51 protein-coding genes (2 of these 51 running past the window's edge) are annotated in these 46,238 nt (G+C 70.3%); 25 read left to right on the top strand and 26 right to left on the bottom strand.

Annotation, left to right across the window (positions count from 1 at the left end; genetic code table 11):
• The 4 genes from folP to DAETH_RS15115 all read left to right on the top strand — a co-directional run.
• Nucleotides 1–343: the end of a dihydropteroate synthase gene (gene folP / locus DAETH_RS15130; RefSeq protein WP_264775710.1), read on the top strand. 569 nt of this gene lie to the left of the window's left edge; the window shows 343 of its 912 coding nt (coding positions 570–912); its start codon lies off the left edge, out of view; it ends in the stop codon at nt 341–343.
• Nucleotides 344–353: 10 nt separating this feature from the next.
• The gene (gene folB, locus DAETH_RS15125; RefSeq protein WP_264775709.1) at nt 354–713 is read left to right on the top strand and encodes a dihydroneopterin aldolase; all 360 of its coding nucleotides are present in this window, start codon (nt 354–356) and stop codon (nt 711–713) included.
• Nucleotides 713–1,210: a 2-amino-4-hydroxy-6-hydroxymethyldihydropteridine diphosphokinase gene (gene folK, locus DAETH_RS15120; protein ID WP_264775708.1), complete on the top strand. Its 498-nt coding sequence runs from the start codon at nt 713–715 to the stop codon at nt 1,208–1,210. The genes folB and folK overlap by 1 nt, the downstream gene beginning before the upstream one ends.
• A gap of 64 nt (nt 1,211–1,274) precedes the next feature.
• Complete coding sequence (locus DAETH_RS15115; protein WP_264775707.1) at nt 1,275–1,742, top strand: hypothetical protein; 468 nt, start codon at nt 1,275–1,277, stop codon at nt 1,740–1,742.
• Between the two features lie 73 nt (nt 1,743–1,815).
• Here DAETH_RS15115 and DAETH_RS15110 read toward each other — a convergent pair whose 3' ends face one another.
• Complete coding sequence (locus tag DAETH_RS15110; RefSeq protein ID WP_264775706.1) at nt 1,816–2,130, bottom strand: hypothetical protein; 315 nt, start codon at nt 2,128–2,130, stop codon at nt 1,816–1,818.
• Between the two features lie 32 nt (nt 2,131–2,162).
• Between DAETH_RS15110 and DAETH_RS15105 the strand changes: the two genes are divergently transcribed.
• Together DAETH_RS15105 and DAETH_RS15100 are read left to right on the top strand one after the other, a co-directional pair.
• Nucleotides 2,163–2,411 carry a hypothetical protein gene (locus DAETH_RS15105; RefSeq protein ID WP_264775705.1) on the top strand — a complete coding sequence of 83 codons (249 nt, stop codon included), beginning with the start codon at nt 2,163–2,165 and terminating at the stop codon, nt 2,409–2,411.
• Nucleotides 2,412–2,453: 42 nt separating this feature from the next.
• Nucleotides 2,454–2,897, top strand: a complete 444-nt coding sequence (locus DAETH_RS15100) for a hypothetical protein (RefSeq protein WP_264775704.1) — start codon at nt 2,454–2,456, stop codon at nt 2,895–2,897.
• An 86-nt stretch (nt 2,898–2,983) separates the two neighbouring features.
• On the opposite strand, the gene pnp is transcribed toward DAETH_RS15100, so the two are convergent.
• Nucleotides 2,984–5,152: a polyribonucleotide nucleotidyltransferase gene (pnp, locus tag DAETH_RS15095; RefSeq protein WP_264775703.1), complete on the bottom strand. Its 2,169-nt coding sequence runs from the start codon at nt 5,150–5,152 to the stop codon at nt 2,984–2,986.
• A 70-nt stretch (nt 5,153–5,222) separates the two neighbouring features.
• Here pnp and DAETH_RS15090 point away from each other — a divergent pair, with 70 nt between their 5' ends.
• Nucleotides 5,223–6,293 carry a M36 family metallopeptidase gene (locus DAETH_RS15090; RefSeq protein WP_264775702.1) on the top strand — a complete coding sequence of 357 codons (1,071 nt, stop codon included), beginning with the start codon at nt 5,223–5,225 and terminating at the stop codon, nt 6,291–6,293.
• Between the two features lie 72 nt (nt 6,294–6,365).
• On the top strand, nt 6,366–6,881 hold the full coding sequence (locus DAETH_RS15085; protein WP_264775701.1) for a hypothetical protein: 516 nt from the start codon (nt 6,366–6,368) through the stop codon (nt 6,879–6,881).
• Between the two features lie 7 nt (nt 6,882–6,888).
• Here the strand turns inward: DAETH_RS15085 and DAETH_RS15080 are convergent, their stop codons facing one another.
• Nucleotides 6,889–7,500 (bottom strand): GrpB family protein, encoded by a 612-nt coding sequence (locus tag DAETH_RS15080; protein ID WP_264775700.1) that lies wholly within the window; start codon nt 7,498–7,500, stop codon nt 6,889–6,891.
• A 109-nt stretch (nt 7,501–7,609) separates the two neighbouring features.
• On the opposite strand from DAETH_RS15080, the gene DAETH_RS15075 reads away from it, so the two are divergent.
• The 4 genes from DAETH_RS15075 (at nt 7,610) to DAETH_RS15060 (ending at nt 12,570) form a co-directional block, all read left to right on the top strand.
• Complete coding sequence (locus DAETH_RS15075; protein ID WP_264775699.1) at nt 7,610–9,646, top strand: molybdopterin oxidoreductase family protein; 2,037 nt, start codon at nt 7,610–7,612, stop codon at nt 9,644–9,646.
• A 43-nt stretch (nt 9,647–9,689) separates the two neighbouring features.
• Nucleotides 9,690–10,436 (top strand): SDR family oxidoreductase, encoded by a 747-nt coding sequence (locus DAETH_RS15070; protein WP_264775698.1) that lies wholly within the window; start codon nt 9,690–9,692, stop codon nt 10,434–10,436.
• 78 nt (nt 10,437–10,514) lie between these two features.
• Nucleotides 10,515–11,627, top strand: coding sequence for an acyltransferase (locus DAETH_RS15065; protein WP_264775697.1), 1,113 nt, complete (start codon nt 10,515–10,517; stop codon nt 11,625–11,627).
• Nucleotides 11,628–11,664: 37 nt separating this feature from the next.
• Complete coding sequence (locus tag DAETH_RS15060; RefSeq protein WP_264775696.1) at nt 11,665–12,570, top strand: alpha/beta hydrolase family protein; 906 nt, start codon at nt 11,665–11,667, stop codon at nt 12,568–12,570.
• Between the two features lie 12 nt (nt 12,571–12,582).
• Here the strand turns inward: DAETH_RS15060 and DAETH_RS15055 are convergent, their stop codons facing one another.
• Nucleotides 12,583–12,939 (bottom strand): ArsC/Spx/MgsR family protein, encoded by a 357-nt coding sequence (locus DAETH_RS15055; RefSeq protein WP_264775695.1) that lies wholly within the window; start codon nt 12,937–12,939, stop codon nt 12,583–12,585.
• 116 nt (nt 12,940–13,055) lie between these two features.
• Nucleotides 13,056–14,054, bottom strand: coding sequence for a Holliday junction branch migration DNA helicase RuvB (gene ruvB, locus DAETH_RS15050; RefSeq protein WP_264775694.1), 999 nt, complete (start codon nt 14,052–14,054; stop codon nt 13,056–13,058).
• 155 nt (nt 14,055–14,209) lie between these two features.
• On the opposite strand from ruvB, the gene DAETH_RS15045 reads away from it, so the two are divergent.
• Nucleotides 14,210–14,962 (top strand): VOC family protein, encoded by a 753-nt coding sequence (locus DAETH_RS15045; protein WP_264775693.1) that lies wholly within the window; start codon nt 14,210–14,212, stop codon nt 14,960–14,962.
• A 56-nt stretch (nt 14,963–15,018) separates the two neighbouring features.
• Here the strand turns inward: DAETH_RS15045 and DAETH_RS15040 are convergent, their stop codons facing one another.
• The 5 genes from DAETH_RS15040 to DAETH_RS15020 form a co-directional block, all read right to left on the bottom strand.
• On the bottom strand, nt 15,019–15,717 hold the full coding sequence (locus DAETH_RS15040) for an SCO family protein (RefSeq protein ID WP_264775692.1): 699 nt from the start codon (nt 15,715–15,717) through the stop codon (nt 15,019–15,021).
• Nucleotides 15,718–15,876: 159 nt separating this feature from the next.
• Nucleotides 15,877–18,333 (bottom strand): cbb3-type cytochrome c oxidase subunit I, encoded by a 2,457-nt coding sequence (locus DAETH_RS15035; protein ID WP_264775691.1) that lies wholly within the window; start codon nt 18,331–18,333, stop codon nt 15,877–15,879.
• On the bottom strand, nt 18,330–19,571 hold the full coding sequence (gene coxB, locus DAETH_RS15030) for a cytochrome c oxidase subunit II (protein ID WP_264775690.1): 1,242 nt from the start codon (nt 19,569–19,571) through the stop codon (nt 18,330–18,332). Before coxB ends, DAETH_RS15035 begins: the two co-directional genes overlap by 4 nt.
• Before the next feature lie 238 nt (nt 19,572–19,809).
• Complete coding sequence (locus tag DAETH_RS15025; RefSeq protein ID WP_264775689.1) at nt 19,810–20,748, bottom strand: heme o synthase; 939 nt, start codon at nt 20,746–20,748, stop codon at nt 19,810–19,812.
• Nucleotides 20,745–21,734 (bottom strand): COX15/CtaA family protein, encoded by a 990-nt coding sequence (locus DAETH_RS15020; RefSeq protein WP_264775688.1) that lies wholly within the window; start codon nt 21,732–21,734, stop codon nt 20,745–20,747. The genes DAETH_RS15025 and DAETH_RS15020 overlap by 4 nt, the downstream gene beginning before the upstream one ends.
• A 197-nt stretch (nt 21,735–21,931) precedes the next feature.
• On the opposite strand from DAETH_RS15020, the gene DAETH_RS15015 reads away from it, so the two are divergent.
• Both DAETH_RS15015 and panB read left to right on the top strand, forming a co-directional pair.
• A complete protein-coding gene (locus tag DAETH_RS15015; RefSeq protein ID WP_264775687.1) occupies nt 21,932–22,411 on the top strand; it encodes a DUF420 domain-containing protein in 480 nt (159 codons plus the stop codon).
• Between the two features lie 82 nt (nt 22,412–22,493).
• Complete coding sequence (gene panB / locus DAETH_RS15010) at nt 22,494–23,315, top strand: 3-methyl-2-oxobutanoate hydroxymethyltransferase (protein ID WP_264775686.1); 822 nt, start codon at nt 22,494–22,496, stop codon at nt 23,313–23,315.
• A gap of 110 nt (nt 23,316–23,425) precedes the next feature.
• On the opposite strand, the gene DAETH_RS15005 is transcribed toward panB, so the two are convergent.
• Entirely contained in the window at nt 23,426–24,886 is a 1,461-nt protein-coding gene (locus tag DAETH_RS15005; RefSeq protein WP_264775685.1) for an ATP-binding protein, read from the bottom strand.
• A 73-nt stretch (nt 24,887–24,959) separates the two neighbouring features.
• A complete protein-coding gene (locus tag DAETH_RS15000; protein WP_264775684.1) occupies nt 24,960–25,457 on the bottom strand; it encodes a hypothetical protein in 498 nt (165 codons plus the stop codon).
• Here DAETH_RS15000 and DAETH_RS14995 point away from each other — a divergent pair.
• Nucleotides 25,456–25,962 (top strand): GNAT family N-acetyltransferase, encoded by a 507-nt coding sequence (locus DAETH_RS14995; protein ID WP_264775683.1) that lies wholly within the window; start codon nt 25,456–25,458, stop codon nt 25,960–25,962. The genes DAETH_RS15000 and DAETH_RS14995 overlap by 2 nt on opposite strands.
• Nucleotides 25,963–25,981: 19 nt before the next feature.
• On the opposite strand, the gene DAETH_RS14990 is transcribed toward DAETH_RS14995, so the two are convergent.
• Nucleotides 25,982–26,149 carry a hypothetical protein gene (locus DAETH_RS14990; RefSeq protein ID WP_264775682.1) on the bottom strand — a complete coding sequence of 56 codons (168 nt, stop codon included), beginning with the start codon at nt 26,147–26,149 and terminating at the stop codon, nt 25,982–25,984.
• 144 nt (nt 26,150–26,293) lie between these two features.
• On the opposite strand from DAETH_RS14990, the gene DAETH_RS14985 reads away from it, so the two are divergent.
• The 4 genes from DAETH_RS14985 to DAETH_RS14970 all read left to right on the top strand — a co-directional run bounded on the left by DAETH_RS14985 (nt 26,294) and on the right by DAETH_RS14970 (nt 29,624).
• Nucleotides 26,294–26,860 carry a helix-turn-helix domain-containing protein gene (locus DAETH_RS14985; RefSeq protein WP_264775681.1) on the top strand — a complete coding sequence of 189 codons (567 nt, stop codon included), beginning with the start codon at nt 26,294–26,296 and terminating at the stop codon, nt 26,858–26,860.
• A gap of 4 nt (nt 26,861–26,864) precedes the next feature.
• Nucleotides 26,865–27,407 (top strand): GNAT family N-acetyltransferase, encoded by a 543-nt coding sequence (locus DAETH_RS14980; RefSeq protein ID WP_264775680.1) that lies wholly within the window; start codon nt 26,865–26,867, stop codon nt 27,405–27,407.
• 68 nt (nt 27,408–27,475) lie between these two features.
• Nucleotides 27,476–28,891: an Asp-tRNA(Asn)/Glu-tRNA(Gln) amidotransferase subunit GatB gene (gene gatB, locus DAETH_RS14975; RefSeq protein WP_264775679.1), complete on the top strand. Its 1,416-nt coding sequence runs from the start codon at nt 27,476–27,478 to the stop codon at nt 28,889–28,891.
• Between the two features lie 88 nt (nt 28,892–28,979).
• On the top strand, nt 28,980–29,624 hold the full coding sequence (locus DAETH_RS14970; RefSeq protein ID WP_264775678.1) for a hypothetical protein: 645 nt from the start codon (nt 28,980–28,982) through the stop codon (nt 29,622–29,624).
• Here DAETH_RS14970 and DAETH_RS14965 read toward each other — a convergent pair whose 3' ends face one another.
• On the bottom strand, nt 29,625–31,673 hold the full coding sequence (locus DAETH_RS14965; RefSeq protein WP_264775677.1) for a cation:proton antiporter: 2,049 nt from the start codon (nt 31,671–31,673) through the stop codon (nt 29,625–29,627).
• Between the two features lie 82 nt (nt 31,674–31,755).
• Nucleotides 31,756–31,908, bottom strand: a complete 153-nt coding sequence (locus DAETH_RS14960; protein WP_264775676.1) for a hypothetical protein — start codon at nt 31,906–31,908, stop codon at nt 31,756–31,758.
• Between DAETH_RS14960 and DAETH_RS14955 the strand changes: the two genes are divergently transcribed.
• The 4 genes from DAETH_RS14955 (at nt 31,907) to DAETH_RS14940 (ending at nt 35,072) form a co-directional block, all read left to right on the top strand.
• On the top strand, nt 31,907–32,893 hold the full coding sequence (locus DAETH_RS14955; protein ID WP_264775675.1) for a carbohydrate kinase family protein: 987 nt from the start codon (nt 31,907–31,909) through the stop codon (nt 32,891–32,893). The genes DAETH_RS14960 and DAETH_RS14955 overlap by 2 nt on opposite strands.
• A complete protein-coding gene (gene mltG, locus DAETH_RS14950; RefSeq protein WP_264775674.1) occupies nt 32,890–33,921 on the top strand; it encodes an endolytic transglycosylase MltG in 1,032 nt (343 codons plus the stop codon). Before DAETH_RS14955 ends, mltG begins: the two co-directional genes overlap by 4 nt.
• Before the next feature lie 90 nt (nt 33,922–34,011).
• Entirely contained in the window at nt 34,012–34,203 is a 192-nt protein-coding gene (locus tag DAETH_RS14945) for a hypothetical protein (RefSeq protein ID WP_264775673.1), read from the top strand.
• Nucleotides 34,204–34,436: 233 nt separating this feature from the next.
• Entirely contained in the window at nt 34,437–35,072 is a 636-nt protein-coding gene (locus DAETH_RS14940) for a DUF421 domain-containing protein (protein ID WP_264775672.1), read from the top strand.
• On the opposite strand, the gene DAETH_RS14935 is transcribed toward DAETH_RS14940, so the two are convergent.
• From DAETH_RS14935 to ruvX, 11 genes are all read right to left on the bottom strand, one after another.
• On the bottom strand, nt 34,966–35,331 hold the full coding sequence (locus tag DAETH_RS14935; RefSeq protein ID WP_264775671.1) for a 2Fe-2S iron-sulfur cluster-binding protein: 366 nt from the start codon (nt 35,329–35,331) through the stop codon (nt 34,966–34,968). The genes DAETH_RS14940 and DAETH_RS14935 overlap by 107 nt on opposite strands.
• Before the next feature lie 212 nt (nt 35,332–35,543).
• On the bottom strand, nt 35,544–36,416 hold the full coding sequence (locus DAETH_RS14930) for an alpha/beta fold hydrolase (RefSeq protein ID WP_264775670.1): 873 nt from the start codon (nt 36,414–36,416) through the stop codon (nt 35,544–35,546).
• 91 nt (nt 36,417–36,507) lie between these two features.
• Complete coding sequence (locus DAETH_RS14925; RefSeq protein ID WP_264775669.1) at nt 36,508–37,248, bottom strand: hypothetical protein; 741 nt, start codon at nt 37,246–37,248, stop codon at nt 36,508–36,510.
• Nucleotides 37,249–37,567: 319 nt separating this feature from the next.
• Entirely contained in the window at nt 37,568–39,292 is a 1,725-nt protein-coding gene (locus DAETH_RS14920; RefSeq protein ID WP_264775668.1) for an adenine deaminase, read from the bottom strand.
• Nucleotides 39,293–39,324: 32 nt separating this feature from the next.
• On the bottom strand, nt 39,325–40,122 hold the full coding sequence (locus DAETH_RS14915) for a hypothetical protein (RefSeq protein ID WP_264775667.1): 798 nt from the start codon (nt 40,120–40,122) through the stop codon (nt 39,325–39,327).
• Nucleotides 40,123–40,154: 32 nt separating this feature from the next.
• The gene (locus DAETH_RS14910) at nt 40,155–41,222 is read right to left on the bottom strand and encodes a peptidase C39 family protein (protein WP_264775666.1); all 1,068 of its coding nucleotides are present in this window, start codon (nt 41,220–41,222) and stop codon (nt 40,155–40,157) included.
• Nucleotides 41,223–41,275: 53 nt separating this feature from the next.
• The gene (locus tag DAETH_RS14905) at nt 41,276–42,286 is read right to left on the bottom strand and encodes an alpha/beta hydrolase (protein WP_264775665.1); all 1,011 of its coding nucleotides are present in this window, start codon (nt 42,284–42,286) and stop codon (nt 41,276–41,278) included.
• A gap of 23 nt (nt 42,287–42,309) precedes the next feature.
• On the bottom strand, nt 42,310–43,071 hold the full coding sequence (locus tag DAETH_RS14900; RefSeq protein WP_264775664.1) for a nucleotidyltransferase domain-containing protein: 762 nt from the start codon (nt 43,069–43,071) through the stop codon (nt 42,310–42,312).
• Nucleotides 43,072–43,179: 108 nt separating this feature from the next.
• Nucleotides 43,180–44,868, bottom strand: a complete 1,689-nt coding sequence (locus tag DAETH_RS14895; RefSeq protein ID WP_264775663.1) for a long-chain fatty acid--CoA ligase — start codon at nt 44,866–44,868, stop codon at nt 43,180–43,182.
• Nucleotides 44,869–44,988: 120 nt separating this feature from the next.
• The gene (locus tag DAETH_RS14890) at nt 44,989–45,204 is read right to left on the bottom strand and encodes a hypothetical protein (RefSeq protein WP_264775662.1); all 216 of its coding nucleotides are present in this window, start codon (nt 45,202–45,204) and stop codon (nt 44,989–44,991) included.
• Between the two features lie 22 nt (nt 45,205–45,226).
• Entirely contained in the window at nt 45,227–45,643 is a 417-nt protein-coding gene (gene ruvX, locus DAETH_RS14885; RefSeq protein ID WP_264775661.1) for a Holliday junction resolvase RuvX, read from the bottom strand.
• Between the two features lie 49 nt (nt 45,644–45,692).
• On the opposite strand from ruvX, the gene DAETH_RS14880 reads away from it, so the two are divergent.
• Nucleotides 45,693–46,238: the 5' portion of an enoyl-CoA hydratase-related protein gene (locus DAETH_RS14880; RefSeq protein ID WP_264775660.1), read on the top strand. It continues 240 nt past the right edge of the window; 546 of the gene's 786 nt are visible here — the first part of the coding sequence; it begins with the start codon at nt 45,693–45,695; the stop codon falls past the right edge of the window.

Here is a 46,238-nt window from a genome sequence, read left to right as displayed (position 1 = left end):
GGCCGCGCTCTCGGCGGGAGTCCCTTCCGTGCTCCTCGACCCCGGGCTGGGCTTCGGCAAGACGCCCGCGCACAACCTCGCCCTGCTGCGAGCGCTCCCGAGGTTCACGGCGGGACCCCATCCGGTGCTCGTCGGGGTGAGCCGCAAACGGTTGATCGACACGCTGGCCGGGGTGCCCGAGCCCCGGGAGCGGGACCCGGGGACGCTCGCCCTGCACCTACACGCCGCACGAGCTGGGGCTGCTCTGGTGCGGGCGCACGCGGCAGGGGCCCATATGCAGGCGCTGCGGGTGCAGGCGGCGCTCGACAGTCCGGGTCCTGTGCGGCAAGTCCAGGCCCGCTAGAATCCCGCCCATGAGTCGCGTCGTTCTGGAGGGTCTGGAGTTTCACGCGCGGCATGGCGTGTACGAGACCGAGGCGGCGCTGGGGGCCCGCTTCGTCATCGACGCGGAGTTGCGCTGGGCCTTCGCGGGCATCCCTGACGAGCTGGGTGCGGCCGTGAACTACGCGGCCGCCTACGACGCCATTTGCGAGGAGGTGACGGGCCACCGCTGGAAGCTCATCGAGGTGCTGGCCGACCGCGTCGCCCGGCGGCTGCTGCACGACCATCCCCGGCTGGAGAGCGTGACGGTGCGGGTCCACAAGCCGTTCGCGCCGCTGCCCGGCGTGTTCCGCGACGTGTACGCCGAGCTGACCCTGCGCCAGGGCGAGTGATGGCGCCGGGCGAGGCCGCCTTCATTGCCCTGGGGGCCAACCTGGGGGACGCCCCGGGGACCCTGCGCGGGGCGCGGGACGACCTCGCCCGGCTGGGCACGCTGACGGGGGTGAGCGGGTTGTACCGCACCGTGCCGGTCGGTGGTCCCCCCGGCCAGCCCGACTACCTCAACGCCGCCGTCCGCCTCGTCACCCCGCTCGGGCCGGTCGAGCTGCTGGGGGCACTGCACGAGATCGAAAGGCAGGCGGGACGTGTCCGCCGCGACCGGTGGGCGGCGCGCACCCTCGACCTCGACCTGATTCTTTACGGGCACGAGGTGCGGGATACCCCCGGCCTGGCCCTGCCGCACCCGCGCGCCTGGGAGCGGGCCTTCGTCCTGGCGCCGCTGGCCGACCTCGATCCCCACCTCGCCCATCCGACAAGCGGGGAGACGGTGGGGGCGGCCCTCGCACGGGTCGGGCGGGAGGGTGTAACGCTCGCCGCCCCCGAGTGGTAGGGCGCCGCTCGGGTGACAGGGCTCCCTGTCGTGGGCCGCCGTCCACGCTATGCTGCACCCTGACATGAGCGAGCTGACCTCCTCCAGACGCCACGGCAAGCTGGGGCGCACCCTGTTGTGGGTGTCCATCGCCCTGAGCGTGCTGCTCCTGGGCTTCGTGACGGCCCTGAGCATCCGGACCAACCCCTACTACAGCGACGCAGAGGCGAACGGCATCAGCAAGTACATCTTCATCGAGGAGTGCCGGGAACAGTTGGCGGAGGCCAGGGAACTGGAGACCCTGAGGGGCGTGCTCCAGCAGACCGGCCAACTGCGGCAGGGCCAGAACCTGCACGCCGACATCGGCGCCGAGCCGGGCGAGATCGTCGCCAACACCCAGGCCGTCCCCGGCGGCGGCTGGGCGCTCAGCGCTCCCGCCAACATCAGCGTCGAGGGGCAGTCCTCCGTGCTGGGTCAGCTCGGGATGCAGTGCACGCACGACAAGGCGCAGAACCGCACGGTGGCCCAGATTCAGCTTCCCGGTGCCCAGTAAGACCAGTTCGGCCTTCGCCCCAAACACGCGCCGCCCGGATCTTCTCCGGGCGGCGTTCTCCTTTGTGCAACGCTTAGATCACCACGTCGAGCCCGCTGAGGCACTCCTCGGCGATGGCGCGGGCCAGGGGGTCGCGGGTGGAGCGGGCGTAGCTCACGCCGAGGTGCAGGTGTTCCTGCCCTTCTGCGGCCCCCGAGAGCGCGAGCGTCTGGTAGAAGGCGAGGTGGGTGTGCGCGAGCAGCACGTCGCGGGTGCGCTCGGGCGGCAGGGCGCGCAGGATGCTCAGCGCCTCCTCGTAGGCGTCGACGGCCCGGTTCTGGTCACCCTCCACCGCCCACTCGCGCCCGAGTTGCAGGCTGCGGGCGGCGGTCAGGTAGGCGGGCCTCATGGCCGGATTCTAGCCCAGGCTATCCTGCGGGCATGACTGGCTGGCTGGGGGCGGGACTCCTGATCCTCGCGGGCTTCGGCTGGGGCACCCGCCTCTCCGCGCGGCGGGCCTCAACCGTGCCGCTCTGGGGGGTGCTTCTCCTGACCCTGGGCGCGAGTGTGTTCGGCCTCGTCCTCACCATCGAGGCCTTTTTGGTGGGGCAGGACGCGCCGCTCGTCGTGGGCGCGGTCGGGGCGCTTGCGGCGGCGATGCTGGCAGTGTTCACGGCGCGGGAGGAGTAGAACCCTTCCGAATGGGTTTGCCCTGTTGGGGGAGGGGGCTGCATGGGCTACACGCTTGAAGCAGTTTTGCTCGATTCCCAAGCCGCCAGGTTCAAACACGGGTTGCCGACGATCTCGTTAGGGCACGGCATCGCGCTCATTCCCCTCACGGACGAGGTTTTGGACGAGCAGTTCGGACTATCCGGCCCCGGCACCTCTGGTGCGTTCTGGAAGTCGGGCGCAGTCCTGGAGGCGTTCCTGGTGGAAGTCTCCCGTCTGGGCCGTGTGGCCTACGTGGAGGCCGACTTCTTCGGGGGTTCGGGGACCCAGGTAGCCGCCGTCTGGCAGCAGGGCAAGTGCGTTATGGGACCCGAATGCTCGAAGGGGGGAGGGGCGATCAACCATGCCCTTCGGCTGTTGGGCGTCCCTCGTTCTCCCGGGCAGGACGAGTTCGACGAGGTCGGCCTCGGGCGGTTTCGGCACACGGCGGACTGGGGGGGCGGATGACGGCTTGGTGAATCGGTGGCTCCTCCTCGCCAAACCAAGGGGCAAGGGGCCGTTCCTCCCGGAAGCGGCCCCAAATCCTTGCTCGGTCAGTCCCGGCGCGGCGGGCGCGGTCCCCGGTCACCACCACCGGCCCTCGCCGGACGCGGTTCGCGCGGGGCGATCTTACCCTCCAGCTCGGGGCGAATCAGGTCGATCTTGCCCCGGTCGTCGATGTTGGCGATCTTCACGCGCAGCTGGTCGCCGACGTTGAGCGCGTCTTCGACGGCGTTGATCCTCTGCTCGCTGATCTGCGAGATGTGCAGCATCCCGTCCTGGCCGGGGAAGAGGTTGACGAAGGCGCCGAAGGGGGCGGTCTTGACCACCGTGCCCTCGTATTCCTCGCCCACGCGGGCGGTCTTCGTCAGGCCCTCGATGCGCCCCCGCACTGCCTCGGCGGCCTGCCCATCGGCGCTGAAGATGCGCACCGTCCCGTCCTCCTCCACCGTGATCTGCGCGCCCATCGCCTCCAGCTCGCGGATCTGCTTGCCGCCGGGGCCGATCACCTTGCCGATGAGTTCGGGGTTGATCCTGAGGGTCAGGATGCGCGGCGCGGTGGGGGAGAGTTCGGGCCTGGGAGCGGGCAGCACCTCGGCCATCTTGCCCAGGATGTACAGCCGCGCCTCGCGGGCCTGCGTCAGCGCCTCGCGCATCACGGCGGGGGTGATGCCGCCCACCTTGATGTCCATCTGGAGGGCCGTGACGCCCTGGGCCGTGCCGCAGACCTTGAAGTCCATGTCGCCCAGCGCATCTTCCAGCCCCAGGATGTCGGTGAGGATGCGGTAGCGCTCCCCCTCCATCACCAGACCCATCGCCACGCCCGCGACCGGGGCCCGCAGCGGCACGCCCGCGTCCATCAGGGCCAGCGTCCCGGCGCAGACCGTCGCCATGCTGGACGACCCGTTGGATTCCAGAACCTCGCCCACCACGCGGAGCACGTAGGGGAAGTCGTCGAAGGCGGGAAGGACCGCCCGGATCGCCCGCTTGGCGAGGTTGCCGTGCCCGACCTCGCGGCGGGACTGACCGCCCATGCGCTTGACCTCACCGGTCGAGTACGGCGGGAAGTTGTAGTGCAGCAGGAAGCGGTCGTTCTCCTCGGCGGTCAGGTCGTCCACCAGCAGTTCGTCGCGCTCGGTGCCCAGGGTGGCGACGCCGAGCACCTGCGTCTCGCCGCGCGTAAAGATTGCGCTGCCGTGGGCGCGGGGCAGGGGCCGGACCTCGATCCAGATCGGGCGCACGGTGCGCGTGTTGCGTCCGTCGGCGCGCAGGTCCTCCTCGATGATCAGGCGGCGCAGCTCCTGCTTCTCCACCTTGGCGAAGGCGTCCTTGAGGGCCTCTACCTGCCCCGCCGCCCCCTCGGCCCCAGGATCGGGCACGCGCGCCTCGATCAACCTGTTTCGCAACGCCTTGAGGTTCGCGCTGCGCTCCTTCTTCCTGGTGGTGAGCAGGGCGTCACGCAGGCCCTCCGCCCGCGCCGCCTCGGCGAGTTCGGGCACGAGGTCGGGGGAGAGGTCACCGTCGGCGAGGAAGTTGAACTTCTCGCGGCCCAGCTCGGCGCGCATGGTCTCGATCAGGTCGAGCACGCCCTGCATCCCCGCGTGCGCGAACTCGATGGCGCCCACCAGGCTCTCCTCGGGAACCTCCTGCGCGCCCGCCTCGACCATGATCACGGCCTGGCGTGTGCCCGCCACCACGAGGTCGAGGGTCGAGCGGGTGAGCTGGTCGCTGGTCGGGTTGAGGACGTACTCGCCGTCCACCTGTCCCACGCGGACGCAGGCGGTCGGGCCGTTCCAGGGGATGTCGCTGACGCTCAGGGCCGCCGAGGCGCCGATGGGCCCCAGCACGTCGGGGAGGTTCTGCTGGTCGGCGCTGATCACCGTGATGATGACCTGGGTCTCGTGGCGGTAGCCCTTGGGAAAGAGGGGCCGAATCTGGCGGTCGGTGATGCGTGCGCTCAAAATCGCCCGCTCGCCGGGGCGCCCCTCGCGGCGGTGGAAGGAGCCGGGAATCTTGCCCACCGAGTAATGGCGTTCCTCGAACTCGACGGTGAGGGGCAGGAAGTCGAGGGTGCTCTTGTCGTCGCGCGCCTGGGCAGTCACCAGAAGCATGGTGTCCCCGTAGCGCAGGGTGACGCTGCCGCTGACGAGCTTCGCCAGCCTGCCCGTCTCGATGCTCAGTTCCCGTCCGCCGAGCATGGTGGTATACGTCTTGCCTATCATCGGGGAAGTCTACCCTGCGCCGCTGTGTGAGAAAGAAAGGCAGTATCCTGCGGCCCACGAGGTGCAACCCATGAAGATTCGCTCAGGCCTGACCGTCCTGCTGTCCGTCACCCTTCTTGCCGCATGCGGGGTCCAGAACGCCACCGACTCCACCGTGCTCGCCGCCCAGGGCGGGAACGGCAAGCCGACCAGCGGGCCACGTCAGGTTCCTGCCCGCGTCTTCCTGCCCAACCCCGTGCAGACGACGGGCGACGAGAGCCTGAGCGACGCCAAGGACAGCGCGGGGGCCGTGCCCGCGAGTGCGTACTTCCCGGTGACCCTCACGAACCTCGACGGCAGTGGCGCCCTCAGCGGGGACTACGCGAGGGTAGTGAGCGAGACGGGGGCGCCCGTGTCGGTCGGCGGCGCCCTGAACTTCAGCCGTGACCAGGACGGCTTCGAGCAGGTGATGGCGTACTTCTGGGTGACGGAGGCGCAGAAGTACCTCCAGTCGCTCGGCTTCGGATCGGACCTGCCCGCCGTGAACAGCGACCAGCAGCAGATCAAGGTGAGCCAGTGGGGGCAGGACAACTCGTACCAGAACGACCAGCCCGACATCATCCGCCTGGGCAAGGGTGGTGTGGACGACGCCGAGGACGGCGAGGTGATCGTCCACGAGTACGGGCACGCGGTCCACGCCGCCCAGGTGCCGGGCTTCGGGAGCAGCCTGGAGGCGGGCAGCATCGGGGAGGCGTTCGGCGATTACCTCGCGCTGAGTGTCGGCGAGGCGGTCGCGCGGGCGAACGGTGCCCCTATCCGCACCCCGCTCCCCTGCATTGCGGACTGGGACAGCACCTCGTACACGAGCACGGTCCCCCACTGCCTGCGCCGCACGGACACGGGCAAGCACTCCCCGGAGGACGTGCGCGGCGAGGTCCACGCGGACGGCGAGATCTGGTCCCGCGCCCTGTGGGACATCCGGCGAGCCCTGGGCGCGCGGACGGCCGACCGCATCATCATCGACGCGCAGTTCCGCTTCGCCCCCGACACGGGCTTTGCGGCGGCGGCGCAGGGGACGGTGGACACCGCGCTCGCCCTCTCGGGCAAGGGGGCGGCGGCCAGCGTGCGGCAGGCGTTCGTGGACCGGGGCATCCTCAGGTAGTCCGGTTTGCGGCTCCGCTCAACCTCACCAGGGAGAGGCCCGGCCGCCGGTTCCTCTGTCAGACTCCGGGGCATGTCCGGGTACACGCCCCTGGGGAAAGCGAAGCTGGAAGAGCTGGTCCGCACCTGGCAGGCACTTCTGGGCCTGAACGAGTGGACCATCCGGCTGGAGTTGGTGCGGTTCAAGCGCCCCTGGCAGAGCGGCGACGTGAAGGTCGATGCGGTTCACCGCACGGCACTGCTCCTGCTGTCCGAAGAGCCCTTCCGCGACGAGGAGGAGACCATTGTCCACGAACTCGTCCATGTCGTGCTGTGGCCCCTCGACCTGGCGGCGATGGACCTGACCGAAGTGACCGGGCCGGAAGGGTCGGCGGCGCGGGAGTTCGCGCGCTCGGCGGTGTTCCGCGCCCTGGAGCCCGTGACGGAGCAACTCACACGGGCGTTGTTGCGGGCACGGGGGCATCAGGCCCGCCCGGTCTGCGACGTGCTGGAGGCGGAGGCTGCCGAGCGCGCGGAGTTCAGCCGGATGGACGCCGACGCACCCGGAGCACGGGGAGAGCTGGCCGAGCCGCACCAGGGGGAAGCGTGAGGCGCGCTTAACCTACAGCGTTCCCGACGGGGTAGGCGGCCAGGGCCCGCGCGTAGATTTCCCTGATCAGCGGCGCCTTCGCGTTGTTGTACTCGTGGAGGTAGGTGAAATCGCGCCCCGCCAGTTCCCGTTTCAGCTCCCCGTACCGCTGCCGGTCGTCCCCGTGCGTCCTGAGCCAGTCGCGAAAGATCAGGTGCCGCCGGGCCTCCGGGCTGCCGAGGGTCCAGACGTGCAGGTTGATGTTCGTGTCCGGCCCCTTGAACATCCGGTGCTCGTGCCAGTCGGGCTCGCGGATAACCAGGCGGTAGCCCGCGCCCTCCAGGATGGGCACGTAGGCGGTCTCGTCGGCGGAGTCGGCCAGCGACAGGTCGAGGTCGATGATGGGTTTGGCGGGCAGGCCCGGCACGGCCGTCGAACCGACATGTTTGAGGGCCAGCACGCGCTCGCCCAGCAGGGCGCGGAGGCGGGCGGCCTCGCGCTCGTACAGGCGCGGCCACTCGGGGTCGGAGTCAGCGACCTCCACCCGGCCCGTGAGCGTGGGCATCTCGCCCACCCAGACGGCCTGCGCCTGCTCTGCGGTCAGAGGTTCGTCGTCCGGCAGGAGGGGATGTTTGCTCATCGGGAGGATTGTCTGCCACGGCCTGGCGCCGGAGCAATGCGCCGAATGGGCTAGAGGAAGGTGCCCGGTGGGGGACTTCCGCCCGGCCTGTCCGCGTACACTTGCCCCGATGACCGCCCCCTCCACCCGCGACGTCTTCCTCACCTGCCCCCTCGACTGCCCGGATGCCTGTCGCCTCCGTATCACACTGGCGCGCGGCGAGGACGGCGTGGAGCGCGCGGTGAAACTGACGGGCGACGCGGACCACCCCTACACCCGGGGTTTCGCCTGCGCCAAGACCGTCCACTACCCGGCGCGGCAGAACCACCCGGACCGGCCCCTTTACCCCCTGCGGCGCGTGAACCCCAAGACCGACCCCGAACCCCGCTTCGAGCGGGTGACCTGGGACGAGGCGCTGGACGACATCGCGGCCCGGCTGAGGACGCTGCTCGACACGCGCGGCCCCTCCACCATCTTGCGCTACCACTACGCGGGCACGATGGGGCTGATGGAGAACTCGCACGCCCATGCCCTGTGGCGGGCGCTGGGCACCCCCGAACTCGACGAGACGATCTGCGCGACGGCGGGCACGGCGGCGTGGCAGGTGGGCTACGGCCCGCGCTACGGGGTGGACCCCCTCGACGTGCCGCACGCTCGACTGATCATCCTGTGGGGCATCAACTCGCTGAGCACGAACATCCACCTCACCCCGCAGATGACGGCGGCCCGCAAGAACGGCGCGCGCATCATCCACATCGACCCCTACCGCAACCGCACGAGCCAGTACGCGGACACCCACCTCAAGCTGCGGCCCGGCACCGACGCCGCCCTCGCCCTGGGCGTGATGCACGAACTCTTCGCCCACGGCTGGACGGACGAGGCGTACATCGCCGAGGCGACGCGGGGGGTGGAGGAACTGCGCGAGGCGGCGCGGGAGTGGACGCCCGAGCGGACGGCGGAGGTCACCGGCCTGACCGTGGAGGAGGTGCGCGACCTCGCCCGTGCCATCGGCACGACGCGGCCCACGTACATCCGCGTCGGCTACGGGATGACGCGGCACGAGAACGGCGGGACGAACCTGCGGGCCGTCACCCTCATCCCCGCGCTGACGGGCGACTGGCGGCACCGGGGCGGGGGCGTCGTCCTGAGCACGAGCGGCGCCTTCGCGCTCAACCGAACTCGCTTGGGAGGCGCGCACCTCGTCAGGCCCGAGACGCCGCACGTCAACATGAACGAGCTGGCGAACGCCCTCGCGCCGGAAGCTGGATTCGGCGCGGTCATCGTCTACAACTGCAACCCCGCCGTCGTCGCGCCGGATTCAGGCCGGGTCCGCGCGGGACTCCAGCGGGACGACCTCCTTGTCGTCGTGCTCGAACAGGCGATGACCGAGACGGCGCGGCTGGCCGATTACGTCCTGCCCGCGACGACCTTCATGGAGCACCCCGACCTGTACCCCAGCTACGGACACCACTGGCTCGGCTACAACGAGGCCGTGCTGGAGGCTCCCGGCGAGACGCGACCGAACACCTGGGTTTTTCAGCAACTCGCCCGCCGCCTGGGCGTCACCGAGCCCAGCGTGTGCTGGACGGTGGACGACCTGATGCGCGAGGTGCTGGCGACCGACCATCCGCACCTCGCGGGAGTTACCCCCGAACGTCTCAAGGCCAAGGGGAGCGTGCGGCTGAACCTGCCCGAGACGTTCCTGCCCTATGCCCACGGCGCCCCCACGCCGAGCGGCAAGGTGGAACTCTCGCCCGCCCCACGGCACCAGGAGCCCGAGGCGCGACTGAACGCGGACTACCCGCTGCGCCTGATCACCCCGCCCGCCCACCACTTCCTGAACAGCACGTACGGCAACCTGGAGCGGCTGAACCGTGCCGAGGGGGGAGAGCCGCAGGTGTTGGTTCACCCCTTCGATGCCGGGACCTATGGCCTGACGGACGGCGAACGTGCGCTGATCAGGAGCGAGGTGGGCCAGGCCCTGCGCCGCGTGAAGGTGACGGAGGCCGCCCAGCCCGGCGTCGCCGTCGTGGAGGGGACGTGGTGGGGCCTGAGCGCACCCGACGGCACGAGCATCAACGCGCTGACCGCACAGACGCTGACCGACCTGGGCGGGGGCAGCACCTTCCACAACACGCGGGTGCGGATCGAGGCGGCGGGGGACTGAGGAACCGTCAGGCGAGCATCCCCCGTCCCTCCTAAGATGGGCCATGACCAAAGTTGTGATCGTCACGGGAGGGAGCCGGGGCATCGGCGCGGCCACGGCACGGCTCGCGGCCCTTGAGGGTTACGCGGTGGGCGTGAACTACCGGCAGGACGCCGGGGCGGCGGGGGAGGTCGTGCGCGAGATCGAAAGCGCCGGGGGCCGAGCCCTCGCCGTGCGGGCCGATGTGGGTAGCGAGGAGGAGGTGGAGCGGCTGTTCGATGAGGTAGAGGCGGGGCTGGGCCGGGTCACCGCGCTCGTGAACAACGCGGGGGTGCTGGAGCGGCAGACGCGGGTGGAGGAGATGGACGCGGCCCGGCTCACGCGGGTCCTGACAACCAACGTGATCGGCAGCTTCCTGTGTGCCGGGGCGGCGGTGCGGCGGATGTCCACCCGCCACGGGGGAGCGGGCGGCGTGATCGTCACCGTCTCGTCGCGGGCCGCCGTGCTGGGGTCGCCGGGCGAGTACGTCGATTACGCGGCCTCCAAGGGGGCGGTCGACACGTTGACGGTCGGCTTGGCCCGCGAGGTCGCCGCCGAGGGCATCCGGGTCTGCGGAGTGCGCCCCGAGTTGATCGAGACCGAGATTCACGCGCTGGGCGGGGAACCGCGCCGGGTCACCCGGCTGGCCCCCGGTATCCCGATGGGACGCGGCGGCAGCCCGGAGGAGGTCGCCCGGGCGATCCTGTGGCTCCTCTCGGAGGAGGCGAGTTACGTCACCGGCGCGCTGCTGGACGTGGGCGGCGGACGTTGACCCCCGCCGCGCTTCCTGTCCGCCTCCATCCCTCATCGTCTCCGGGTGCTCAGCCCGTCCCTATACTGGTCCCCGCCCATGACCACATCCCCCGTTTCCGCCGACGCTTCCCTGCCCGCGACGGTGCCCGGGAGGCGGAGTGACGCCGGGGCCCGCCTCCCCGCCGTGGACGTGTTCCGGGGACTGGCAATCGTCGCCGTCGTGGCCCACCACCTTACCGGGCTGGCGCTGCGGCACGCGGAGGCGGGCTCGACCCTGAGTACTGCCATCGCCGTCATCAACCGCTCCCTGCACTTCGTGGTGCCCGCCTTCGTCTTCATGACGGCGCTCGTGCTCACCCGCTCGGCGATGCGGCGGCTCGACCTCGGGAAGTATTACGCGGCCCGTATCCGCACGGCGCTGCTGCCGTACCTGCTCTGGACGGTCCTGTACGTGCTCTTCCGGGTCGTGACCCATCAGGATCCCCTCGCCGCGCTCGCCGACCCGGCGCGCTGGCAGGTGTGGGTGCAGTACGGCAAGGGGTACTTTCACCTGTACTTCCTGCTGATCGTCCTCCAGTTCTACCTCGTGCTGCCGCTATTGCTCCCGTTGTGGCGGCGGCGCTGGCCCTTCCTGGCGGTGCTCGCCCTGGCCTTCGCGTTGCAGTTCCTGGTGTTCTGGCTCAACCGCACGGGCGTCCTGAGCTTCCGTTTCCCCGGCACGATGGCCCTGTGGTACATCCCGGCCCTCACCCTGGGGATGTACTTTGGCGCGAACGAGGGGGCGTTCGAGGCGCTGTGGGCGCGGTGGCGGGGGTGGTTCGTGGGGGCCGCCGTGCTGGCCCTCGCGTGGTACGTGCCCGTCGCGGTGTCGCTGCTGGAGGGCGGGCGGGTGAGCAGCGTGACCTACAGCGCGGCGAACTGGACCTTCACGGCGGCGGCGGTGCTCGCCCTGTTCGGGCTGGCGCAGGTGCTGGCCCCTTTCCAGACACGGTGGCGCTCGGTGCTCGTCTATCTGGGCACGGTGAGCCTCCAGATCTATCTGCTCCACCCGGGGGTGTTGTGGTTCCTGGAGCGGGTGGGCTTTCCGGGCCGCCCGGCCGCGTTCCTCGGGGTGCTCGCCGTGTACGGGCTGATCGCCCTGGGTATCCCGGTGCTGATCGCGCGTCTGCTGGAGGGCAGGGCGCTGTCGCGCTGGCTGTTCGGTCGCTGACGGCCCCGGCTCCCGCCTTCTGTTAGTCTCTGCCGCGATGAAGTGCGTGGTGCTCTCCCTCTTCCTGTCGTCCGCCGCCCTCGCCGCCACGCCTCCCGTGCCGCCCGTGGAAACGCCCCCGTCCACTCCGCTTGCCCAGGCTCAACCGAATGCAGAGGTCGCGTTGCCCGAGCCCCTGCGCTTCCCGCACCCGCTCGGCGACGCCTTCCTGTTCCGCCCCGCCGCGTGCACCCCCGCCTGCCCGCTCGTGATGGTCTCGCATTCGCGCGGGATGACCTCGGAACTCAGCCTGACCCGGCCGCACCTGCGCTCCCTGTACGCGCGGCTCCTCGGCGCCGGGTACGCCGTCCTCGTCAGCAACGACGCGGGGGCGACGACCTGGGGGGCGCCGCAGGCCCTCACCTACCTGGCGGACATGCGCTCGCGGGCGATCCGCACCTTCCCCTTCAACGGGCGCACCTACAACTTCGGGTACTCGATGGGGGGGCTGCCCGCCCTGCTCACCGCCTTTTACCCGGTCTATCCCGTGTCGGGCGTGGTGCTGCTCGACGCGGAGGTGAACCTGCGCGAGGTCTGGCAGGGAAGCAACGCCACCTTCCGGGCCGACATCGCCGCCGCGCACGGGGTGATCCAGGGGGCGCCGCTCCCCCCCCGGCGCGATCCTTTCAACGACTTCAACAGTCCCCAGTCGGCCCAGGTCCCGATCCTCGTGGCTGGCAGCCCGGAGGATCAGGTCGTGCCCTTCGCGCGTCACGGTGAGGCTATTTTCGCGCGAACCACCTCGCCCGAGAGCCGTCTCGTGCGGCTGACCGGGCCGCACCTCGGGGGCTCACATTTCGGGGACGTTCTTGTGAACGAGATGCTGGCCTTCCTGAATCGCCTGGAAGAGAGAGTCACACCCGACCAGGGCATCCTTCCCGGGAAGACGGGCGAGGGCAACTAGGGTCCAGGGGGTTCATCCCTCCAGCATTCGCGCCCAGCCCTCCGGGTCCTCCCCGACCGTCAGCACCTTGCCGCCGCGCACCAGGGGCAGGCGCAGCAGTTCCGGCGTCTCGATGATCCGGGCGACGATGGCGTCTTCCGTCGTGCGCAGGTAGGCGAGGTTGCTGCGCTCGTAAGCCTTGCCCCCCGTGTCCAGCAGGGCGTTCAGGCCGAACTTCTGCACGAAGCGGGTCAGTTCTCCCCTGGCGATGGGCTTGGCCGACAGATCGATGAAGTGAATCTTGACCCGTCGTTCCTTGAAAAACCGCTCGGCGGCGCGGGTAGCCGCACTCTTCTTGAGGCCGAACATCTGGACCTGAGGGTCGGGCATGGGGGGAGTGTAGCGAGCCGTCAGCGATCAGCGGTCAGCCGTCAGCAAAAAGCCCCAGCGCTGGCCGGAGCTTTTGCTCTTTTGTGCTGATCGCTGACAGCTGAGTGCTGATCGCCTCAGTTCGTGTACACCCCCGCCCCCTCCTCGTCCCGGCCGCCCACCGGCAGACCCAGGTGATCGTAGGCGTGGGCGGTGGCGACGCGGCCCCGGGGGGTGCGCTTGATGAAGCCGAGCTGGATCAGGTACGGCTCGTACACGTCCTCCAGCGTCAGGGCGTCTTCCGAGATCGCGGTGGCGAGGGTGTCCACGCCGACCGGCCCACCTGCGAAACGGTGGATCAGCGTCTCCAGGTACTTCTTGTCGCGGTCGTCCAGGCCCGCCGAGTCCAGCCCCAGGCGGTCGAGGGCGTCGAGCGCGCGGGGCAGCTCGATGAGCTTCTCGCCCGCCACCTCGGCGTAGTCGCGCACGCGCCGCAACAGTCGCTTGGCGATCCGCATCGTGCCGCGCGAGCGGGCGCCGATCTCCACGGCGGCGTCTTCCGTCAGCCCGAAGCCCAGCAGCCGGGCGTCACGCAGCAGGTTGGTGCCTATCTCGGTGGGCGTGTAGTACTCCAGGTGCTCGATGATGCCGAAGCGGCTTCTCATGGGCGCGGTGATCAGCCCCGGGCGGGTAGTCGCCCCGACGAGGGTAAAGCGCGGCAGCGGCAGCTCGATGGTCCGCGCCGCCGGGCCCTGCCCCAGCACGATGTCGAGCTTGTAGTCCTCCATCGCGGGGTAGAGGTGCTCCTCCGCCACCCGGCCCAGGCGGTGAATCTCGTCGATGAACAGCACGTCGCCCTCTTCGAGCGAGTTCGTGAGGATGGCGGCGAGGTCCCCCGGCTTCTCGATGGCCGGGCCCGAGGTGACGCGGATGTTCACGCCGAGTTCGTGCGCGATAATGTGCGCCAGAGTCGTCTTGCCCAGCCCTGGAGGGCCGAAGAGCATCGTGTGGTCGAGCGCCTCCCGGCGGCCCTTGGCGGCCTGGAGGTACACCGTCATCTTTTCCTTGAGCCGCTCCTGGCCTACGTATTCCGTCAGCGTCTTGGGCCGCAAGGCGGGGTCGTTCGCTTCAGTCATGCGGTCATATTACGCTATTTCCGAAAAAGGGGTGCCGGATGTAGCAACTTATCCCTCTGGTGAAACGTCGACACTCATTCTGCTATTGACATAACAAGAATTGTGATGGAGAATGGGTTGTCCGCCCCGACTTCGCCCGCTTGCAGGAGGCAGCCATGACCGTACACACCCAGCACACCGCCGGAACTCCCATCTGGACCGATCTCATGACGTCCGATGCCGGGGCTGTTCGGCGCTTTTACGAGGCCCTGTTCGGCTGGAGGTTTCAGGGTCAGGGGTCCGAGTACGGGGACTACAGCATCGCCTTCCGGGAGGAGCACGCGGTCGCGGCCGTTGTCCCCCGGCTGGACGAGCAGAGTGCGTGGTGCCTCTACTTCGCCAGCGGCGACGTATATACGGATGCCGAACGCGTTCGTGAGCTGGGGGGGCAGATCGCGGTGGAGCCCATGCAGGTCGGCGACCAGGGGCACCTGCTGATGGCGCGCGACCCGAACGGCACGGTGTTCGGGCTGTGGCAGCCGGGCAAGCAGGCGGGGATGGCCCTGTCCGGTGCGCCGGGTGCCTATGCCTGGGGTGAACTCCACACCCGCGACGCCGACCGCGCCCGCGACTTCTACACGGCCCTGCTGGGGGTCACCAGCCGTCCCGTCCCCGAGATGGGCTACCACACCCTGTACCACGGGGACGACATGAGCGCGGGCATCATGCAGATGAACGAGCGGTGGCATGCCGGGATGCAGCCCGGGTGGATGGTCTACTTCGAGGTCGAGGAGGCCGACCGGGCCGTGCAGGCCGTGGAGGCGAACGGCGGGCGTGTGCTCTCACCCCCTCACGACTCTCCCTACGGACGGCTCGCCATGTTGCAAGACCCGGCGGGCGCGACCTTCTCGGTCATTCAACCTGCGTAGCAGCCAGAACGAGGCGCCCCCGCCGGAAAGAAGGCGGGGGCGTTCCCTTGGCTCACTTAGCTGCCGTACAGCCGAATCAACGCGGGCAGGTCGCGCCGCAACTCGCCGCCAGTCACGTTCGCGTTGCCGTACACCCGGACGAAGCGGCCCCGCGTGTCCACCACGCTGACCTGATCGCCGTGGACGCGGGCGGCCACGTTCGCCCCGCCGGGCACCTCGTCGCTGTGATCCTCGGAGGAGAGGGCCGACCCGCCCTGCGCGCCCGTGTGCTCCAGGTGGTCGCCGTGCCCCTCGGGCTCCGGCAGGGGTGCGATGTTCGCCACGAACATCACCCGCGCCGCCTCGTCGATGATGGCCGCGTCGCCGGTCAGCCCCGTGAAGGTCGGGTCGAAGCGGCCCAGGTAGTCGCGCAGGACGTTCGGCCGGTCGTGCTCGGGGTCGACGGTCACGAGCTGCACCTGCACCCGCTCCCTCTGCGCGGGAGTCAACCCGGCGAGGTCGTTCTTGAGCCTCGCCAGCGTGGCCGGGCACACGTCCGGGCAACGCGCGAAGCCGAAGAAGACGAGCCGCAGCCTGCCGCCCGAGTCGCTCAAGCTGGCCGTTTCGCCCCGCTCGTTCACCAGCCGCAGCGCGGGGAGGACAATCGGCGCGTCGAGGGCCGTGCCGCCCTGCGGGGTGGGGGAGACGTTCTTATAGATGAGCAGCCCTCCCAAAACTGCAGCGAGGGCCAGGAGCACGGCTGTCAACCACTTCATGGGTGCAGGCTAGGACGGGGGAGGGGGGCGGGGTGTCCCAGGAGCGGTCAGTTCTCAGCCGTCAGCTGTCAGCAAAGGACAAAAGAAGAAGGTGGGAACGCTCGTCACGTCCCCACCCCTGATGGCTGAAAGCTGATTGCTGACCGCTCCCCCGCTACCTTACCACGCGTAGAAGATCGCCACGATGAGCAGCCACACCACGTCCACCAGGTGCCAGTACAGGCTGGCGGCGGTCAGAGAACCGTGGTTGTACTTGTCCATCTTGCCGGTCAGCGCCTGATAGTACGGCAGGGCGACGCCGGTGCCGCCGATCAGGATGTGCAGACCGTGCAGGCCGACGATGGTGAAGAAGCACGACTGCCAGAGGTTCTGGCGCCAGTTGCTCTCGGTGCCGAACAGCGAGAACTCGTACACCTGGAAGAGCATGAAGAACACGCCCAGCAGCAGGGTGATGAAGAGCCCCAGCCGGAACCAGGTGTAGCGCCCGTGGTGGTGGTCCTGCTCGGCCTTGTGGATCACGAAGGAGGACGAGACCAGGATCAGGGTGTTGAGCGCCGCGAGCCACACGTTGGGGCGCAGGGCGGGCGGCTCGGCGGCCCCGATGATCCGCAGGTACACGTACCCGGCGATCAAGACGCCGAAGAGGCTGACTTCCGAGATGATGAACCACGCCATGCCCATGAAGCCGTTGTCGTACTTCGTGAGGTGGTGGTGCTCGACCGGCACGTCGTACTCGCGCGTCCCGGCCCACTTGAACAGCGACCAGAAGAACAGCGGGATCGAGGCGTACAGCACCAGGCTCGCCAGCACATGCCCGAACCCCGCCTCGAAGAAGGGCCTTAGTCCGCCCGTCACCGTGAAGTTCGTGAACCAGCCGAAGCTCAGACCGTAGCCCATCAGCAGCAGGCTGAAGGCCGTCATGAAGGGCCAGATGGAGTCCACCGGCAGGTGGATGGACTTGGGATCGACCGGGATGAGCTTGTCGCCGTTCTTCTCCCAGTCGTAGAGCGGACGCTCGGTGGGGAAGGTGGTGGGGAACTCGTGCGCGAAGTTGTACGCGGCGGGAGGCGAGGCCGCCGTCCACTCCAGCGTGAAGCCGCCCCAGGGGTTGGGGGAGGCCGTGATCGGGCGGCGCAGGCTCTGGAGCATGTTCCACACGAACACGACGCCGCCCGCCAGCAGGGTCAGGGCGCCCAGGGTCGAGATGAAGTTCAGCTCGGTCCAGGTCCAGTTGCCCGCCGGGTAGGTGTAGTAGCGCCGGGGCATGCCCATCAGCCCCAGGACGTACTGCGGCAGGAAGGTCATCCACGAGCCGATCATGAAGAGCCAGAAGTGCCACAGGCCGACTTTCTCGTCCATGAAGCGGCCCGTCATCTTCGGCCACCAGTAGTACAGCCCGCCGAAGGCCAGGAACGCCGTGCCGAACATCATCACGTTGTGGAAGTGCGCCACGACGTAGTAACTCATCGTGACCTGGTAGTCGAAGGGCACCATCCCCAGCGACACACCGGTAATGCCGCCGATCAGGAAGTTGAAGATGAAGCCCACCAGCCAGTAGGTCGGCGTCCTCATCAGGATGCGCCCGCCCCACAGGGTGCCGATCAGGTTGAAGATCTTCACGCCCGTGGGCACCGCCACGATCAGGGTGGCGACAGCGAAGGCGATCTGCCACGCTTCCGGCAGCCCCACCGCAAAGAGGTGGTGCACCCACACGAGCAGGCTGACGAGCACGATGCCGAGGAGCGAGTACACCATCACCCGGTAGCCGAAGAGCGGCTTGCGGGCCATCGTCGAGGCGATCTCGGCGCCGATCCCGAGGTACGGCAGCAGCATCACGTACACGGCGGGGTGCGAGTAGAACCAGAAAAACTGCTGCTGGAGGATCGGCGAGCCCCCGATGCCGGGGTTGAACATGCTGATCCCCAGCTTGAGTTCGAGGTACACGACGAGTGCGGCGGCGGTCAGTCCGCCCAGGCTGATGAGCTGAAGGATCGCGGTGGCGAAGATGCTCCACGAGAAGATCGGCATCTTCCACAGGCTCATGCCGGGCGCGCGCATATTCACGATGGTCGCCGCGAAGTTCGCGCTGCCGAGCAGCGAGCTCAGGCCGTTGAGGATGATGGCGACCATGAAGACGGTCGCGCCCGTCTGGTTGCCGTCCACCACCAGCGGGTAGGGGAAGGTCCAGCCCACCCCGGGCACGCCGCCGTTGAAGAGCGCCGAGATCAGGAGCACGAGGCTGAAGACAAAGCCCCACACCGCGAAGGTGTTCACGCGCGGCAGCGCCACGTCCCGCACGCCGAGTTGCAGCGGCAGGAAGAAGTTCCCGAACCCGAAGAGCCCGATGGGGATCAGGAAGAAAAAGATCATGACCACCGCGTGGACGGTGAGCACCTGATTGTAGGTGTTGCCCACGAGCAGCGTCTGGTCCGGCAGCGCGAGCTGGAGGCGAATGGCGACGGCGAGGAGGCCCGCCAGGGCAAAGCCCACGAGGGACGTGAGGATATACAGAATCCCGATCTTCTTGTGATCGGTGGTCATCATGTAATCCTTGATGACCTCCCACGCGCCCCGGCGGGGGGCAGCGGTGGTGGGCGGCGCGTGCTGAACCGTCACTGGTTACCTCCTTGGGCGCCGTTGGACTGGTCGGCGCTGCCCTGGGTGTCGCCCGCGCCGATCACGGGCACGCCCCGCCAGTAGTCGGCTTCCTCCGGCAGACGCAGGGTGCGCAGGTAAGCGGCCACGTCCTCCAGTTCCCGCCGGGTCAGCACTCCGCCCTTGCGGACCTCGCCGTTCACACGGTAGGTCGCCCCGTTGTAGGGCGGCATCTGGCTGCCGGGCTTCACGCCGGGGCTGTTCGCCAGCCAGGGAAGCAGCATCTCGCGGGCGCGCTCGCCCTCCCAGATGCCCGCCCCTAGGGTGTGGCGGGTGCCGAAAAAGCTCAGGTCGGGGCCCGCCGCGCCGTTCGCGGGCGTGCCCTGGATGCGGTGGCACGCGGCGCAGGCCAGGGCGCCCGTCGAGGGCTTGCCCTGCATGAAGATCGTGTAGCCGCGCGCCTCGGGGCTGCCGGGGGCGGGGGTGGGGGCGCGGTAGGCCTGGGCGGTGCGCAGGAACGAGTTGTAACGCTCGGGCTCCAGCGCGATGATCCGGTAACGCATATTCGCGTGGCTCGCCCCGCACAGCACCGAGCACTCGCCGTAGTAGACGCCCACGCGGTCGGTGTCGACCTGCCACGTCTTCTGCGAGCCGGGAATCGCGTAACGCTGCCCGCCCAGGTTGGGCGCCCAGAAGCCGTGGAGCACGTCCCCGGCGGTCATCGTCAGGGCGATCTGGTTGCGGGTGGGGATCACCAGCTCGTTGCCGTTGGTGACCGTTCCCCCGGCGGCGGCGGGCGCGCCCGGGTAGCCGAAGTTCCACCAGAACTGCCGCGCGAGCACGTTGATGTCCACGGCCTCGCGCGGGGTGGGGTTGATGCGCGCCATCGTCCGCACCGTCAGCACGCTCAGCAGCACCACGATCAACACGGGCACGACCACCAGGATCACTTCCAGGCGGTTGTTGCCGTGGAACTGGGCGGGCGCGGCGTCGTTGCGGTCCTCGCGGAACTTGCGAACCGTGTAGAACAGCGCCCACGACACGGCGGCGAAGATGATGATCGACAGGGCGATGGCCGGAACGCTCATCCAGAAGATTTCGCGGTTGCTGGCCGACGCCATGTCGCCGATGCTGATCAGCCGGTTCGACTGACACCCGGAGAGCAGCGTCGCGCCCAGCCCCAGCAGACCTGCCTGCGCGACTCGGCGCGGCAGACCCCCCGGCGGTCCGCGTCTAGGGCGGCTATGGTTGGTGTTCAACTTCACTCCTTTCCTCTTTCCTCTTCCCCCAGTCTAAGGCGTTCTTCAGGGTTGTGTGCCTTCTAAATAACGCCGCCGTGTGTGCCTCCACACGCAGTTCGACCGAGCGGTCAGGGGTGGTTGCATGAGACCAGATGAAGCGGTAGGCAAGTGTCCTGAACCTTGCGCCAGAGGCAGAAAAATATGCGGGGGCGGCGACGGTAGCCGCCCCCGCACGGGTTGAGTCTCGCCGGGCCTGCTACGCCGTCAGAACCCGGTCCACCGCCCCCGCCACGAACAGCAGCGCGAGGTACAGCATGGAGTACAGGTACAGCGGCACGGCCACCCGCCGCTCGACCGCCTGCCCGCCCATGACATGCCGGTACAGCCGCCACGACCGCGAGAGCAACAGCCCGCCGAGAAGGAGCGCCACCACGAAGTACAGCAGCCCGACCTCACCGATGAAGACGGGCATGACCGACAGCACCACGGTATAGACGGCGTACAGGCCGATCTGGGCGACGGTAAGTTTGTCGCCGTGGACGACGGGCAGCATGGGGATGCCCACCTCGCGGTACTCCTCCTTGATCATCAGGGCGAGCGCCCAGAAGTGGACGGGCGTCCAGAAGAAGATGATGGCGAAGAGGAACCACGCGAAGAGGTTGAGGTCCCCCGTCACGGCGGCCCAGCCCACCAGGGGTGGGAAGCACCCCGCCGCTCCGCCCAGGACGATGTTGTGCCAGGTCGTGCGCTTGAGCCAGAGGGTGTACACGACGACGTAGGTGAAAAAGCCCGCAAGGCTCATCCACGCGGCAAGGGGAGTCGCCCACACCCACAGTCCCACGAAGGAGGCGACCTGGAGGGCCGTGCCGAAGATCGCCGCGTCGCGGGTGGAGATCAGGCCGCTCGACGTGGGCCTCTTCGCCGTCCGCTTCATCCTGAGGTCGATGTCGCGGTCCACGATCATGTTGAACACTCCCGCCGACCCGGCCGAGGCGTACCCGGCCAGGGACACGACTACGAGCAGCCCCAGGCCCGGCCAGCCCCGCGCCGCCATCACCATCGCGGTGAGGGTAGTCCACAGGAGCAGGCTGATGACCTTGGGTTTGGTCAGCGCCAGGTAGTCGCGCCAGGTGGCGCGGGGGGCCTCGGCCACGGGAGAGATGCTTTCTCCCCCGCGTATGGGTTCCGTCGTCATACGTTCACTCCCGCCCGGGCGGGCGCCACGCTGGGCCGCGCCGCCGGGGCGCTCAGGGCGCGGTACGCCAGGGTCACCGTCACCAGCCACATCACGCACGCCAGGAAAAGGTGAGTCAGTTGCATCCACGCCGGGGCCTTGAGCGCCACGTTCAGGGAGCCCGCCAACATCTGCACGCCGATCACGCCTATCAGCGCGAGGCCCCAGCGCGTCACCTCCGGCGAGGGACGCAGGCGGCGCAGCGCCCCCACCATCCAGATCAGGTACGTGCTCGTGAGAACGGCGAGCATGGGGTGGATCACCCGCAGGTTCTCGATCAGCCCGGCCGTCGCCCCGAAGTCACGGCGCACCGTGTCCAGGGGCGTGCCGGGCGCGGGGGTGAAGAGCAGGTCGCCCAGCGCCGTCACGGCCCCGGCCATGCCCAGCACGAGGGTCAGGACCAGCCCGAGCGCGATCAGGCCGAGGGCGCGCCCCTGGCCCCGCAGCCGCAATTTCGGCCCGCCCGACGCCCAGAAGGCGGTGAGCAGCAGCGCGCCGAGGAGCAGGAAGGTGTTGGCGAGGTGGACCCCCTGCACGAGGCCGCGCGCCGGGTCAGTGGAGTCCGCCGTCAGCCCCAGCAGAACCTGCACGCCGCCGACCAGCCCCTCCAGCACGATGAGGGCGAGGCTGAGCAGCGCCCCCAGCCGCGCGGGGTGACCCTTGGCCGTGACGAGAAACGACAGCCCGACGAGGGCGAGCGCGAGCAGACCGCTCAGGCCGCTCGTGAGGCGGTGGCTGAATTCGATGACCGTATGGAGGGCCGGGCTCTGCGGCACGACCACGCCGTTGCACAGCGGCCAGTGGTCGCCGCAGCCCGCCCCCGCCCCCGTGATGCGCACGACCGCGCCCCAGAGAATCACCAGCACGTTGTACGCCAGGGCCCCCCAGGCCAGCCGGGAGAGCCACACTCCCGCGCCCGGGCGGGACACCGCCACGACACGACTCACTCCACTCCACCGTCCTTCCAATCGAAAAACGGGCGCCCTGCGCACACTACCCAGAGATCCAGGGGCCCGGCGGGATCAACGCCTCCCATTCTAGGCGGGCGCGGCTGAAGATTGTCCCCCCGGGACGGCCCTTGCACGTCTCATCCGCCTTGCGTCCGGGGTCACCTGCCCCGGCCCCTCCTCCCTAGAATCGGGGCGTGGCCGAGACGATCAACCAGTGGGCAGTCATCACCATCGTCCTGAGCGGGGTCGCGCTCGTGTTCGGTGTGTATTTCATCCGGCGCGGCAACCGTGAGGCGCACCTGCGCGCGATGGCGACGGCGAGCGCCCTGGCGACCGTCTTCCTGGTGCTGTACCTCACCCGGCTGGGGCTGGGTTACGAGAAGAGGTACGCCGGGCCCAGCGAATGGCGCGGCGCGTACTTCGCCCTCCTGATCAGCCACATCATCCTCGCGGCCGTCAACCTGCCGCTGGCTCTCGGCGCCTTGTACAACTCCGTCAAGGGGCTGCGGATCGCCGGGAACCTGGGCAACATCGGCGCGCCCGCCGCCCGCAAGTACTTCAACCGCCACCGCGCCTGGGTGCGCTGGACTGTGCCCGTGTGGCTGTACGTCGCCGTGACGGGCTGGATCATCTACCTCGTGCTGGGGCGGTACGGCGAGGTGATCAAGGGGTAGCGGGAAGGCGGTCAGCGATCAGCCGTCAGCGAAAGGCCCCGGCGGCTGATCGCCGAGGGCCCAAAGCTGCTACCTTCCCCCCATGAAGCGCAGCGTTCCGGACCTCCTGCACGCGCCCGAACCGCTCGTGATGGTCACCGCCTACGACTACCCGGGCGGGCGGCACGCCCAGGGGGCGGGGGTGGACCTGATCCTCGTCGGGGACTCGCTGGGGAACGTGGTGCTGGGCTACGACTCGACCGCGCCCGTGACCCTGGGCGACATGATCCACCACGCGCGGGCCGTGCGCCGGGGAGCGCCGGAGACCTTCATGGTCGTTGACCTGCCCTTCGGCACCTACCACACGGGCGTGACGGACGCGATGCGCGCCGCCGTCCGCGTGATCCAGGAGACGGGCGCCGACGCCGTGAAGATGGAGGGCGCGACCCCCGAGGTGCTGGAGGTCGTCTCGGTCCTCACCCGCAACGGGGTGCCCGTCATGGGCCATGTCGGCCTGATGCCCCAGACCGCCACCGCCCAGGGCGGCCTGAAGGTGCAGGGCAAGGACGAGGAGAGCGCACGCCGCACCCTAGACGGCGCCGCCTCGCTGGAGGCGGCAGGGGCCTTCGCCGTCGTGCTGGAGGCTGTCCCTGCCCGCCTCGCCCGCCTCGTCACCGAGCGGCTGCACGTCCCCACCATCGGCATCGGCGCAGGGGTGCATTGCCGGGGACAGGTGCTCGTCTACCACGACCTCCTCGGCGTCTACGAGGGCGAGGAAAAGAAGATTTCCAAGCGGTACGCCGAGCTGGGGCGGGAAGCGCGGGAAGCTATTGCGACCTACGCCGCCGAGGTGCGCGCCCGTCAGTTCCCCACCAGGGAGCAGAGCTTCGTGATGAAGGACGAGGTGCTGGGGAAGCTGTATTGAGCCGTCAGCTTTCAGCGGTCAGCCGTCAGCAAGACAAAAAGAAGCGTTCGCCTGTGCATCGGCAAACGCTTCTTTTGCTGAAAGCTGACGGCTGAGAGCTGACCGCTCCCTCAGTTCCAGCGCCCCCCCCGCTGCTGCCGGGTCTCGGGCTCGGGGGCGGCGTAGGTCTCCTCGGCGCGGCTGAGCTTCTTGCGGCCGTAGAGGCCTTCGAGGATGAACTCGGCGGCGGCGGCGCGGACGGCGTCGTCGGAACTTCCCGCCACCGTGGCGGCGAGGTCGGTCAGGCCGGGGACCTGGCGGGTGGACTTCATGGCGCTCGCGGCGTCGCCAGCCTGCGGGAAGCGGAAGACGTTCCCGTCCTCGAACCACTTCTCCAGGTCGCGGGTATCGGCACTGGCGAGGTGGCGGGCGTACACGGCCCCGGCCGCCTTGCGGATCACGTCGCGGGCCACGGTGTCGGCGCCCTTGAGTTCGCCCTCGTACTCCAGCTCCATCTTGCCGGTGATGGCGGGCAGCCCCGCGTACACGTCGCTGACGCGCACGACCGGGCGGTCGCCCTGCATCAGGGAGCGGCGCTCGGCGTTGGCGGAGGCGACCTCCATCAGGCTGATCGGGAGGCGCTGGGAGACGCCGGACATCTTGTCCACCCGCCCGTCCTCGCGCGCCTGGAAGGCGATCTCCTCGATGAGTTCGGCCATGAAGTCGGGCACGAGCACCCCGGTGTCGCGCACGGCCTCCTGGGCGGTGATCTCCATGCCCTGCCGCACGTCGGTGGGGTAGTGGGTGCGGATTTCCGAGCCGATGCGGTCCTTGAGCGGCGTGACGATCTTGCCGCGCGCCGTGTAGTCCTCGGGGTTGGCCGAGAAGACCAGCATCACGTCGAGTTCCAGCCGGATGGGGTAGCCCTTGATCTGGACGTCGCCCTCCTGAAGGATGTTGAAGAGGGCCACCTGCACCTTGGGCGCGAGGTCGGCCAGCTCGTTCACCGCGAAGATGCCCCGGTTGGCGCGCGGCAGCAGCCCGAAGTGCATGGAGCGAGTGTCACCCAGGGACGTGCCCAGGCGCGCGGCCTTGATGGGGTCCACGTCGCCGATCAGGTCGGCCACCGTCACGTCGGGGGTGGCGAGCTTCTCCACGTAGCGGGCGTCACGCGGCAGCCAGCGGATCGGGAGGTCCATGCCGTGGACTTCGAGCAGGTGGCGCCCCTCCGCCCCGATGGGGTTCAGCGGATCGTCGGGCATGTCCACCCCGTCGATGACGGGCACGACCTCGTCGAGGAGGCCGGTGATGGCGCGCAGGATGCGGCTTTTCGCCTGACCGCGCAGGCCGAGGAGGATGAAGTTCTGGCGCGCGAGGAGCGCGTTCGTGAGTTGGGGGATGACCGTCTCGTCGTAGCCGATCACGCCGGGGAAGAGTTCTTCCCCGCTTTTGAGCTTGCGCGTGAGGTTCTCGCGCACCTCGTCGTGAACGAGCCTCGCGCGGCCGTCGAAGGGCGTGCGGCCCGCGTATTCCGGCGTCTGAAGGAGTTCTCCGAGCGTCCTGGCCCTCACCTGTCCCTGTACGGCAGTCATGATGCGGGGAACGTAGCACGCGTCCCTGGGCGCGAATGTGCGGCTGGCGGGAGAAGGCGGCGCGCGGGCCGCGTCAGGAGGACGAATGGACCGAGGCGCTCGCGGCGTTCTGCTCGTCCTCCAAAACCTTGTAGGCGCACACCGCCGCCAGGGCCGCCAGGGCCAGGGGAACGCCGCCGAGGTCCAGCCCGACGTCCTTGCCGTCCACCGCGCCGCCGACGCGTCCCTCCAGGCGGTCCCCACTCCGGCGCAATTCCACGTCCTTGCCGCTGATTCGCCCGGAGAAGCGTCCGGTCACCCGGTCCCCGTCCACCGTCAGGTGAACGTCGTCCCCGTTCACACGCCCGCCCAGGCGCACCCGCACGCCCTGCGCCGTCACGTCCCCGTCCACGTCGAACCCGGCAAAAGAGCCGCCGACGCGCCCGTCCACCTCGCCGCCGTGCAGCGTCAGCGCGATGTCCTTGCCCTGGAAGGTTCCGCCGATTCGCCCATTCAACCTGCCACCGTCCCATTCGGCGTGCAGGTCGTAGCCCAGCCGCAGGCCCCCGATCCGTCCGTGCAGTTCAGCCATGCGCCCGGATACGCTCTCCGCCGCACAGGAGTTGCCGGGGCACAATGGCCGGGTGCCTCGACCCGTCTGCCCCGCCGACGCCGCCGTGATCGCCCTCCACCGTTACCCCGAGGAAGCCGACGCTCACGAGCGCCCGGTGTATGCCGCCTGGGTCGCGGACGCCCTGAGACGGGGCGTGTACGTCGGCTTCCTCGCCCTGGACGAAGAAACTGTTGTGGCGGGGGCGGGCCTGACCCTCCTGGAGTGGGGCCCCACGCGCGGGGATGCCAGCCCCTGCCGGGCCCGCATCGTCAACGTCTGGACGCACCCGGAGCAGAGGCGGCGCAGCCTCGCCCGGACCCTCGTCACCCTCTGCCTGGAGGCGGCCCGCGAGCGCGGCGTCACGCGGGTCAGCCTGGGGACGAGCGGGATGGCCCGCCCGCTGTACGAGGGGCTGGGCTTCCGGGCGAGCGGGACGGGGATAGGGCTGGTCCTCGGCGGCGAGGAGCCGCCCGCCGAAGCCTGAGCTTCCCCCCGGACGGGGGTTACTGCACGTAGTCCGAGCCGCCGATGTGGATCAGGTCCCCCGAGTGCGGGGAGAAGGCTGGGAGAAGAACAGCCGCTGTTGCCCGCCGCCCGCGTAGTTCGGGGTGATGCCGTACCGGCTGACGCTGTACCTGCCCGAGGGTGCTGCTGCGGCTCAGGGCGGTCACGTTGGAGGTCGAGCAGGCCGGGCTTCCGGGCAAGCAGGACGAAGATCACGTCGTGAAGGTAAGGAACTTCGGGAATGATCTGACGGGAGTCCCAACCGTCCGGCCGTTCTTGACGGCTACCCAGTCGTCTCCTATAGTATCCAAGTGGCTACTATAGGAGACGAAACCGGGGTGTTGATTGCCCGCCGCGTTCGCCTGGAACGCGAGGCGCGTGGTTGGTCCCAGGCGGACCTCGCCGAGCGTTCCGGCGTCTCCAAGGCCACGGTCAGCAAGATCGAGCGCGGGGAGATGAGCCCCACCGCCGTGCTCCTCGTGCGGCTTGCCAGCGCCTTCGACCTCACCCTGGCGGGGCTGCTCCTGCGCGCCGAGGGCGAGGCCGCGCGTGTGTCGCGCGCCGCCGATCAGCCCGCGTGGCGCGACCCTGCCACCGGCTACCTCCGCACGCAGGTCTTCGCCCGTCCCGACCATCCCCTGGAGATCGCCCGCATCGAACTGCCTGCCGGAGCGCGCGTGACCCTGCCCGCCGTCTCCTACACCCACATCCGGCAGGCGGTGTGGGTGCTCTCGGGAGAACTCGTGATCATGGAGGGCGGCGTGTGGCACACGCTGGGGGAAGGGGACTGCCTGGGCTTCGGCACACCCTCGGAGGTGACCCTGGCGAACGAGACGGCCCGGACCTGCATCTACGTCGTTCTTCTCACGCGGGGGTAAAGACATGTCAGAGATTCGCATCACGCCGCTCGGTCCCTCGCTCACCGTTCGGGCCCAGTTGAGCGACATCCTGATCGAGACGGTCGCCAACGGCGACTCCATTGGCTTCATGCACCCGGTCACTCCCGAAGCGGCGAACGACTTCTGGGACGGTGCGCTGGCTGCTGCGGAGCGGGGCGAACGAATCGTGCTCGGGGCCTGGGACGGCGACGAGCTGCTGGGCACGGTCTCGGTCCTGCTCGCCATGCCCGTCAACCAGCCGCACCGGGGTGAGATCGCCAAGATGATGACCCGACCGTCGGCCCGGCGTCGTGGCGCGGCGACCACCCTGATGCAGCGGGCCGAGGAGCTGGCGGTGGAGCACGGGAAAACCCTGCTGGTGCTCGACACGGCCTCGCACGGCACCGCGTCCAGACTCTACGAGCGGGTGGGCTTTACCTTCGTCGGTGAATTCCCCGACTACGCTCTCAAGCCGCACGGGGGTCTGACGGCCACCCGGCTGTACTACAAGCGCATCGGCCCCGGGCTCGAAGCGGACCCGTCCTGATCCTCGCGGGCAGGGTTCGGCCTGTCCGGCCCTCTGCCCCCTCCTCCCCCCGCGCTATCTTGCCCCCCATGTACAGGGCGGTCATCGGGCTCGAAGTTCACCTGCAACTGCGGACGCGCACCAAGATTTTCAGCGCGTGCCCGGCCGACTACCACGGGGCGGAGCCGAACGCGTTCACCGACCCCCTCACCCTGGGGCTGCCCGGCACCCTGCCCACCCTCAACCGCGAGGCCGTCGAACTCGCCATGATGTTCGGCCTCGCGCTGAACTGCGACGTCTCGGGTTTCACCCAGTTTCACCGCAAGAACTATTTCTACCCCGACGCCCCGAAGAACTTCCAGCTCTCCCAGTACGACCGCCCCATCGCCCGGGACGGCTTCCTGGAGGTCGGAGGCGGACATGTGCGGATCAAGCGCGCCCACCTGGAGGACGATGCCGGGAAGCTGATCCACCCCACCTACGCCCCCTACAGCCTGCTCGACCTCAACCGCGCCGGGTCTTCCCTCATCGAGATGGTGACGGAGGCGGACATCACCGGGGCGGAGCAGGCCCGCGCCTTCCTGGAGGCGGTGCAGGCCATCGCCCAGTCCCTCGGGGTCTCGGACGCCACGCCCGAGGAGGGCAAGATGCGCTGCGACGTGAACATCAGCATTCACCGGCCCGGCGAGCCCTGGGGCACCAAGGTCGAGGTCAAGAACCTCAACTCCTTCCGCTCGGTCGAGCGCGCCATCGAGTTCGAGGCGGCGCGGCAGGAGCGGGTGCTGAGCAATGGGGGCCGCGTCACCCAGGACACCCTGGGCTGGGACGAGGGCGGGGGGAAGACCTTCCTGATGCGCACGAAGGAGGGCGAGGCGGACTACCGCTACTTCCCCGAGCCCGACCTCCCGCCCCTGAACATCACGCCGGACTGGATCGAGCGCGTGCGGGCCCGGATGCCCGAGCTGCCCGACCAGAAGCGTGCGCGGCTCGTCCTGGCGGGGGTGCGGGGAAGCGACGCCGAGACCCTGAGCCTGAACGTACCCCTGGTCCACTTCTACGACGAGGCGCTGGCAAGCACCCCTGCCCCCGACGCCCAGAAGCTCGCCAACTGGCTGCTGACGGACGTGGCGGGGTTCCTCGCGGCGCGGGAGGGGACGATCCGGGACACGGCCCTCCAGCCCGCCCACCTCGCCGCCCTGGTGCGATTGATCGACGCGGGCACGATCAGCGGCCGTGTAGCCAAGGACCTCCTGCCCGACGTGATGGCGGGGCAGGACCCCGAGGCGCTGGTGCGCGAGCGCGGCCTGACCGTCGTGACCGACACCGGGGCCATCGACGCCGCCATCGACGCCGCCATGCAGGCCGACCCCGCCACCGTCGAGAAGGTCCGCGCCGGGAACACCAAGGCGATGAACGCCCTCTTCGGCCCGGTGATGAGGGCGACGGGCGGCAAGGCCAAGCCGGAAGTCGTGCGCGAGCGGCTGCAAGTGAAGTTGGGGCTGTGAGGGGAAGCCGTCAGCCGTCAGCGGTCAGCCGTCAGCGTAGGCCGCTTGTCCCGGCTGGGGGCTGGAAGCCGGTCGCCGGAGGCTCCCCGTGACGCCCGCCCGCTGGCGCTCCGCCGCCCTGACCGCCCTGACGATTCAGGTCGCGGGGTTGTTCGCGGTCGTCGCCTACGCGCTGTGGCGCGGGAACTTCTCGGAGGGCGCGTGGTTCACGGCGGTGGAGGCGTTCCTGTCGGGGCTGGTGCTCGCGTGGTGGACGGCGGTGCTGAGGCGCTTCCTGCGCGGGTGGTCGGTGGCACCGGGGGACGGCGCGCTGCGGGCGCTGTCGGTCGCCTTTCCGTGGCTCACGTCCTTCCGGCTGGTGCTGTGGTTCCTGACCCTGCTGAGCGTGGTGAACGGCGCCGCGCCCGACGCCAACACCGTCGCCCTGACCGCCCTGATGACGGTGTGGCCCGCGAGCATCCTGGCGGGGAACGCGGTGTACGGGACCCTGGCCCGCCTGGCCCCCAACCCCGCCGACCTCGTGCGGCGCAGGCGGCTGGCCGACTGGCTCAACGTCGCCGCCGCGCTCAGCCTGGCGATGGCCGTCTTCAACGTGGTGCCCATCGCGGGCTTCAGCGACCGGCCCACCCCCGGTGACCAGCTCGTCTACGGCCTCAGCGGCGCCCTGGACGTGCTCGCCACCCTGCTCGCCATGCGCGCGGTCGGGGCGGCCCCGGTGGGGGAGGGGCGGTAACTACTTCGTCCAGCCGTGCTCGTAGCAGTACGCCCAGGTCTCGCCGGGCTCGGCGCTGTGGATGACGGGGTGGGCCTCGGCGCGGGCGTGGCGGGTGGCGTGCCTGTTCCTGGAGGAGTCGCAGCAACCCACGTGCCCGCAGGTCATGCAGGTCCGCAGGTGGACCCAGGTGTCACCCGCAGCAACGCACTCCAGGCACACGTCCGCCTCGGGCGTGACCGGGCCGGGGCTGGTGCGGGCGTGCTCGCACTGCGCCTGCTGCTCGGGGGTGAGGATGACGGCGGGCCGCTCGGCAAGGTGGCGGGCGAGGTCGGCGCGGGTGACCGACGGCGGCGTGAGCAGGTCGAGGATTCCGGCGGCGACCTCCTTGCGCGGGGTCAGGATGTGCCTCGCCCCGAGGGCCTGGAGGTGGGTGAAGTCCTCGGGCGTCTCCGCCCGCGTGATGATGGGGAGGTCGGGGGCAACGGTGCGGGACACGCTCACCGCGCGCTCCGTCATCTCCGGGTCGTCGTCGGCGATCACCAGCGCCCGCGCCGAGCCCAGGTTCAACTCGCGCAGGAGCCCGGCCCGGGTGTAGTCGGCGATCAGGACGGGGGCGCCGCGTCCCGTGAGTTCGCTCGCCCCGTCCGGGCTGCGGGTGATCACGCTGTAGGGGACCCCGGCGCGCGACAGGGCCCGGGCGGCGAGGCGGGCGTGGGCCCCGTACCCCGCGAAGACCACCCGGCCCTCGACGGGGAGGCCCAGCGGCGCGTGCCCGCCCTCCTCCGGCTCGTCCGCCGTCTCCCCTGAGGGGCGGGGTTGCGGCAGCCGCCCGACAAGTCGCGTGGCGAGGGCGGCCAGCGCGGGGGTCAGGACCATCAGCAGCACGGTCGCCGCGATGAAGACCTGGGTGCCGCGTTCTCCCAGCCCCGCGAAGCTCAGGCCCAGGGCGGCGCCCGTGGTCGCCAGCACGAACGAGAACTCGCCCACCTGCGCGGTGAGGAGGGCGACCGGAAAGGCGACCCGGGGCCGCTCGCCCAGCAGCCGCACGCTGAGGGCCGTCACCGCCGCCTTGAGCGCCGCGATGAGCACGACCGCCCCGAGCACGGCGGGCAGGTTCGACAGCAGGAAGCCGGGGTCCAGTTGCAGGCCCACCGACAGGAAAAACGCCGCGCTGAACAGCACCTGGAGGGGCAGAATCTCGCCCAGCGCCTGCATCCCGTAGCGGCTCTCACTCACGAGGAGCCCGGCGAGGAAGGCCCCCAGCGCGAGGCTCACCCCCGCGAGCGCCGTCAGGCTCGCCGTGCCGAAGCACAGGGCGACCACCGTGAGGAGGAAAATCTCGGTGCTGCACGTCCGGGCCACGACCTCCATCACGGGGGGCACGAGGCGGCGGGCCGCGACGAGCACGAAGGCGATGATCCCGGCCGCCTTGGCGAGCGCGAGCACGACGCCGCCCAGCCCGCCCCCCTGCCCCGCGAGCATGGGGATTAGCAGCACCATCAGCACGACCGCGAGGTCCTGAAAGATCAGGATGCCCAGGCTGACCTGCCCGGTCCGCGCCCCCGTCTCCCCCCGCTCGCCCAGCAGCCGCATCACGATGGCCGTGCTCGACAGGGCGATCAGACAGCCCGTGAACACGGCGCTTTGCCACCCCACCCCGAAGACGACCAGGGCCCCGGCGACGGCGGCGACCGTGAGCCCCGTCTGGAGCCCACCCCCCAGGAAGATCAGCCGGGCGATGCGGGCCAGCCGCTCCAGGCTGAACTCGATCCCGATGGTGAAGAGCAGCAGCATCACGCCCACCTCGCTCGCCGCCGAGATCAGTTCCGGGTCGCGGATCAGGCCGAGCGCCCCCGGCCCGGCGAGCACCCCCGCCACGAGGAAGCCGATGATGGGCACCAGCCCCACCCGGAAGGACAGGTAGGCGGCGAGGGCGGACACGCCCAGCAGCAGGGTGAGTTGCCCCAGGAACTCCGGCGGGCCGCTGTGCGCCGCCCCGGTTTCCTCGGCCAGGGCCGACCCGGCCAGCGGCAGGAGGGCGAGCATGAGCGGGAGAAAACGCCTCATGGGTCAGTGTCGCATCCCCGGCCCCGCCTCACCGTGCCGCGTCCTCAGTCCCCTGCGGGGTCAGGATTCCCACGCTGTCCTCTCAAGCGCGAAAGGCCGCCAGCGCCGCCTCGTGGTCCTCCTGAGAGAGGAAGTCGCCCGGGAAGCCGGTGGCGTCCGCGTCCGGCGGGTGCGGGCGGAGTGCTGGGCCCGCACTCCCACCATTACCGCAGAGGGTATGCTGCGCGTCAGTCATGACTCAGGATCAGCACAAGCACGGGCGCGGGGTGCGGGGACCGCTGGTGTCGCTGGGCGACCTCGCGTGGGACGTGCTCGCCAAGCCCGACACCATCCTGATGGCCGGGGGGGACACGACCGGGCGGCTCGAACTCTCGGGCGGCGGCTCGGCGGCGAACCTCGCCGTGTGGGCGAGCCGCGCCGGGTACCCCACCGCCTTCGTGGGCAAGATCGGCCGCGACCGCTTCGGCGAACTGGCGACCGCCGAGCTGGAGGCTGAGGGGGTGGAGGGTCACCTCGTCCTCAGCGGTGAACACCGCACCGGGGTGATCCTCGCCCTGATCGACCAGCGGGGCCAGCGGGCCATGCTCACCGGGCAGGGTGCCGACTGGGAACTGCTGCCCGGGGAACTGCCGCGCGAGGTTCTGGTGGGCGCCGGGCACCTCCACCTCACCGCCTGGAGCCTCTTCCGCGACCCGCCGCGCGCCGCCGCCCTGGAGGCCGCCCGGATCGCCAAGGCGGGCGGGGCCACCCTCAGCCTCGACCCGGGCAGCTTTCAGATGATCGGGCAGATGGGGCGCGAGAGCTTCCTGGAGATCGTGGACGCCATTCCCTTCGACGTGATCTTTCCCAACGAGGACGAGGCGCACGCCATGAGCGGCTGCACCGACCCGGACCGGGCGCTCGACTGGCTGCGCGGGCGCTACCCGCACGCCCTCGTCGTCCTCAAGCTCGACGAGGAGGGCGCCCTGCTGGAAGGTCCTGCTCAACCGCGCACCCGGGTCGCGGCCACCCGGGACCGCCTGATCGACGCGACCGGGGCCGGGGACAGCTTCGGGGGCGCCTTCCTGGCCGAGTGGCTGCGCCACGGGGACGCCGTGTCCGCCGCCCGGCTGGCTGTGCAGGTGGGTGGGTGGGTGGTCGCCCGCTTCGGGGCCCGGCCTCCCGCCGACGCGGAGCTTCAGGCCCGGCTCGCCGCCTTCCGCCCGGGAGTGGGGGCGTGACGCGGTTGCAAGGGCGGGGCACGCCATGGTGGGTGTGGCTGCTCCTCACGCTGTTCGTGTTGCTGCTGCTCGCGGCGGGCGGGGTCTTCCTGTACCTGCGCAGCCTCACGGGTCCGGCGGGCGGAGGGCCCTACACTCTAGAGGTCAAGCCGGGTGACACGCTCCCGGCCATCGCGCGTCGCCTGGAGGCGCGCGGCATCGTGAAGAACGCCCGCGCCCTGCGCTTCGTGATGGACCGCAACGGCACGGCGGGCCGCCTCAAGGAGGGGCTGTACGACCTCAGCGGCACCATGAACGTCTATCAGGTCGCCGAGCGGCTGGCGGGCCCCGCGCGCATCCCCACCGTGAACGTCACCATCCCCGAGGGACGGCGCATCAAGGACATCCCCCCCATCTTCGAGAAGGCCGGGTTTGGGGCGGCGGAGGTCCAGGCGGCCCTCAACGACGCTTCTCTGAGCCCCTACGCGCGGGGCAAGCAGAAGAACCTGGAGGGCTTCGTCTTTCCCGCCACCTACGAGTTCCGGGTAGGGCAGACCCCCAGGAGCGCCGTGCAGGAGATGGTGGGGCGCATGGAGCAGGAGTTCACGCCCGCCAACATCGCCGCCGCCAAGAGGCTGGGCCTGAGCGTGCGCGACTGGGTGATCCTCGCCAGCATGGTGCAGGCCGAGGCCGCGAACGACGAGGAGATGCCGATCATCGCCGGGGTGTTCCTCAACAGGTTGCGCGACGGTATCGCCCTGGGGAGCGACCCTACCGTCGCCTACGGGCTGGGCAAGGACCTGCCCGAACTCGACCGCAGCGCCGGGGACTTCACCAAGGACACGCCGTACTCGACCTACACCCGCATGGGCCTGCCCGCCGGGCCGATCAACAACCCGGGGCAGGCCGCGCTCCTGAGCGTCGTCAAGCCCAAGCGCAAGATGGACGACGGGCGGGACGCCCTGTACTTCCTGCACGGGCTGAACGGCAAGATTTACGTCAACCACGACTACAACGCCCACCTGCGGGACATCGCGCGTTACCGCTGAGGCAGGTGAGGAAGGCGGGGTCAGGTGCAACGCCTGGCCCCTCGGCTTTGTCTTTGCCGCTCAGGCCAGCCCTTTAGACTGCTCCTCACCATGCCTTCCCGCGACTTCCTGGAACGGCGCAACGCCCTATGGGCGCGGCTGCGTGAGTTGACGCCGAGCACCGCCGAGTTCGAGGCCGCCCTCGCCGAACTCTGCGCCCTGATCGGCTGGGACCGGGAGCGGGTGCTTGCAGGACTGGGCCTGACGCCCCAGGACGCGCCGCCGGGCGAGGAGCGGACGTGAGCGGGGGGGCGGCGCGCCTGTCACGCCCTTCGACCTGGGGCGGATGTTCCTGGGGACGTGCCGCCGCTCTTCCTGCTGGAGATCGTCTTCCGCACCGCCTTGATCTTCCTGTGGCTGGTCTTCCTGCTGCGGGTCACCGGGAAGTGCGGTCTGGCGCAGCTCAGCCCCCTCGAACTCGCCATCGTGATCGCGCTGGGCTCGGCGGCGGGCGACCCCATGTTCTCTACCCCGAGGTGCCGCTGCTGCACGCGATGCTGGTGCTCGCGCTCGTGGTGGGCTTTCAGCGGCTGCTGGCCTATCTGGTCATCCGCAGCGAGCGGGTCGAGACCTTTGTCGAGGGCACGCCCGTCGAACTCGTGAGGGACGGGGTGATCGGTCTGGAGGCGCTGGGCTGCGAGGACCTCTTCGAGAGGTTGCGGGCCCAGGGGGTGCGCCAGCTTGGGGAGGTTCACCGCGCTTACTTCGAGCAGGACGGCGACCTCAGCCTCTTCGTGCGCGCCCAGGGCGCCCCGGCGGGCCTCCCGGTCGTGCCGCCGTGGGACCTGGAGCCGCCCCGGCACCTCCCGGCCAGCGAGAACCACGTGGGCGAGGTCGCCTGCACGAACTGCGGGACGCTGCTCACGCCGGTTGGGCCCCTGCCCCCGCTGTGGGTGCGACACCTGGACGCCCGCCACCACCGACCCGCTCGGCGGCGGGGGCGGAGCGGGCCGGGGAGGTGGGGGGAGCGGCCACGGCCCCCCAGGAACGGGTTCCGCCTGAGCCTCAGGCCTGGGTCTCGCGCGGCACCCACTGCGGCCCCGGCTCGATGTGTTCGGCAGGAGATTTGCCCGGCTCCAGCCCGCTCGACCGCGCCGTCTGGAGGGGCGTGAGGCTCATGTCCCCGTGGCACTCGATCTGACAGGAGAGGCGGGCCGTGCCGAGGAGCCCCTTTTCCGCCAGCTTGTCCCGCTCGGCGACGGTCATGACCGTGGGCTCGCCCTCCGAGAAGCTCACCCGGCAGGTCGTGCAGCGCGCCTGCCCCCCGCAGCGGTGCAGGATGTCCACCCCGCCCCGCTCCAGCGCGAGCACCAGCCGCTCGCCCTCGCGCGCTGTGATAACCCCGTACCCCTCGACCGTAATTTGCGTCATGGGGCAGAATGGCACGGAGGATGGGCCGGGCGCACCCCACCGGGAGCCGCCGGACCAGGAGGCGACGTGAGGTTCGACGGTCAGGACCACCAGCCCCGACTCCCTGGGAGGCGGATGGTGCCGAGCGCGCCGGGAGACGGCCTCCGGGTGGTGGAGACCGGAGCGGCCTGGGTGCGTGGGGAAATCACGGTGGGTGAGGCAACCTTGAGTGCTTACGTCGGGACGCTCGCCTCCACCAACGCCCCGGACAGGAACTCGACCAGCAGGTTGTTCACCCGCACCGGCTCGTCGCGCATGACCCAGTGGCTCGCGCGGGGAAGGCGCACCACCCGCAGGTCCGGCACCCAGCGGTCCAGCCCGTCGGCGAGTTCGGGGAGGAGCGCCACGTCCCGCTGGCCCCAGATCACCAGGGTAGGCACCCGCACCTGCGCCCCCGACGCGCTCTCGCGGCGGGCCCGGCGGGAGCGCCGCAGCGCCCGGTAGTAGTTGATCATGGCGGTGGCGGCGCCCGGCTGATCCCAGGCCTCCCGGTACAGGCGCCGGTCCTCGTCGGTGTACGCCTGTGGATTCGTGCCGTGCAGCGCCCACGCGCCGAAGCGGTGCAGGAACCGTTCCGGTAGCCAGGGAAGTTGAAAGAAGAAGATGTACCACGAGCGCCGCCACTGCGCGGGCTTGCGGGCGACCTGCCGCGCCCGGGCCGGATGCGGCGCGTTCAGGATCACCAGCCGGTCCACCACCTCCGGCTGCCGGATCGCCAGCGCCCAGGCGACGATACCGCCCCAGTCGTGCCCGACGACGTGCGCCCGCCCCTGCCCCAGCGCGCGGATCAGGGCCGCCACGTCCTCCTGGAGGGTGCCCACCCGGTAAGCGCTCACGCCCGGCGGCTTCTCGCTGAGGTTGTACCCCCGCAGGTCGGGCACGACGACCCGAAAGCCCGCGCGGGCCAGCGGTTCGATCTGCCGCTCCCACGCCCGCCAGAATTCGGGAAAGCCGTGGAGAAGCACGGCGAGCGGGCCCTGCGGGTTCCCCACCTCGACGTAATGGAGGCGCACCCCGTTCACGACGATCTGATGATGGGTCGGCATAGGGAGCAGTCTTCAGGACGGGCGGGAGTGATCGGTGCGAGGAGGGGAAATGTTTCTTGACCTGGGCGGCTGACAACTCCTTAAGGCCACTCTAGATTGGTCCGTGTTCGGGTGTCTGCTCCTCACGCAATGGGCGCAGCAACTCCTGCAACGCCTTTCGATGCCGCTGTCCCGTCTCGTAGAGCAACTCGGCCATCCACGGGTCATCAAAAGACATCAGAAATGGACCCTCCGGGCCTGCCACCTGGACGTGGACGGTGGCATACGTCATTTCAAAAGTGTCGGGGCCCATCAACCACAACATGGGACCGTCCGCAAACCAGGCGTAAATGTCCGGCAGGCGCCTTGCTTGCGGGCTGAGCAGGTCCAGCCGCTTGCGTAGGGCGGGACCCAAGACGACGGTTCGGTATATGTCCCGCCAGGGTGTCTCCTCCTGTTGAAACCTGACCTCGTAGACAGCTCGCCCCGTCCTCCTGTAGGTGGCTCGGTGATCCAAGTTCTCAACAGTTGTTTCCCAGGCAACCGTGGGCTCCAACAGTTCGACGACCTTGCGTAACAGCATCAGGGACGGCCATACGGTTGCGGGGGAGTGGCGGGTGACCAACCCCAGATCCAGGGGGAGTGTCGCCTCGACCAGAACGTCCTGCCCAGGTCGGCCCAGCAAATCCTGCACCTCATGGTTGATCCGCACCCGTACGCTCTGGCTCACCACGTCTTCCGCCTGGGTCCCGATGTCGATGAACAAAGTTCTCAGTTCTCCGAGCTTGTCCGACCAGAAGGCGCCGACGAGAGCGTCCACACCTTCCCCTTCGATGGCCTGAAGGACGCGCATAGCTTTGCTCCGATCTATCGGCGTCATGGGGTTGAGCCAGTCGCCTGCGCCAAAGTGGACAGGCCAGGACCGAATCCAAGGGTCAGGAGTGGTGTCTAGCCCCCGAGCAGTGACCCCTGGGGGCAGGGTGGGGTGGATCAGGCGTTGCATCCGTGCGGCAAAGTCCGCCCGGGGAATTAGCATCGCCAGAATGGGGGTAAGCGACATGCTCTATTCTCTGTCTGAGCGCCAGCTACGGTGCGAGGAGCCCAGAGAGGAGCAGCCCCGCCCAGCCTTGCGGTGGTGAGGTACGCACAACCTTTTGAAGATGAACTCGGCGTCAGGCGCCTCCCCCCCCCGCCCGTTCGAGCCGCCTTCCGGGGGCGCCGTGACCCCCTTCCTCCTCGCGCGGCAGAAGCCGCCACGCCGTCACGTCCAGCAGGCCGCGCGGGGTGAGCTTGAGGGCCGGAATCACGCTCAGGCCCAGGAAGCTGAGGGTGGTGACGGGGTAAGGGAGGGTGCAGCCCAGCGAGCGGGCCGCCGCCGTGACCTCCGCAAGCCGGGCGGCGGCCTCGCGCGGGGGCAGGTCGCTCATCAGGCCCGCGAAGGGAAGGGGGAGGCCGGCGCGCACCTCGCCCCCCGCCACCACGACCACGCCGCCGCCCAGCGCCTCCAGGGCCCGGCCCGCCGCCCGCACGTCCACGTCCGTGCCCCCCAGCACCGCGACGTGGTGGGCGTCGTGCAGGATGCTGACGGCCAGGGCGCCGCCCTTCATCCCCGTGCCTGAGGTCCAGCACGCCGCGTGCTCGCCGCGCCCGTAGCGGTCGGCGACCACGAGCCGCGCGTCCCCGGTGCCCGGCTCGCCCACCCCGGTCGTGATCTGGTCGGGCCGCACCTCCATGACGGGCCAGTGCCCCGGCACCTCGAAGGTCGCCGTGTCCCACCCCGGCCCCAGGTCCACCCCGCCGCCGGGGAGGGGTGGGGTGACGCCTCCGGCCCGGGCCTCCTGCCCGCCCACGAAGGTCTCCAGCACCTCGAAGCCTGTCAGGTCGCGCAGGAGCACGAAGTCGGCGTGATACCCGGGCGCGACGAGCCCCAGGTCGGGCAGGCCCCAGTACTCGGCGGGGTTGCAGGTCACGAGCGCCACGGCATCGGCGGGGTGGAGGCCGCCCGCCACGCAGGCGCGCAGCAGGCGGTCGAGATGGCCCAGCCCCAGCAGTTCGTCCACGCTCACGTCGTCGCTGACGAGCATTGCGCGGCGGGGGCGCCCCCGCAGCACGGGGAGCAGAGCCTCCAGGTTCCGCGCCGCCGAGCCCTCGCGCACCATCAGCCACAACCCCGCGCGCAGCCGCTCGCGGGCCTCCTCCGGGGTGGTCGCCTCGTGGTCGGAGTGGACGCCCGCCGCCGCGTAGGCCATCAGGTCGCGGCCCGTCACCCCCGCCGCGTGACCGTCCACCCGCCCGCCCCGCCCCGCGTCGAGCACGTCCCAGACATGGGGATCACCGCCCAGCACCCCGGGGTAGTTCATCAGTTCGGCGAGGCCCAGGACGCCCGGGAGCCGCAGGGCCGCTTCCACCTCCGCCGCGTCCATCCGCGCCCCGCCCCGCTCGAACTCGCTCGCGGGCACGCAGGACGGCACCGAGGCGAAGACGCGCAGGCCCGACCCCCTCCCCGCCTCCAGCATCCAGGCGAGCCCGGGCGCCCCCAGCACGTTCACGACCTCGTGCGGCTCGGCGACGACCGCCGTCGTGCCACGCGGCAGCACGGCCTCGGCGAAGCGGGCGGGCGTCAGCAGGCTCGACTCGATGTGGACATGGGCGTCCATGAAGCCCGGGGCGAGGAAGGCTCCGCGCGCCTCCACCGTCCGCGCCGCCCGCGTGCCCGAGCCCGCGCCGACGAGAGCGGCGACCCGCCCCTGGGCGACGAGCACGTCCGCCGCGAACACCTCTCCCGTCGCGGGCTGCACGACCCCTGCCCCCCGCACGAGGAGATCACCCTCCTCCAGCCCGCGCGCCACGCGCACCAGCCGCTGCCGTTCCGCTCGTTCCCCGCCCGGTGCCCTCATGACGCATTCTAAGCGGGGCCGTGCTCCCCCGGCTACCGCCGTTTGAGGGGACTCAGCAGCGCCCCCCGCTCGGCGAGGGCCCACGCGAACCGCTGGGCGTCGTTGAGGGGCGGAGTGGTGGCCGGGCCGGGCGGAGCCGTCTTGGTCGCCGTCTCCCCGCCGTCCGGCCCCGCGAAGCGCCGCGCCCGGAACATCCCCGGATGCTCCTCGAACACGGCCACGACCCCCTCCGGCAACCCCGCGAGGTGCGCCGCGAAGGCCCCCTCCTGGGCGAGTTCGACCTGCGCCGCGCCTGGCCCCAGCTCGGTGAGCAGCCGGTCGATCAGCCCGAAAACCCGCGCCGCGTACGCCTCCACCTCCTCGTGGCGCGGCAGGGCGCCCCGGTGGATCACCCGGTTGCGAAAGTCGGTGCCCAGGGCCCCCGGCGTCAGGAAGTCGGGAGATTTGCCCTCGCGCAGCAGGTAGGCCAGGGCGAACATCCCCAGCTGGCGCTCGGACTGACTCGCCACGTGGCGCCAGGTGCCGTCGAGCGCCGCCAGGGCGTCCTCGAAGCCCAGCGCTGTATCCGCCGCCCGCTCCAGCGCGTACGCCCGCACGTAGAACTCGAAGAAGCGTTCGAGCGCCGCCGAGAAAGAGGCCACCGCCTCCCGCGCGTAGCCCTCCAGCAGGGCCTTCGTCCCGAGGTCGAACAGCACCTCGAACTTCTGCTTGCGCACGAAGACGACGTAGCGCGTGCCGCACTGCGGGCACGTCAGCTCGTGGATCAGGCTGTCCGCGAACTCGGCGGGCACCTCACGCGCGCAGCCCGGGCAGGTGGTGGGGAAGTTCATCGGTTGGGGGTCATCGGTTCGGGGTCACCAGCTCAGGGTACTCTCGCCCCGGGCGGCGCGATCACGTACCCCAGCCCCCCGCTGTGCGTGAGCCACAGCCGCTCGAAGGCGGCCCGGGGATAGGTGCGGCGAACGCCCGCGTCGGTGGGGGCGGCGGGGTCGTTCAGCACCGGGTTGCCCGCCGCGTCGAAGCCCACCAGGACCATCAGGTGCCCGTCGCTGTAGCTGATCGGGGCGCCCGGCAGTTCGCCCTTCTTCCACCCGAGGCTGACCGCCAGGGGCACTCCCGCCGCCGTGTAACGCTCCGCCTCGGCGAGGCTGGGGAGGCGGGTGACGAAGGCGCGCAGGCCCAACGCCCCGGCATAGGCGGTGTTGAAGGGCCAGTTGCCCGTTCCGTCGTACGCCCGGTCGTAAGTGCCTTTCGCCGCCTGGGGCACGGTCACGTTCACCCCGTGCCCGGCGAGGATCATGGAGACGCTGGTGGGGCTGCACCACACCTCGCCCCCGTCCGGGTAGAGCATCTGCGACCGCTGGGGCACGTCGTTCACCTTGCCCCACGCCCGGCGGTCGCCCGGCTGCCCCAGCCCCGCCGTCCGTTTCGAGCGGTCGCTGGTGTTGAAGGCGAGGAGGCGCACCGCCGTCCCCGCCCCGCGCAGGGTCACCCGGTACTGGTAGGCACTCGCCCGGGCGCCCAGCCGCAGCGTGTCCGTCAGCACCTGTCCGGCCCCGTCCTTCTGCCCGTTCAGGCTGCTTCTCCCCTCCCCACTGCTCCAGGTGCCGAAGGAAAACCAGCGGCTCCAGCCGCCGCCTGTCTGCGCCCGCACCTCCACGCTGACGCTGCCGCTCCCCGGCGTCACCGCGTTCCACGACGGCACGAGTTCGTCGAAGGGGGCGACCTTCAGGGCGGTGCTCGTCAACGTGCCCATCAAAGTGCCCGGTGTGAGGGTAAGGAGGTCGCCGCGCACCTCCACCCCGCGCCGCTCGGCGGCCACCCAGTCGCCCGCGCGCTCGTGGAGGATCGTCGTGGAGTTCGGGTACGTCATCGTCAGGGCCTCCGCGCCGCCCGCGAGGAGCAGCGCCAGGAAGAGGAGTGGGCGCATATGGGCGTGATTGTGACGTGCGCAGGGGGTGGGGCGGGTGAGTCGGGTGCTCCTTACCCCCCCTGCATGTACAGGAACGCCTCGGGCAGGGCTTCGCGCCACGTCACCCAGTTGTGCCCGCTGGGGTACTCGCGGTACTGGTGGGGCAGCCCCGCGTCGGCGAGGAGGGCGGCCATGCGCCGGTTCGGGCCCGTCAGCCATTCGAGGACGCCGGTGTCCAGGCTGAGCCGGAGGTGGCGGGGCGGTTCCCCTTCCAGCCGCCCCCGCAGCCACTCGCCCGCCGTGGTCGTGTTGATCGTGCCGTCCGGGTCCGTCGCGGTGGGCCGGGCGATGAAGGCTCCCGAGTGGCTGACCACCCGCCGGAAGAGGTCGGGGTGTGCGCTGCCCAGATACAGCGAGATCAGCCCGCCTAAGCTCGCGCCCCACAGCCCCCGCTCGGAGACGGTGACGTGCTCGCCCTCCACTCGCGGGAAGACCTCGCCTTGCAGGAAGTCGAGGTAGCGGTCGTTGAGGTAGTACTCCTCACTGCGGTCCCCCGGCTCCACGAAGACGAGGACGGCCCCCGAGGCCAGCCCCCGCTCCACCGCCCGGTCCATCACCTCGCCCAGGCGGCCCGTGCGGTAGAAGGCCACCCCGTCCTGCACGTAGTAGACGGGCGTGGGAACCCCCGGGTCGTGCCCGTGCGGCGTGTGGACGATGGCGCGGCGGGTGCCGGGGAAGACGCTGCCGGGCCAGGACAGGCGGTGGGTCGTGCCCTTTTGCGTCGCGTCCGGGCCCTGCCAGAGGGGGTGACGCGCGTACTCGCCTACCACGGCGGCGCGGGGGTAGGGCCACCAGGGGTTGAGCGACCGCTGCGGGTTGTCGGGGTCGGCAAAAGGTACGCCCGCCGCGTCCAGCCAGGCGTACTCGACCCAGGCGCCGCGCGGGAGCGTCAGCGTGATGGGCTGACCCTCCATCACGGGCAGGGCGGGCTTCTTGCGCCAGTCGGTGAAGTCGCCGACCAGGGCCACGGCACCGGGCGGGGGGGAGAAGGTGACGCGGATGCCCTGCACGAAAACGGCCATAGGGGGATTGTAGGGGGCGAGCGTCAAGCCCCGCCGAGGAACCCTTGGACACGCCGGGCCGCCTCGTGGGCCAGGGTCCTGTCGTGATCCTCGACCCGGCGGGTGAGCGCGACGGCCCGCCCGAAGGCGGTGAGGGCCGCCCGTCCCCTCGCCCGCACGACCTCCCCGGTCAGGCCGACGAGTGTGCCGTAGGCCGACCGCCACGCCGGGTCGGGCCAGGCGTCCCGCGCCAGGGTCAAGTAACGGTTCTCGGTGGGGATCAGGGTGCCGGTTTCCAGGAGGGCAGCGTCGCCCAGCTCGAAGGTCAGGCTCAGGCAGGCGTAGGCGACCTTGGCGTCGTCGCCGCGAGAAAGACCACCCATGACCTTGTGCACGTCCTCGACCGCCCCGGCCAGGAGGTGCGCCGCCCGCGCGCGTGCAGCCTCCTCAAAACTTGCCCACCCGAAGGCCCGCGCCCGGCCCTGAAGGTCGGCGAAGACGCCGTCCGGGTCGTGGAGGGGCACGCCCGTTCGTAGAGCCGTGAGGTTCCAGAGGGCAGTCTGCGGGTCGGTGAACGCCCGTTCCCGGTGGGCGACCGTGGACCGCCCGACGCTGAACAGCAGGCCGTCCCGGTACAGGGTGGCGTTGCGAACCTGCGCCTCCGACGACACCAGCACCTCCACGTCCACGTCGCTGTGCTCGTTCGCCTCGCCCCGCGCGTGGCTGCCCGCCAGGAAGACGGCGAGGACGCCTTCCTCGGCCCGCAGGTCCCGCACGACCTCCTCCAACATCCTTGAACCCGTCATGTCCGCAGTCTTTCCCGCCGCCCGCCCGCCCCGCCTCCGCCGAATGACGCAGCCAGGGGAAGGGGCGCCACCCCTGCTGGGAGGGTGACGCCCCGGCCCGCGCGTCCCTCAGTCGCCCGGGGCCGACTCGCTCCGCTGCGCCGCGTTCCCGTAGCCCCGGTACTGCTCGCGCAGCTCGCGCTTCAGGAACTTGCCCGTCGCGCCGATGGGGATGCTCTCGGCGACGAGGGTCGCGTCGGGAAGCCACCACTTGGCGAATTTGGGCGCGAGGAAAGCGGTGATCTCCTCGTGGGTGACCGACATGCCGGGCCGCAGGACCACGACCGCCAGGGGCCGCTCGTCCCACTTGGGGTCGTCCATGGCGATCACCGCGCACTGGGCGACGGCGGGGTGGGCCATGATCGCGTTTTCCAGGTCCACCGAGCTGATCCACTCGCCGCCCGACTTGATCAGGTCCTTGGCCCGGTCCTGGATGTGCATGTAGCCCCGCTCGTCCAGGGTGGCGATGTCCCCGGTGTCGAACCACAGCTCGCCGTCCATCGTAAAGAAGTTGCCCTGCCCCTCGCCCTTGAAGTACCCCGAGGCGATCCAGGGTCCGCGAGCGACGAGGCGCCCCATCGTCTTGCCGTCGTGGGGGAGGCGCTCGCCGTCCTCGCTCAGAATCTCCAGGAACACCAGCGGCGCGGGGCGGCCCTGCTTGGCGCGCAGGGCGTAGCCCTCGTCGCTGCGCTCGTCCACCCCGGCAGGGACCTTGCTCGCCGTGCCCAGCGGGTGCGTCTCGGTCATGCCCCAGGCGTGCGCGAGCCTGAGCCCGTGGCGCTCCTCGAAGGTGCGGATCAGGCTCTCGGGCGCCGCCGAGCCGCCCACGACCAGCCGCTCCAGGCGGTGCAGGTCGTAGGGGTGGCCCTCCGCCTTCGCCCGGTCGAGTTCGGCGAGCAGGCCCATCCAGATCGTCGGCACGCCCGCCGTGATCGTGACCTCCTCGTCCTGGAGCAGCCCGGCGAGGTTGCGCCCGTCGCTGAAGACCCCGGCGAAGACCTGCTTGGCCCCGTACATCGCGCAGGTGTACGGCAGGCCCCAGGCGTTCACGTGGAACATGGGCACGATGGGGAGCACGCAGTCGCGCTCGCCCACGTCGAGCATGTCCTTGGGTGCGCTCGCCAGCGAGTGCAGGATGGTCGAGCGGTGCGTGTACGTCACGCCCTTGGGATTGCCCGTCGTTCCGCTCGTGTAGCACATGCCCGCCGCGTCCCGCTCGTCGATCTGCGGGGAGCGGCTCATCGGCTCGTGCCCCATCACGAAGGCGTCGTAATCCTCGGCGCCCTCGACGGGAGCGGGTGTGGGACCCAGCACGAACACGTGCTCGATCTTCGGGCACGCGGCGCGGATGGCCGGGATCAACCCGGCGAAGACGTTCTCGACGATGAGCACCCGGTCTTCGGCATGGCCCAGAATCCAGGCCACCTGATCGACGTGGAGCCGGATGTTGACGGTGTGGATCACGAAGCCGCCGCTCGGGACGCCCAGGTACGCCTCCAGGTGGCGGTAGGAGTTCACGGCGAGGGTCGCCACCCGGTCGCCCGGTTGCAGGCCGAGCCCTTGCAGGCCCGCCGCGAGGCGCAGCGCCCGGTCGGCGACCTCGCCGTACGTCGTGCGGTGCTTGCGGGGAATGGGCTGGCCCGCCTCGTCCCGCCCGCCTGGCAGGAGGCTCACGACCTCCCGCCCCGCGAAGATCGAGCGCGCCCGCTCCAGAATGAAGGGGATCGTGAGCGGAACGTCCATCATGTTGCCTTGCATACCTGACCTCCGAGAGGGGAGGGCGCCGCTTCGCCTGAGCGCGGGCGCCGCAATTCGACCTTGAGTTCCGGCCGACCTTGAGTACGGCGGCATTCTAGCGGCAGGCTGAACCGAGTCCAATCAGACCTGCTCGGCCACCCGGTCCCGCTCGTGGGGCGGCCTCGCCCGCGCGCCGTCCCGGGGGAGGCGCGGTCCGGCCGGGACGGGCACGCCGGGGCCCTCGTCGTCGTCGTCGCGGCGAGGAGCGACGGGTGCGGGCCGAGGGGGAGGGCCCAGGTCCCCCACCCACGCCAGGAAACGCCAGAACCAGGCCAGCCTCCCCGAATTTCGACTCATGCTCCAGCGTACCCGGCCCGCGTCACCCGGGTGCCGACTGCCCCTCCCGGCCCATCAGGTACAGCTCCAGAATCTGCACCGCCGCCGCCTCGTCCTCGTCGGGGGCGCCGAGCGCGCGGGCGCGGCGGGTGGTGAAGCGTTCGTCCTGGTACTCGACCCGGTAACCCTTGTCGGCCAGGATTCTCCCGAAGGCGCGCACCCGGTCCGCCGAGGGGCTGTGCGCCCCGTCGGTGCGCAGCGGCAGGCCGAGGAGCAGCAGCCCCGCGCCCGTCTCCTCGACCTTGAGCCGCACCGCCTTGAGGTCGAGGGGCAGCCGCCTGCGGTCCACGCTGCCGCGCCCGAAGGCCAGTCTCCCCATGCTCACCGCGAACCCGATGCGGCTCTTGCTCACGTCGAGCGCGAGGACGACGGGGGCGGGGGGAGCGGGCGGCTCGGTCATGGGGGCGAGTGTAGCGAAGGGGCGCCCCTTCTCGGGTAGGCTGGCCCCCATGACGGCACAACCCGTGATCCTCGCCCAGACCCGCGCGGGCGTCCGCACCCTCACCCTCAACCGCCCGGACCGCCTCAACGCCGCCAACGACGCCCTGCTCCTCACGCTGACCGAGGAATTGCGGCTGGCCGACGCCGACCCTGCCGTGCGCGTCGTCGTGATCACGGGTGCGGGGCGGGGCTTCTGCGCCGGGCAGGATCTGGGCGACGTGTCGGGGCGCGACATGACCTTCACCGAGCACCTCCGGGCGACCTACAACCCCCTGATCCGCGCCATCCGGGGCCTGAGCAAGCCCGTGATCACCGCCGTCAACGGGGTCGCGGCGGGGGCGGGGGCGAGCCTCGCGCTCTCCGGCGACATCCGGCTGTGGGCGGGGTCGGCCAGCCTGATCGAGGTCTTCTCCAACATCGCCCTCGTGCCGGACTCGGGAAGCACGTGGTTCCTCCCGCGTCTGGTGGGCTACCACCGCGCCTTCGAGCTGATGGCCCTCGCCGGGCGGGTGGGGGCACAGGACGGGTTGCGCCTGGGCCTGTGCGAGCACGTC

The sequence above is a fragment of the Deinococcus aetherius genome, from assembly GCF_025997855.1.
GTDB lineage: Bacteria > Deinococcota > Deinococci > Deinococcales > Deinococcaceae > Deinococcus > Deinococcus aetherius.
This window is presented reverse-complemented; position numbering and strand designations above follow the sequence as displayed.

Excerpts from the sequence above, each read along its gene's own strand:
- folB (WP_264775709.1), top strand. The coding sequence starts at position 354 with ATGAGTCGCGTCGTTCTGGAGGGTCTGGAGTTTCACGCGCGGCATGGC.
- folK (WP_264775708.1), top strand. The coding sequence starts at position 713 with ATGGCGCCGGGCGAGGCCGCCTTCATTGCCCTGGGGGCCAACCTGGGG.
- DAETH_RS15115 (WP_264775707.1), top strand. The coding sequence starts at position 1,275 with ATGAGCGAGCTGACCTCCTCCAGACGCCACGGCAAGCTGGGGCGCACC.
- DAETH_RS15110 (WP_264775706.1), bottom strand. The coding sequence starts at position 2,130 with ATGAGGCCCGCCTACCTGACCGCCGCCCGCAGCCTGCAACTCGGGCGC.
- DAETH_RS15105 (WP_264775705.1), top strand. The coding sequence starts at position 2,163 with ATGACTGGCTGGCTGGGGGCGGGACTCCTGATCCTCGCGGGCTTCGGC.
- DAETH_RS15100 (WP_264775704.1), top strand. The coding sequence starts at position 2,454 with ATGGGCTACACGCTTGAAGCAGTTTTGCTCGATTCCCAAGCCGCCAGG.
- pnp (WP_264775703.1), bottom strand. The coding sequence starts at position 5,152 with ATGATAGGCAAGACGTATACCACCATGCTCGGCGGACGGGAACTGAGC.
- DAETH_RS15090 (WP_264775702.1), top strand. The coding sequence starts at position 5,223 with ATGAAGATTCGCTCAGGCCTGACCGTCCTGCTGTCCGTCACCCTTCTT.
- DAETH_RS15085 (WP_264775701.1), top strand. The coding sequence starts at position 6,366 with ATGTCCGGGTACACGCCCCTGGGGAAAGCGAAGCTGGAAGAGCTGGTC.
- DAETH_RS15080 (WP_264775700.1), bottom strand. The coding sequence starts at position 7,500 with ATGAGCAAACATCCCCTCCTGCCGGACGACGAACCTCTGACCGCAGAG.
- DAETH_RS15075 (WP_264775699.1), top strand. The coding sequence starts at position 7,610 with ATGACCGCCCCCTCCACCCGCGACGTCTTCCTCACCTGCCCCCTCGAC.
- DAETH_RS15070 (WP_264775698.1), top strand. The coding sequence starts at position 9,690 with ATGACCAAAGTTGTGATCGTCACGGGAGGGAGCCGGGGCATCGGCGCG.
- DAETH_RS15065 (WP_264775697.1), top strand. The coding sequence starts at position 10,515 with ATGACCACATCCCCCGTTTCCGCCGACGCTTCCCTGCCCGCGACGGTG.
- DAETH_RS15060 (WP_264775696.1), top strand. The coding sequence starts at position 11,665 with ATGAAGTGCGTGGTGCTCTCCCTCTTCCTGTCGTCCGCCGCCCTCGCC.
- DAETH_RS15055 (WP_264775695.1), bottom strand. The coding sequence starts at position 12,939 with ATGCCCGACCCTCAGGTCCAGATGTTCGGCCTCAAGAAGAGTGCGGCT.
- ruvB (WP_264775694.1), bottom strand. The coding sequence starts at position 14,054 with ATGACTGAAGCGAACGACCCCGCCTTGCGGCCCAAGACGCTGACGGAA.
- DAETH_RS15045 (WP_264775693.1), top strand. The coding sequence starts at position 14,210 with ATGACCGTACACACCCAGCACACCGCCGGAACTCCCATCTGGACCGAT.
- DAETH_RS15040 (WP_264775692.1), bottom strand. The coding sequence starts at position 15,717 with ATGAAGTGGTTGACAGCCGTGCTCCTGGCCCTCGCTGCAGTTTTGGGA.
- DAETH_RS15025 (WP_264775689.1), bottom strand. The coding sequence starts at position 20,748 with ATGACGACGGAACCCATACGCGGGGGAGAAAGCATCTCTCCCGTGGCC.
- panB (WP_264775686.1), top strand. The coding sequence starts at position 22,494 with ATGAAGCGCAGCGTTCCGGACCTCCTGCACGCGCCCGAACCGCTCGTG.
- DAETH_RS15005 (WP_264775685.1), bottom strand. The coding sequence starts at position 24,886 with ATGACTGCCGTACAGGGACAGGTGAGGGCCAGGACGCTCGGAGAACTC.
- DAETH_RS14995 (WP_264775683.1), top strand. The coding sequence starts at position 25,456 with ATGCGCCCGGATACGCTCTCCGCCGCACAGGAGTTGCCGGGGCACAAT.
- DAETH_RS15000 (WP_264775684.1), bottom strand. The coding sequence starts at position 25,457 with ATGGCTGAACTGCACGGACGGATCGGGGGCCTGCGGCTGGGCTACGAC.
- DAETH_RS14980 (WP_264775680.1), top strand. The coding sequence starts at position 26,865 with ATGTCAGAGATTCGCATCACGCCGCTCGGTCCCTCGCTCACCGTTCGG.
- gatB (WP_264775679.1), top strand. The coding sequence starts at position 27,476 with ATGTACAGGGCGGTCATCGGGCTCGAAGTTCACCTGCAACTGCGGACG.
- DAETH_RS14965 (WP_264775677.1), bottom strand. The coding sequence starts at position 31,673 with ATGAGGCGTTTTCTCCCGCTCATGCTCGCCCTCCTGCCGCTGGCCGGG.
- DAETH_RS14955 (WP_264775675.1), top strand. The coding sequence starts at position 31,907 with ATGACTCAGGATCAGCACAAGCACGGGCGCGGGGTGCGGGGACCGCTG.
- DAETH_RS14960 (WP_264775676.1), bottom strand. The coding sequence starts at position 31,908 with ATGACTGACGCGCAGCATACCCTCTGCGGTAATGGTGGGAGTGCGGGC.
- DAETH_RS14945 (WP_264775673.1), top strand. The coding sequence starts at position 34,012 with ATGCCTTCCCGCGACTTCCTGGAACGGCGCAACGCCCTATGGGCGCGG.
- DAETH_RS14935 (WP_264775671.1), bottom strand. The coding sequence starts at position 35,331 with ATGACGCAAATTACGGTCGAGGGGTACGGGGTTATCACAGCGCGCGAG.
- DAETH_RS14930 (WP_264775670.1), bottom strand. The coding sequence starts at position 36,416 with ATGCCGACCCATCATCAGATCGTCGTGAACGGGGTGCGCCTCCATTAC.
- DAETH_RS14925 (WP_264775669.1), bottom strand. The coding sequence starts at position 37,248 with ATGCGCGTCCTTCAGGCCATCGAAGGGGAAGGTGTGGACGCTCTCGTC.
- DAETH_RS14920 (WP_264775668.1), bottom strand. The coding sequence starts at position 39,292 with ATGAGGGCACCGGGCGGGGAACGAGCGGAACGGCAGCGGCTGGTGCGC.
- DAETH_RS14915 (WP_264775667.1), bottom strand. The coding sequence starts at position 40,122 with ATGAACTTCCCCACCACCTGCCCGGGCTGCGCGCGTGAGGTGCCCGCC.
- DAETH_RS14910 (WP_264775666.1), bottom strand. The coding sequence starts at position 41,222 with ATGCGCCCACTCCTCTTCCTGGCGCTGCTCCTCGCGGGCGGCGCGGAG.
- DAETH_RS14905 (WP_264775665.1), bottom strand. The coding sequence starts at position 42,286 with ATGGCCGTTTTCGTGCAGGGCATCCGCGTCACCTTCTCCCCCCCGCCC.
- DAETH_RS14900 (WP_264775664.1), bottom strand. The coding sequence starts at position 43,071 with ATGACGGGTTCAAGGATGTTGGAGGAGGTCGTGCGGGACCTGCGGGCC.
- DAETH_RS14895 (WP_264775663.1), bottom strand. The coding sequence starts at position 44,868 with ATGCAAGGCAACATGATGGACGTTCCGCTCACGATCCCCTTCATTCTG.
- DAETH_RS14890 (WP_264775662.1), bottom strand. The coding sequence starts at position 45,204 with ATGAGTCGAAATTCGGGGAGGCTGGCCTGGTTCTGGCGTTTCCTGGCG.
- ruvX (WP_264775661.1), bottom strand. The coding sequence starts at position 45,643 with ATGACCGAGCCGCCCGCTCCCCCCGCCCCCGTCGTCCTCGCGCTCGAC.